This is a genomic window from Pseudanabaena cinerea FACHB-1277 (genome assembly GCF_014696345.1).
In the GTDB taxonomy this organism is placed as follows: domain Bacteria; phylum Cyanobacteriota; class Cyanobacteriia; order Pseudanabaenales; family Pseudanabaenaceae; genus Pseudanabaena; species Pseudanabaena cinerea.
Window position 1 is genome coordinate 1 of sequence record NZ_JACJPY010000008.1, and the last position, 57,671, is coordinate 57,671.

The window sequence follows — 57,671 nt, forward strand, 5'->3', positions numbered from 1 at the left end:
CTAGATAGGTCATACTTACTATGACTTGACCTATCTTTTTTATCTTAAATCCTCAAATCCCCATCTACTCATACTTCCCATATCTTTTGTCGCCCCGTCAGGTTAAACCTATAAAGTTAATAACGATTACAAAGGCTGCTGCGTAAATTATACGAGTAATTGTCAAACCTTTTTTTACAATCATCAAAAACATTAAAGGGAATAATATATAGTACCAAAATTCATAACTTAAGCTCCACAATGGAGTATTGCTGCCCAAAGGTGATACTTTAAAAGATTGTAAAAATCCTAGGTTTCCTAAAAAATGTACTAAATCTAAACGCTCAATCACAGGATGACTAACAACAGTCTGACTTAAAGTCACTCCATCATATACATTCGCTGTCCCCAATAGTTTTATCCCTAACCAATCCCATCCAAATCCTAAAATTAATGCTGGTACTAGAGCAATATATAACCTTGATAGTCTTGCAATCAGGTAATTTGCCCATGACCACTTACCTTCATCATTTTGTTTGATCACACTAGAAGAAATAAACAACCCACTCATCACAAAAAATATAACTACAGATTGATGTCCAAAGCGACTAAAATAGTAAATAGCTTGAACAAGTAAGTTCTTGGATTGAACTATTGGATAGTCGACGAAAAATAAATTTTTTAGATGATGTAGGCAAACTTGCCAAGCTGCTACAGTTCTCAATAGATCCAAATGTGCTGAGCCAACGGTATTTTTCATGGGATGCACCAGCTTTAATAAGCATTGATTTTAACAATACTGCGGACAAATTGGCTCTTCTAGGTTTAGAGAGTATTTTTGAAAAGTTTTGTCTTTCGCTAAAAACACTATCTGCTCCCCTCACCCCGCCCCTTACGAAAGGGGGGAAAGATTTAAGCTACTGTGTACACACAAATATCTCTGGCTACGTTTTAAGGTTTAGATCCCGCTAAATTCTCTGGTTTTCGGTTTTAATTAAGCTGAGCTACTTACTTAAAACATTAACTGCATAATCATGACGCAAAAAAAGAGAGTTGTATTTATTAGCAATGGTCATGGGGAAGACCTCAATGCTTGCGAAGTATTGAAGGCAATGCGGCAGAAATATCCGCACCTTGAGGCGATCGCTTTGCCATTGGTGGGGGAAGGGAATGCCTATCTTCGTGCAGGGGTAGAGATTGTTACGCCCACTAAAGCTTTGCCATCGGGGGGCTTTGCTTATTTGAGCTTATGGAAACAAATTCAAGATTTTCAATCGGGGCTAATCGCTCTCACTTGGCAACAAATTCAAGCTGCCCGTCAATGTGGAAAAACCTGTGATTTTGCCTTTGCCACAGGGGATGTTTTACCCGCAATTTTCGCCTATTTGACGGGACTACCCTATGCCATGTTTTTAGTATCTTCCTCGGCATTTTATGAAAATCGCTACATTCCCCGTTGGGAACAGGCATTAATGATGCGATCGCCCCGTTGCCAAAAAATCCTCACCCGTGATGCCTATAGCGCCGAATTAATCAAACAAAGGGGCTACCGCAATGTCAGTTTTGCAGGCTATCCGATTATGGATGTGCTGGAGCCAACGGGCAGAGATTTACATTTAATTGCTGATGTGCCAGCGATCGCCCTATTAACAGGTAGCCGTTTACCCGAAGCGGCAGCCAATTTATTATTGCAAATACGCCTCTGTGAACAGATCGCCCTAGTCATGCAACCTGTACAGTTTCGCGCCGCTCTTGTGCCAAGCATGATGCCCCTATTGCCAGAAATCGCCGCCCAAGCGGGTTGGCAATATGATACTGGCAAGCTCTATCAGCCCGAACTAGGTTTAAGCATTCTCTGTTTTAGTGATGCCTTTGCAGATATTCTGCACCAATGTAATTTGGCGATCGGCATGGCAGGCACAGCCGTCGAGCAAGCGGTGGGACTAGGCAAACCCGTAATTCAAATTATTGGCAATGGTCCCCAGTTTAACTATCGCTTTGCCAATGCTCAAGAACGGTTATTGGGCTTATCTGTTAGAACTATTGGTCAAGAACCTGCCAATTTAGAAACCTTACAAAATGCAGCAAAATGTATCAATCAAACCTTAGGCGATCGCGAATATTTAGAACAATGCAAAATTAACGGCTTAGAAAGGGTCGGCGCTAAGGGCGGCTCTGAAAGATTAGCCGATGCGATCGCTGAGATATTACTTCTGATCTAACTTGTCACCTACGGCAGGCTTCAGTTCAGTACAGCAGGGCAACCACGGGGGGATTGCCCCTACCTGAATAATTTAAATTTTTTGTAGGGGCTATGCCACCGTGCCAACCCTAATCTTCCACATATTACAGATTGAATAGTACCGAAGAATTTGTGATTTAAATTCTTTCAATACTGTAGAATGCAGTTTTTTGTCCGCTATCTCTTGCAGCGCTATCTATTCTAAAAGTGCCGAGAAACTGCAAAAACTAAGGATTGAGAATAGTTAAATACTGACATTTTGACTGATGCTTTGTAAGCTTAAGAGAATCTATAAATCTTGAGTAATATTTTCCTTTCTTGCATAATTGCTGTTGTGTTCCTTGATTAGCTCTAATGAGTACTCAGGTTTATTTTCTCCATAGCATTGTTCTAAATTCTGTAAAGAGAAGGATTCCAGATTATCTTCTTGTTGAGATAGATTGCTATCAATGTTGATGGAATTAATGATTTGTTGCCAAAGTTCAACGGGGACAATTACATCGATTGTTTTGCCTTCGATGTTGGTGACGTAGCGGATACGGTTATCTGTTAGTGCGTTTGGTGTTGCGTTTGGTGTTGCGATCGCCATGATGATCATCCTCTTATCGTAGTTATATTTTATATCGCCTCTCATCAAGCCCAAACAAAACCCCATGATCGCGTTGGCACTAAACAATCGGCGATCGCTCTTGCTTGAGGATGCTGATTATGATGGGCGATCGATGTCAATGTTACAGGAAAATGCGGTTGCTCTCAATCAGAAGGTTGAGATTAAGTTTTCAGCGATCGCGTATTAAGACGAGTTTGGTGTTCCTTCTTAATAGTTATTTTAAAATCAGATTCTGAAAATGTTGATACGAAATAATTTCTACACCTTGAAAAGGGTTTAATATCAACAAATCTACATCACCTGTGACTAGGTAATTTGCATGACCTGATACGGCTAAATCCAAGAGAAAATTATCTTTTGCGTCTCGACAATCTTCAAAATGGTGAGTAATTTCGATCAATTCAACTTTTTCATAGAGAAGTGTCACTAAATCTTCAATGGCGGTTTCTGAAAAGTATTTTTTAAATTTTGGACGTTTCAAAACTTTAATTAATTCGCCAAATAGGTCATTGCTAAATAGAACGATTACTTGATCGCTAATGATGGCTTGGCTAAGACCTGTAAGTGATTTGCCAATGAGAAAGCTAATCCAAATATTCGTGTCGATAACAAGGCGAAGTGGATTACCTTGCATGATAATTTGCTTGCCTTACGGCTTCAACTTCTTGAGTAATATCTTCTAAACTTAGCTCGTCAGTTTGTACTGAACTTAAAAATTTATTGAATCTCACTGAAAATGTGTCTTTTTCTAGCAACTGCAATAATTCCAGCTTTTCTTGTAGATTGCATTGCGAGATTACTGTTTTAAGTTGGGAAAAGTCTATGGAGATGGACACATTCATTTTTGCCGTCCTACAAAAAATCATTAGCATTTGAATACTGCTAACATTGTACAGCGATCGCTCTAGTACTAAACAATCGGCGATCGCTCTTGCTTGAGGATGCTGATTATGATGGGCATTCGCTGTCTATGTTACAGAAAAATGCGGTTGCTCTCAATCAGAAGGTTGAGATTAAGTTTAGCGCGATCGCGTCTTGAGACGAGTTTGGTGTCATCCTACCCCCCATATTTTTGCTTTATAATCTGTTCAATTTCTTGACAGATTTCTTCTAGCAATGGTGCATCTGACGCAACGATATTGTTCTCCTGTTGTTGATGTTTGTGATGTGGGAATGTTGATATATTTAGCTTTTGGTGATGGGGTGCGTTGTCATAACGAAAGATTAGCTGATCATCTTGATCCATGTATTGATAGGAATATTTACCTCTGTCGATTGATAACTCTACATCGACAAATTCTCGGATATGCAGGATAGTTCCATCTTGGAAATATGCGATACCTCTAATAAATCCAATGTAATCGGCTCTTGCTTCTGTTTCAAGCTCGAATTTCTGCACAATTTCTAAACTGTTCAGAAAATTTCTAATTCTGGCAAAATATTCTTCAATCAACAAATTCAATCTCCTTGACAATTGCAATTTTCTGTTGCAATTTCTCTAGCATCCATGCTTCGCCTAGCCATTCGTCAAAGTCAAAGCTATGCTGTAGCTGATCGCTGGTAAAGAGATTGATAAATGTTTCAGTTGACCATTGATATTTTGCTTCAAATTGTTCTAGTCGTGTTTGAGTTTTTTGTAGCCCTAATTCAAGAGTTTGCAACCTTTTCGCAAAGTCACTTTGAATCATCTCTCTGATCGATGCTGGATGATTTGATCGCAGTTTGATGATGTTTGTAATTTTGGCGTTTATAGACTGTGCTGTCATTCCCATTCCTCCTTTAATCAATAGAATTCACCTTTTTATCACTGCTATTATTATACAGCGATCGCCTAAATCATCAGTATCTAAGCGCGATCGCCTCTCATCAAACCCAAACAAACTCCAATGATCGCATTCTAAACAATCGGCGATCGCCCTTGTTTGAAGATGCTAGTAATAAACCTACATCTATTTCCAGAACTTAGGCGATCGCTTGCCAGTATTTAGCGTTAACAAATCTTTCCAAATGTCCCACGTTTGTTGTGGCGACTACGACAATGCGATCGCCCTGTGACTCGGCAATTAGTGATGCTTGTGCGGCAAGGATGACATCGCCATCTAGTGCCTCTGGACTGGCTGTTGGTTTACCTGTTTGTCTCGCTTCTGCCCAAAATTCAGCAGCTTTTTGCATCGTTGCTGTGGTCAGGGGTAAATACTCCAAGCGATTTTTTAGCTGATCTAAACGCCTGATACCCGCTAGTTTATTGGCTCTTAGTAATTCACGCCTAACTTCGTAGTCGGTAATTTCAGGAACAATTAATCTATAACCCTTGGCAACTAATCTCTCTGACCAATAGCGGCATTCTAGGGTAGCGGGAGTGGAGTTGGGGTTTGATAGGATGCCGAGTGGGGCTGAGTCAAGTAAAACAATCATGCGGTGAGTGAGAGTGGGCGCTCAGTTATCAATTCTTCGCCTAAAGCCTGTTGCAGATATTCCCATGTCTCTCTCTGTTCATCAGCATCATCTCGGAGATCCCATTCATCGAAAAGATCGCTCAATGCTTTTGCTCTTGCTGCAATTTCTTCGGGTGTCCTTGTTGGCAATATGTAAACGCCTTCAGCATTAACGTAGGGCTGATTAGTAGGGATGGTTGGCTCTGGTTTGACTGCGGTAACAGATGAGTTTGGTTTGCCAAACCACTGCTGTAGCTGCGTAACTACTACTTCAGTAATCACTGCCTTGAGATCTTCTATGGTTAGATCTGTAATTCGTTTTTGGTTCATTTTGCACCTCCATAGGGATCTCAAGCGTTTGCTAGCTATATATTACACCATATATGGTTTTCGGCAAATTAAGGGTGATCAAATATAACAATATTGTGATTTAATATAGTAAAATTATCGTAGTGATGGGTGTGCCGAAAGCGCAGGTTATTTTCTATCAAGATGAAGGTGGTGCTGCTCCTGTTTTAGAGTGGTTGAAAGTCCTACTCAAGCAAGACCGCAAAGGTTATGCAAATTGTGTAGCTAGGATTCAGCAGCTTGCGAGTACAGGTTATGAACTACGCCGCCCCGCAGCAGATTATCTGCGTGATGGAATCTATGAACTTCGCGCTAAGCACATTCATGTTCAGTATCGCATCTTGTACTTTTTTGATGGTCAAAATATCGCAATTCTTGCTCATGCCATTACTAAAGATACTGATCAAGTGCCGATCGCTGATATTGATAGGGCGATTAGGCGTAAGCGTCTATTTGAGAAGAATCCAAGTATCCATACTTATGAAGAGGATTTAGATAATGGCTAAGACTAGTGATGCACTTAAAATCATTGATAGTTTGACTAGTGATGATTCTGAAATGGAGAATCTGATTAGGGAGGCTTCGCTGAATGCGATTGTGGCTCAACTTATCTATGAGGCGAGGACTGCTAGGGGTTTAACACAGAAACAACTTGCCGATCGCGTTGGTACTAAACAATCGGCGATCGCTAGGCTTGAGGATGCTGATTATGATGGACATTCGCTGTCAATGTTACAGAAAATTGCTGGCGCTCTCAATCAAAAGGTTGAGATTAAGTTTTCTGCGATCGCGTCTTGAGACGAGTTTGGTGTAGTCCATGTTTTTCAGCAAAATAAGGGCGATCGCTAGAACTTTGCAAGCTAATCTTAAATTTTGTGATGCAAGGCTTATGAATGAGCTATATTAAGCTTATGGAATTTGGATTAGCAAAAATCCATTTGTAAAAATGTTCTAGATACGATAGTCCTAAAAGTATGTACAAGTCGATTAACTTAGATGCACAGAGAAAGTTGCTCGTGAATTCTCCATTAAAAACTCCATTTGCTCATCAAACTGAAGCGTTTGCTGCACTTAATAAAGTTTTTCAAATTGGCAAAAAGAAATCAGCTAGTGGAATACTAGTACTTCCTACGGGTGCGGGTAAGACGTTTACCGCAGTTCGATGGTTATGTAATCATGTACTTTCTAAAAATATTAAAGTTCTCTGGTTAGCTCCTTCATATTATCTATTAGATCAAGCGGCAGCTACTTTTGAAGACAACATTAGAGAAATTCCAGATCGGCAAACAATAAATATTCGCTGTGTCTCTAGCAGTAAGTCCCACGCAAAAGCATCATCAATACAGTTGTCAGATGATGTGATCTTGATGACAACCCAGACGGCTATCATTAACCTACACAGTACAGCTAAAGACAAATATAATCAGACCATTACAACAGCATTAAGAAAGTTTATTGATGACAATCAAAATTCTGAGTTTTTCGTAGTAGTTGATGAAGCTCATCACACTCCTGCCTATGGTTTACGAAATCTTTTGATCGGCGAACAAGAATCTGCTTTGGGCTTGCGTAGCCTATTACCTAATTTGTATTTATTAGGACTGACTGCAACGCCGACATACACGGATAAAGCCAAGAAAGGCTGGCTCTCGAAAATATTTACTGATGGAAAACAGGGGGTTATTTATCAAGCTGACAAAGAAAAATTAATGATGCAAGGTATTTTGGCTAGACCAAATTATACTGAAATTCCCACTGGTACAGAAGTTGAATTAGATGACGCTTTGTATGAAGAATTAACTAATAAGCATAAAGATTTACCAGAGAAAATTATAGAAACTCTTGCAGAGAATCAGGATAGAAACAATGCAATCGTCAACACTTACATAGCAGATAAGAATCGATATGGTAAGACAATCATTTTCGCAGATCGCTGGTTTCAATGTGTTTATTTAAAAGATAAATTGCGAGAAAAAGGTATTAGGGTAGATGCAATCTATTCACAAATCGATGCCGACAAAGGTTCGGCTGAAGCAAGAAATAAGGTTACTCAAAGCGATAATCAAAGTATTCTGAGACAATTTACGACTGGATTAGATGAAAACAAAAATCATGCTCCTCTTGATGTTTTGATCAATGTAAGGATGTTAACGGAAGGTGCAGATGTGCCATCAGTGCAAACGGTATTTATCACGCGACAAACTACAAGCCAGATTTTGATGACCCAGATGATCGGTCGTGCTTTACGGGGCGAAAAAGCAGGAGGCAGCAGTGAAGCGAATATTGTTTTATTCTTTGATGATTGGAAGCGTTTAATTGATTGGGCTGATCCAGCCCATGAAGATGGTGGCACAAAAGAAACTCAAGTTCCTAAGAGAGAAAGATATCCTCTTGAATATATTGCGATTCATCTAGTAGAAGAGCTTTCAAAATCCTTTGAAAATGGCGGTGATTATGTAATGCCACCGTTTTCAAGAATTTTCCCTATTGGTTGGTACAAGACTGAAATCACCTATGCAGAAGATGATGAAAGTCAAGACACAATGGAAACTGTTACGGAATTTGTAATGGTTTACGAGCATACGCAAAAGCGATTTGAAGATTTTATTAAGTTTATTGACAAAGCTTATTTAAAGGATGAATGGACTAAAGAGCGTCTTGAGTATGCATGGATCGAATCTGAGATCGAATCTTGGATCAAAATTTACTTTGATCCTGATTCAGACAATATTGGTGAAAAATTGAGTTCTAGCGTAGCTAAAATTGTTCGTCATATTGCTCAAAATGAGTCTGTACCTCACTATTATCCCTTTGAAGATAGAGCATTATATGATGTAGATAAAATTGCTCAAAAAGTTATTGATTTAAAACTCTTTCATCATGCTCGGAATAAGTTTTTACAAGAAGAATTCACTAAACCTAATTCTTTATGGCAAACTTTCTACAAATCCTTTAGGAATTTTGAAACCGCAGTTCATGCTAGTGAAATGAAGATTATTAGCGATGATTCTAATATACCTATTGTTGACATTCCTGCACCAAAGCCTCAGCCTGTAATCCAAGAGCTAACCGAAAAAGAGAAAAAACAAGTTAAAGAACGTGATGGTAATGCCTGTTTATGCTGCGGAAATCGTAAAAAATTACAGATTGACCATGTTTTTCCATTTAGCTTGGGCGGAGAAACATCTATAGATAACTCACAAACATTATGTATGAAATGCAACGGTTTTAAGGGTAAGAATGAGATTGACTTTCGGACTAAAAAAACTCCTTTGAAAAGCCCTAAAGCATTTGATACATCTAATCTGAATAAACTTGTTTCAGCCGATAAAAATATTACGGAAAGTCTAACTAGAGTTATCAACTTTTTCTATAACTGTAGTGCCGTTTATAGAATCGTTCATTACAAGGCTAACAATGATAAATATTTAACTGTCTGGGAAATTCATTTGTTTTCTGGTAATGATCCTAAATGGTTAAGACAACATGAACCGCAAATTTTTAATTTCATTCATCATGAATTAGGATGCCCTTTAGTTACAGGCATCAAAGTAGTTACGCATAATTCTTAAAAAAGAGAAAATCAAAATGAAAACTGCTACCGCCCAAATTAACATTCCCTTTGATCTACTAGCCGAAGCCGTTACCACCCTCAATATTGAACACAAAATCAAACTATGGAAATTACTAGGTCAAGAAATCACCGAAACCCAAAGAGTTACCCGAAATAACATTGATACTAGCGCCATAGATTCTCTCGATCGCGTAGTTGAGAAAGTTCTATTAGAAACTGGTATGACAGAAGATGAATTAGTAGAAGCTTTTGTCAATCAGGAATCATGATGATATTGATTATTGACGCAAACATCCTAATAGCCGAATTGCTTCGTCAGCGCGGACGAGAGCTATTGCGTAACCAACAACTGTTGATATACGCAGCCGACAAGGTTATAGAAGAGACTAATTACGAAATCCAGAAGCGTATACGCCACATGATAACTACAGGTAAATTGAGTAAAGAAGCAGGCGCAGATTTAACGCAAGCAGCTTCTGAACCACTAGAAACTCGTATTATCACTGTTCCTCAAATCGAATATGGTTATTTAGAAATAGAAGCTAAAGAACGGATACCTAGAGATCCTGATGATTGGCATACCGTAGCTCTAACAATACATCTAGATGCAGCGATCTGGACACAAGACAATGATTTTCTTGGTTGTGGTTGTCCATGCTGGACGACTGACACGCTAATTTCACACCTAAAGCGAATGAGCTAATATTCACAATCACCATTAAACTCAGCATCTCTAAAATCAGCTTCAGTCGATTGTTGAGAACCTGAAAACATCCCAAACGACATAAACTGACTAGCGCGACTAACTGACTCAGGCTTAAAGAAAGTCACAAAAACTTGGTTCTCCGTAATATCTTGAGGAATTTCCGCTAACTCGATCTTGCCGTTCCGATATATTCCTTGAATTGTCTGTAACATAATCGTTTACGCTTGTTTAATTTGAGCGATCGCCAATCAATTGTAGCACCACAACATTTTAGCTAATAATGGTAGCGATTTGTGACGTTGCGGGATTAGAGGCGATCGCGTAAATTTACACTTGCAAGCATCTTGCTATAATAGCCACATCACCTTAACTCACCAAAAACTTCTATGCTCTCTCAACAGCTTGAAGACAAATCTCAACATCTAGAAACTAGAGTTGCCGCATTAGAAACAGAACTCGCACAAATGCGACAGATGCTATCTGTATTTGTTCAGAAAAAAACACCTTGGTGGTTAAAAGTCGCAGGTAGCTTTGAAAACGATCATACCTTTGACGAAGCAAATCGCCTCGGTCAAGAATGGCGCAAATCTGCTGAATAGAGCGTCATGTATATTTTTGACACTGATCATCTCAGCCTCATTCAGCGCAATGGACAAGAAGGCAAGCGAATCTTAGCCAAACTTGCAGAGATAGAAGATCCTGAAGTTGCTGTTACCGTCATTACCTACGAAGAGCAGATTAGAGGAAGACTTGCTTTTTTAGCTAAAGCAAAAACATTAGATGAACAAATCTTTGCCTATCAAGGATTACAGCAACTAGCAATCAATTACCAAGCGATCGCCATTGTCCCTTTTAGCCGTGCATCTGCCCTAGAACATCAACGCTTACGCAAAGCCTATCCCCGTCTAGGAAACATGGATCTCAAAATTGCCGCGATCGCCTTGACAAACAATGCAACTTTACTCACCCGTAACAAATCAGATTTTGGACAAATTGTAGAGTTGGCTATAGATGACTGGTCATAAATTACAGGACAGACCCTTACCCTAGAATGCACATGGCGATCGCAACTTAATCACATCCTACTCAAACCGAAAAAAGTCGAGTAAAATCATCATCAATTGGTCTAAGGAAAACTTACCATTATGATTGCAGCTAGAGACAACCTTCCTCAACTCACTCCCCAAGAATACTTTGCTTGGGAAGAAAAGCAATTACATAAACATGAATATATCGAAGGACAAGTCTATGCCATGAGTGGCGGTAGTGTTAATCATGCGCGGATTGCCATTCGATTTATTGCCATATTTGATTCTCACTTAGGTACTGGCAATTGTATCATCGGGAACTCAGATCTGCGGGTTAAAAGCGCAATATCTCAAAACTACACTTACCCCGATGTCAGCGTCACCTGTGACGATCGCGACAAAATTACCACCCAATATATTACCTACCCATCTCTCATTGTTGAAGTTCTATCGCCTAGTACTGAATCCTACGATCGCGGTGGTAAGTTTCGGCTATATCGGAACAACCCCGTATTAATAGATTACTTACTAGTTAGTTCCACTAGCATCGAAATCGACCTCTATCACAAAAAAGACAATGGCGAATGGATAATTATAAATTACCAAGAAGGTGACATGATCGAACTAAAGAGCATCAATCTCACCTTTGCGATCGCCCAAATTTATCGAGGACTAGTATTGACAAATGATCCCGAAATTAGCCAAGAGGGTTGAACATTGGCGAATCAAGATTATGGTGGAGAGTTAAGAGATAGTCTCGTCAGATTTATCGGGATCGCGCAAATCACTGTAGGATAGCTATTATCGCATCTGCCAAAATTATGTCCGAAGCCAAACAATCCCTTGCGGAATATTATCATGAACGCACCAAATACGATCCTGAAACCCTTGCTAGCAAAAGTCAAGGGCTAGATTGGAGCAAACAGCCCTTTCCCTATAAAGATTATAAAATTGGTACTGTCTATGACCTCAAACCTTACTTAACAGAAGAGCCGCAGTCCGATCACGATGGACTATTGGCAAATCGCTGGCGGCGGCTATCACGGCTATTATTCTGTAGTTATGGATTGACCGCGAGAGTGCCGACCATCTCTGGCGAAACCTTTTATTTGCGCTCTGCACCATCGGCAGGGGGGCTATACCCTGCGGAAATATATATTATTTCGGCGGGAACGCCTTTATTGTCCGCAGGAATTTATAACTATCAGGTGCGTACCCATAGCTTGGTGCATTTTTGGCAGGATGGCAATGTGTGGCAGGGGTTGCAAAAGGCTTGTTTTGGGCATCCCGCTTTACAAAATTCACGAATGGCGATCGCCATTACGGCCGTATTTTATCGATCGCAGTGGCGCTATCAGGATCGGGCTTATCGGCGGATTTTTTTGGATACGGGGCATCTTTTGGGCAACATTGAACTGGCAAGTGCGATTGAGGATTATCAATGTTCCTTATTAGGTGGCTTTATGGATGAGTCCATTAATGAACTTCTATTTTTGGATAGTCAAACAGAAGGAGCGATCGCTGTGCTGCCCTTAGTCGACCTGCAAGATGAAGAGCGCACTGGGCGTGGTCAGGAATCGCGACAACCCATGATGCGATCGCAAGATTTGAGTAAGGGATTGCTGAACGCATTGCCATCGGTGATCGTCACCGATTATCCGAAATTAGCAGATGGAGACTTGTTGAGCTGTTTACATCAGGCAACCCAGATCAAAGAAAAGCCTGAACTCAAGCAATCAGTAACATCTTCACAAACGAGCCTACAGACTCTAGAACCAGAATCTCCATCCATTGATTTTGACAAATATAACTTTCCATTCTGCACTAAGGTAAATACAACCACCCAAAGCATAGATTGGGGTGCAGATTTAGAGATTCTAGAGCATACGATTTTGCAACGTCGTTCCACCCGTCAATATACGGGAGCTAACTTAGAAATTGCAGAACTAAAAGCAATTCTCGACTTTACCTATCAGCCTCAAAAATATACAGATCAAGGCATGGATGGCAATCCTGACTATTTCGATCTCAGCTTGATTGAAACCTTTGTGGCAGTAACGCGAGTATCAGGCTTAGAATCAGGCTGTTACTATTACGCCCCCAAAGCGCAGGAGTTGCGACAAATTCGTTTCAAAAACTTCCGTGAAGAACTGCATTATCTTTGCCTAGGTCAAGAACTCGGACGCGATGCGGGAGCCGTGATTTTCCATACAGCAGATTTACAAAAGGCTGTTGCTAAATATGGCGATCGCGTTTATCGCTATCTACATATGGATGCAGGGCATTTAGGACAAAAGTTAAATCTCGCCGCCATCAGTTTAGGTGTGGGCGTGAGTGGTATAGCAGGCTTTTTTGATAATTTAGTTAACGAAGTACTAGGCATTCCCCACAACGAAGCGGTGCTGTATATCACAACGTTAGGAAGACCCAGATAATCAGACAGGCGGCGCTACGCGCCGCCTATCTTCACCATACACAAGATAAATTATGGAACCATTGCTATCGCCACCCATTATTAATCCTTCTCAAAAAATTAGCGTGATTGCGCCTAGTGGTGCATTGCGTGAGTGGGAACGCTTTGACAATGGCATTAAAATCTGGCGCGATCGCGGTTATGAACTAAATATCCCCTCAGAATTAAGTCAACCTTGGGGTTATTTAGCAGGAACCGATCAACAACGCTGCCAACAATTTATTGATGCTTGGAACGATCCTGAGACGGGGGCGATCGCATTTGCTAGGGGCGGCTACGGCTCAATGCGGCTATTGGAAAAGCTGGACTGGTCAAAATTAAACGATCGCCCCAAATGGTTAATTGGGTTTTCTGATATTACGGCTTTGCTATGGGCGATCGCCAAATATAAAAATATCATGGGACTCCATGCCCCCGTAATTACCACCCTTGCCCATGAACCTATGCGATCGCAACAGCAATTATTTGATGTACTGGAGGGCAAGTTAAATCAAAGCGAACTTGTCGGCGATCGCCTAGTTGCTGGCACAGCCCAAGGGGTGTTAATGCCTGCAAACCTCACCCTTGCTACAAATATGCTCGGTACGCCTCTTTGCCCAGAACTTGACAACGTGATTCTGGCGATCGAAGATGTGGCAGAACCGCCTTACAAGGTTGATCGAATGCTCACCCATTGGCGCTGGTCAGGGCATTTACAAAAATTAAAAGGCATAGCGATCGGGCGCTTCAGCCAAGCGGAAATATCAACGCCCAGCCTCACAATGCAGGAAGTATGGCGCGATCGCCTCAGCGATTTGGGTATTCCCGTGACCATGAATTTACCCTTCGGGCATGACGGCGAAAACTTGCCTTTGCCATTGGGCTGCTTGGCAACAATTAATGGAGATCGCGGCACACTCACATGGCAGCGTCAAAATTCTTGAGCAAATCATCGTAAATTCGATATGTCGCTTGAGATAGGGGCGTGAACTAGGGTAAACTGCCTTATACCAAATAAAAAAGCGGCGTTGCCATGAGCTTATTTGGTACATGGATTACTCTGAGACTGCAAAAAAACTGTTTAAGAATAATATTTTTAGGAGTAACTACCTTGGAAGTCGCTCAGTTATTAGATTTATATGCACAGGGACAGCGCAATTTCTCGAATGTGGATCTTAGTGATGCTCAGTTAAAAAGTGCCAACTTAATTGGGATCGATCTTAGAGGTGCAACCCTCAACAAAGCTGATTTAAGTAGTGCTAACTTAATCGATGCAAATCTAACTGGTGCAAATCTGATTGAAACAAGCTTGAGAGGCGCATTGCTCAGAGGCGCAAATTTTTCTGATGCTGATTTAAGCTGGGCAAATTTAACATGGGCAAACTCCTCTAACACCAAATTTATTCGTGCGAACTTGAGTGTGACTAACTTCAGTGGAGCAAATTTAATTGAGGCGGATTTTACAGCCGCGATTATGAAAGGCTCAAATCTACGTGGCACAAATCTGCGCGGCGCAATTATCCAAAATTTGCGAATCTGTGCCGACACTGAATTTACAGGGGTGCGTAATCTGGACGAACGTACACGTCTATACCTATGCTCGATTGCCATTGGCACACACCCATTCACCAAAAATGATAGTCGTCAAACCCTTGGCTGCCCGATCTAGGGTTTAGTCGAGATTTGCAACAGGTAAGGAAAAGCTGCATTTTCTTCGTAGGAGCCGATCCACACTTCGTAGGTTCCCTCTAGCCAGTCGCCACTAATTTCAGGGTTGCGATCGCTGACATCATCACTGCACCAACTCCCACCAGGACCGCGCACTAGCAAAACTGTATCACCAGAGCTTTTGACCCGCATTTGCAAAAATCGCAAAGGTTTGGTCAGGGTAATTTTATGATCGGGTTCACTATCAATAAACCCGATACATTCACCCGTTTCCGTAACCTTGCGCCCCGATTTCTTTTGGGTCTCGACCGTGCCGCCGCTAATACCACGCAGTTCGATCGCCTGTGGCACAGCGCTAGGGGCGATCGTCATGTCCTCAAACATTTTGACAACGCTTGTTTTTTTGCTGCTTGAGTTTATAACTGGTTGATTAGTAGGACGCGAGATTTCAACCGTTGGTGAAGGTTGCGATCTCAATGGTATAGGCACAGCGAATATGGCTGTAGTCATTGCTGTTATGGTAAATAGCGATCGCGCTGCAAATTTTCTCATGACACAAATATATTGGCTCTAAGATGTAGATTTTAGCGTACTTCTAATGACTCACGTAGTTCCAACAATAGCTTTTTGGTGACTGCGATAATTTTGCGAGTGAATTTTGATAGCGATGATAATCCGAGAGATGTTGTTTGAATAGAAGCGATCGCATACTTTCCTCATCAATTTTAACAGGTTACTGTTGCTCAGTGTGCGATCGCCTATTTCCCACAACGCCCCATGCTAAGATTAATCCAGCATATCTCTAGGGAGTTACTATGCAAATCACCGAAGCACCAATTAAAATCACTGGTTCCCCATCAGTACCCCTCACCCTCCCCGATCATAAGCAATTACCAGACTCAGACGGGACCTTTGTGAAAAACTTTCAGGAACATCCGCAAAGTATTGTTTTAACCAGTTCGATCGCCCCAGTTCTCGACAAATTACATCCCGATGGACGCTATTGCATTGGTCAAGATAGCGGTATCTATTGGCGCATGATGGAACCACCTGAAAAAGGAGCCGAAGCCCCCGATTGGTTCTATGTGCCGAACGTACCGCCGCTTCTTGATGGCGAATATCGCCGTTCCTATGTGCTGTGGAAAGAGTATGTCGCACCATTAATTGCCATTGAATTTGTGTCTGGCAATGGGAACGAAGAAAGAGATGCAACGCCACCCAGTGAGACTGACAAAGCAGGAAAGTTCTGGGTTTATGAACAGGCGATTCGGATTCCCTTCTATGTGATTTTTGATGGATTTAGGGACAGTCTTGAAGCATATCAATTGATTAATGGTCGCTATGCCCAGATGCAAACAAATGGTCGTGGTCATTATGCCATTCCGCCGATGGGTGTGGAACTTGGGCTGCTCTTAGAGAATGGCGTATCTTGGTTGCGCTGGTGGGATGAGTCAGGAAATTTATTGTTGACGGGTGATGAAAGGGCTGTGCGTGCTGAGGCGATCGCTGATCAACAAAAGGCGATCGCCGATCAAGAACGTCAACAAAAGGAAAAGTTAGCCAATTACTTAAGGGCGATCGGCATTGATCCTGATGCAATTTGATTTGGCTAGAAAACTTTGCTTAGTTGGTTGCTAAATTTTCAGTATTTTCCAAATATCTCGCCAATAGTTTCTGTGCAGCATCCCTATGGACTTGAACCAACTTACTAGGAGCCATAATCTGAGCATGGTTCATATGCCGAAATACCCAAAGACTAAATTCTTTAAAAGATCTTTCTGGTAGTTTTATAACATAATCAACATAAGTTGGCTGGCCTGTTTCTTTATCCTTAGATCCTTTAATGATTTTATGTCTAGTATGGCGGCGCTCTCCTTCCATAATAAAATCTGTTACTGGCGGAAAAAATCTTACCTTCACGGTTTCAAATATAGAATTACCTGCTAATTCTTGTTTTTGTTCTTCAACCCCTCCTAGATATAATCCCCAACCATGTTCACGCAGTTTATGAGCGTCCTGAAGTCTCTTGTGTTGTTCACTTATACTGCGACTTTTGGCACTTAAAACTTTACAATAATCTGTAAATCGATTAACTCTTCTAATAGCTAAGTGATTGCTGTCGCAATATTCATAAATAATATACCAGGCAATATCGTAATAAATTAATTGCAATGGGAAAACCTGTAAGTAGCCAATTCGACCAGTGCCATAGGAATCTTTAGTGCGATGTATTTCAATGGCTTGCCCATTCATAATTGCGGATTCCACTGCTTCTATTTTGTGAAAAAGATTGTTCTGATTCTCACCCAGTCTAATCATCTCTTCTGGATCTGTATGACCAACGGCACGATTGAGTGTTTGCCTAATTGGATAAAGAAATTTACCTTTGTTGTCTAAGTCTATGCCCTTTAATCTCTTGGTTACAGTTTCATAAATACGTCTAGATTGAGCATCTCCTTGGTATTTGGCTTGCGAAGATAACGCATTGAGAGCTAATTGGAGTTCGTCTAAGCTCATAACGCCTGTGCCTAGATAATAGCCCCAACGATACATTCGCTTATCTAAAATACCGCGTTGCCTTAAATATTCTAGATCCTTACGGATAGTTGGCAAGGCTGGATACCCTTCAGGTAAAGAGATGTGGTGCGACTTTGCTGTTTCCCAAAGTTTTGTTTGCACCTCTTTAATCGCATTATGATGTTCATCTTCCTTAGATTCAGATGAATCTGGGGCAGAGTATCCCACGCCTGGATTGTGGATGAGCGTAGCGATCAGCAAGATTAATCGATCAAATGCTTGGCGATCGCTATAGGGAAAGTTAGTATCTTTTTTGATCATAATGTGATGTCAAGCAAAAGAAAATATTATGCTTAAAGCATTTTAAGGCTATAAAGCTTTTTCAAGTTAGTTATTTCACATTCGTTAATTTATGTATTATATTTTCTTTTCGTGGAATATTAAAGTATTTATTGTTAATATTTAGTGATGCAAGTTGTTGACACCACTACTAACATAGTCATTAAATAGGAAATAACCAGAATCCAAGAGAAGAATTTATGTATATATATATCAGCCAAGAAGTTCTCAATAATGCAGATGCACAACTCCAAACTGCCATTGAGCGCTTACAGCGCAAAATTGAACAAGATGCTTCCCTATTTCCAATGATATTTGATTGCCTGTTTCCCTATTGGCGCACAAAACTAAGGCGAACTTGGCGACTCATCGCAACAGTCCAAATCATATCAGGAGAAGAAATACTATGTTTAACCCATCTTCTTCAAAGAAGTAGCCATGAATATAGACAATTTTTAGATGACTGCAAAGCATGGGGAGCGCAGAAGGTTCAAATCAATCAACATCAGCTTACTGAATGGTTGAGAGAAAGACAGTTACAAGAAGAACTAGAAAATGCTCCACAACCACAACCAAATGTTCCTGAAAATCTGATGCCTTGGCTAAACACTCCTAGCCTTCAGCAAAATGGGCATAGAGGCTGTGACATCTTTGAAAGCCGCCTATGGGTAGATAAGTGGACACAAAGAGATGAAAGCCAAATAACATCGAACTGGTTATCATTCCACAGAATTATTCTTCAGATTTTGGAGCCACAGCAAAACAGTGATTTACAATCAAACGAAACTACATTTGCAAACGTAAATAGATGTATAGACTTATCCACCGAATGCACAGTTCTTTACAGCGTTGTCAGTTCCTCAGACTATCCTCACCGCAGAATTATAGTTCTCCTAGATCTATTCCCTTCAATTCCGAGCTTTAGCGATATTGCCCAAGTTGGGAAATCTCTTAGGGTATTTGGTCAAAGTGTTCCTTGCAATATATTTGAAAGCTCAATTACCACTGATAGGCTAACTCGGATTGCCCGTCGCGCTTATCCAGATTATATTCTATGCGATGAGCAGATCTGGCATAGCTTAGAGATAGATTCAGATGTGAATCTTGCCCTTTCTGGGGAAGAAGAGACTTTGTTGCGTAATGTTAGATTGCCGATATTTATTAATGGTCGTGCGGGTAGTGGTAAGTCCACAATGCTGCATTATATGTTTGCCTATTATTGCGATCTGTATTTAAGAGAAAATAGAGATAATATCGATCAACCTACACAGATTTTTCCACTATTTTTAACATACAATCAAAGACTTGTCGATCGCGCTAGAAAAGTTGTTAAAAGCATTTTGACGAGCCACGCTCATTATATTGAGCAAAGTTATAATACTGAAGATCTAGAACCTCTAGAAAATTGTTTCCAATCATTTCAAGATTTTCTGTTAAGCAAGCTTCCCTTTGAAAACAGTTTTTTGCGAAGTAATCATATATCTTTTAACGAGTTCAAAGAAAGATTTGATAGATCATTCCCTAACGAACGTTATAGTGCTGAAATTGTATGGCATACGATTCGCACTTACATTAAAGGCTTTGACTTTTCTGAGGATAATACTGAATTTTTAACCTTTGCAGACTATAGGGATGAGATCTCTAATAGACATAAAAGCGTTAGTGACCAAGATTTTCAACAAATTATTAGATTTTGGCGCTGGTATCAAGATCTTCAAAATGAAGAAAATCTATGGGACGATCAAGATCTAGTTAGATTTATCTTGCAAAGTATCATCAATGGTGAACTGCAAATTAGTTCCTATGCTGCGATTTTTTGTGATGAGGCTCAAGACTTTACCCGTATTGAATTACAGTTGATCTTACGTCTATCGGCATGGTCGCAATATCGCCTCCGCCCTCCCGTTCATAGCTTGCCATTCGCATTTGCAGGCGATCCTATGCAAACAGTTAATCCCACTGGATTTCGTTGGAATAACCTCAGAGCTAACTTTTATGAGCGGATTCTTTTGCCTTTAGATCCCGATGGCAGTAAGGGAATCTGTAACCCTGAAAACGTGATGTTAAGAGAGTTGCAGCAAAACTATCGCTCAACTAGAGAAATCGTCTATTTCAGTAATATTGTTCACCTATGGCGAAAGGTTCTATTGAATTTGACGGATATCAATCCCCAAAATTCTTGGTGGGATGATCAGCAATCTGCGAGAGTGGGCAAAGGAGTTATTAGTCAGAACTTCACGGTGCAAGAGTTAGCCAAGCTTGCTAATCAAGGCATCATTTTTGTGCTGCCCTGTGATGAAGGTGGTGAAATGGCTTTTATTCGGGATACCCCGCAATTACTACAAGCATTTCCCTCTATAAATGAGCAAATATTGCCCCCGAATGTGTATAGTGCTGTTGCGGTTAAAGGTAGTGAGTTTCCTGTTGTAATTGCCTTGTTTTTTGGGGAGTATTTTGCTGAAGCTTTTGGAGAGAGAGATTTGGAGATAACTCCCCAAAATATTGAGCTTGAGTATTTTCTAAATAAGCTCTATGTGGCTATTAGTCGGGGTCAAGAATATTTGGCTGTGATTGATACCCAGAGGGGCGATCAACGGCTTTGGCAATTTGCTAATCAACAACAGGTAAGTAATTGGATAGGAAGATTACCAAATCAGAATGAGCATGAGCATTGGCGATCGCAGACAAGCTTTCTTGATGATCATGTGACACCTAATATGTCTAGAGGTGCTAATTCATTGGATTTAGCGAAAATATTCTTACAGGATGGACTAAATTACAACAAGTCGCAGTTTTTTAATAGTGCTGCCAGCTATTTTCAAAGGGCTGATAGACCCCTTGATGAAGAGTATTGTCAGACTTGGTTGGTGCGACTGCAAGGTAATTTGCGTGAGGCTGGACAACGCTTTATGAAATTACAGGATCGGCTCGAAAACGCGGGTAGCAGATTAGTTGAGCGATCGCTTGATCCAGTTCAAGATGCTTGGGAATGTTTTTGGGGTGGACAGCATTGGCAAGAAATTCTCGCATGGTGCGATCGCTGTCCTGAGAGGTTAGAAAATCGATGGCGCTTTGTGGCAGCCTTTATGGTTCAGACAAGTGACCAAGCCGAGGTTAAAAATCTCGCAGATATTACTTACTCATTTACCGATGCTCTAGTAACAATTGTGGATCAATGGCAAGCTGATACTAGTGATTTGAGAGAAGTAAATTGGCGGTCAGTCTTAATCCGTTATCATCAGATCGTCAATCAACTGCTCGATAGTTCAGATAATCTAAATATTGAGTCAATCTATTTGCAAACTTGGTCACAAATCTCTTTGAAGTTAGTGACAATAGGCTTTGATGTACAAAGTAACTTATTCCTTGCGGCAAGATGTGCGTATCAGTCAGAAAACTATCAAGAGGCAGTCAGTCTATGGGAACGATGCCCAGATGATAGTATCTATCGCAACCGTCAAGATTATGCTCTTGCTAAGTCAGAAATTACACCAGTCCCTGAAAAGTTTGATTGGCTTAATAGAGCGGGTAAGTCAGAGCAGATCGTGAATTTGTGGAAAGGTCAAAAGGAGCAATTTGATCGTACTTGGCAACCCTACACCTCTATCATCAGGCAAGCACTGGAAAAGCATGGCGAAAGCAAGGAATTGCTAGATCTAGATATCAAGCTAGGTCGATGGGTTGCAGCTATCCTATACTTCAACAATCGTGTGAAGGATCAAGATCCTAGCTTTGATGACTCTGCACGTTTTGAAGTCCTCAAAAAAATGTCTGAAGATAGGCGATTAACGTCACAGTCAATCGAGGAGGAATCTAGTAAGATATTTGAACAGGGCATACGCATCACTGAAAATGTCCAAAATGAGAGGGACTCTGTTAGACAGGGTAGAAGATTGCTCACTCAATTTATTAATGAAACAACGAGAACAAAAACATGGACAAAAGATTTAGCAAGCATAGAAACCGTAACTCAAGCCTTTAGAAATGTTGGTGAGTTTGTGCCTGAATTGCAATTTCATGAACAATTCAAAGGCGATCTCGATATGGAGATTTGTGAGTATGCCAAACGAGAATGGATTGAGATTAAGCGTAAGCAAGCTAATTTTTCAAGACAGGATGGCAAGATTGCTGATGCTGAAAGATATGGGAGAGAAGCAGATAATGCTGAGAAAACTTGGCAATGTGAAGTGAATTCACCGCCAGAAGATCCTACCGAAGAAATACGCAAAAGCTTAGGGACTTTGACTCAATCTGAATTAGAGTCTGTTAAGCATTACATCCGATTTTTAAAGTTTGAAAAATCCTTATAGATTGCCACTATTCATGATGGTTAATCCCTAAGCAGATTAATAGAAAATCCATGCTAAGATTAATCCAGCATATCTCTAGGGAGTTACTATGCAAATCACCGAAGCACCAATTAAAATCACTGGTTCCCCATCAGTACCCCTCACCCTCCCCGATCATAAGCAATTACCAGACTCAGACGGAACCTTTGTGAAAAACTTTCAGGAACATCCGCAAAGTATTGTTTTAACCAGTTCGATCGCCCCAGTTCTCGACAAATTACATCCCGATGGACGCTATTGCATTGGTCAAGATAGCGGTATCTATTGGCGCATGATGGAACCACCTGAAAAGGGAGCCGAAGCCCCCGATTGGTTTTATGTGCCGAACGTACCGCCGCTTCTTGATGGCGAATATCGCCGTTCCTATGTGCTGTGGAAAGAATATGTCGCACCATTAATTGCCATTGAATTCGTGTCTGGGAATGGAGCCGAAGAAAGAGATGCAACGCCGCCTAGTGAGACGGACAAAGCAGGAAAGTTCTGGGTTTACGAACAGGCGATTCGGATTCCCTTTTATGTGATTTTTGATGGATTTAGGGACAGCCTTGAGGCTTATCAGTTGATTAATGGTCGCTATACCAAAATGCAACCAAATGATCGCGGTCATTACGCCATTCCGCCGATGGGTGTGGAACTTGGGCTGCTCTTAGAGAATGGCGTATCTTGGTTGCGCTGGTGGGATGAGTCAGGAAATTTATTGTTAACGGGTGATGAAAGGGCTGTGCGTGCTGAGGCGATCGCTGATCAACAAAAGGCGATCGCCGATCAAGAACGTCAACAAAAGGAAAAATTAGCCAATTACTTAAGGGCGATCGGCGTTGATCCTGATACCATTTGATCCAGTCCTTAATCGGCGGCAGGTGCGCTGATTATTGGCATGACAGTTATGAAGGAGCGCCAACAGATACACAGACTTGGACAAAAGATGTTCAGAAGAATTATGAAGCACCCGAAATAAGTAAATCTATACGTGGTGGCTCATGGAACAGCGGCACGTACTCTTGTCGTTCGGCGAGTCGCGTTAGGTACGATTCAGATGATCTCAGCAGTGACCTCGGTTTTCGTGTGGTTATTTGAGTTCTTTCTTGCGTGAGGACTGCTTCTTTACTCTTTAGCCCTTTTACCCTTTACACTTTCTTCTTTTCTCTTCTCCTTCGCCGTTAGGCGATCCAATTTTTTTTCACAATCCATTAATGATATTGGGGTACATTTACATGATGCGCGGTCATGAATTGTTGTGATATGCGATGCCATCTACACTAGATCGGCTTTCCTTCATTTATCCTAGCAGAGCATTAACTGTAGTACTAAAGCCCGTAAGCACTAATGAAGCCACAATTTCATCAGCTATATAAATCTTACGTGATTCTTGGGTTAAAACTACAAGCAACCGCTCCTCACCGAAAATCAACCAAACTTCTTGACAACCCGATCGCAAGTATTCATTTGCCTTAGCAAATACTTCATTGGCAATATCAGTCGGTGAAACGATTTCAGCAATTAAGGGGAAGCTCTGGGGCAAAGTGGACAAATTGCCATACTCAGCAAACAACTCAGGGGTGAGATAGGCAACATCAGGTCTACGTCCTCGATCTAAAGTGTGGCAAGGTACTTCTGTATATACTTCACCACCAATACCAGAATTTTCAACGTGATTGCCCCAAAGTCTTCCAACTCTGCTTTGCACCCGACTATGTTGTAATGTCATACCTGTTTTTTCAATTAAATTACCGTTTACCCATTCACTGCCATCAGATGGGGGATTTTTCACCCATTCATCTAGAGAAATTTCAAGAGAATTTTCAAGGGTGTTTTTGGGAATAGCTATTTCTTCGGGTTCAGTATTTTTTTCAGCGATCGCAGTACTAACCATAATTTTCACTGGGCTAATTTGTCCTAATTATACAAAACACCTTTACCTCTCTGCCCGTTGTCACAGTTGGAGATGCTAAGCGAATTTTAACTGATAGTAGTTGTCGAGATCTTTGTCTACATCGGCTTCTAGTTTTTCAAGCAGGAATCTAATCTTCCAAATCAAACAAAGCTTCACTCAACTCATCTAACTGCTCTAGCGTAAGCTGATTCAGCAAAGCCCTAATCTCATCGGGTAGAGTTCCTAACTTGCGAGCAAGTTGTTTGCATAAAAGCGATCGCATACCTTCCTCATCAATTTTAACAGGTTGATCGGTTTGAGATCGCCTATTTCCCACAACGCCCCATGCTAAAATTTTACTGGCATATCTCTAGGGAGTTACTATGCAAATCACCGAAGCACCGATTAAAGCCAATATTTCTTCACCAGTCCCCACTGCAACCCTTACCCTCCCCGATCATAAACAATTACCAGACTCAGACGGAACCTTTGTGAAAAACTTTCAGGAACACCCGCAAAGTATTGTTTTAACCAGTTCGATCGCCCCAGTTCTCGACAAATTACATCCCGATGGACGCTATTGCATTGGTCAAGATAGCGGTATCTATTGGCGCATGATGGAACCACCCGAAAAGGGAGCCGAAGCCCCCGATTGGTTCTATGTGCCGAACGTACCGCCGCTTCTTGATGGTGAATATCGCCGTTCCTATGTGCTGTGGAAAGAGTATGTCGCACCATTAATTGCCATTGAATTTGTGTCTGGCAATGGAGCCGAAGAAAGAGATGCAACGCCGCCTAGTGAGACGGACAAAGCAGGAAAGTTCTGGGTTTACGAGCAGGCGATTCGGATTCCCTTTTATGTGATTTTTGATGGATTTAGGGACAGTCTTGAGGCTTATCAATTGATTAATGGTCGCTATACCAAGATTCAGACCAACGATCGCGGTCATTATGCCATTCCGCCGATGGGTGTGGAACTTGGGCTGCTCTTAGAGAATGGCGTATCTTGGTTGCGCTGGTGGGATGAATCAGGAAATTTATTGTTAACGGGCGATGAAAGGGCGATCGCCGAGAAACAGGCAAGATTGAACGCTGAGGCGATCGCCGATCAACAAAAAGCGATCGCTGATCAACAAAAGGCGATCGCTGAGCAAGAACGTTTTGCCAAACAACAAGCCGAGCAGAAAGCGCAACGTCTAGCAGAAAGGCTAAGGGCGCTTGGATATGATCCAGAAGACATTTGAAAACCTCAAGTGACCGAGGCGATCGCAAAGATGCCGCACATTGTGCAGCATCTTTGCACTAAGCATTGGGAGGACACCAAAAGAGATTTTGACTGGATACACCCAAAGATTCTAGAATTTCCTTCATCTTTCTCGTGCATTCCCACCAATAGTCTTGGCTGTCATACATCCAGTCGGGGCTGAAGTGTAAGTCGTAATGGATCAATTGGGGAATATTCGCAAATTCGGCACTGGACTGTTGAGAAATCAATAGTAATCGAAATGGTTTGCCTTTACATTTGATTGTCAGCTTCTCCATGAGATCGAAGACGTAATCGCGATTAGTGACCCCTGTACGGACAAAGAGAATCTCGTCAGCATGATCAATCGTATAGAGAAAGCGCTTTGCCCTTGCCGAATAGCGCGATCGCATCCGTTCAAAAATTGGCTGCATATTATTAATTGGATCTTCATCATCTTCCACTTCATGCCCAAAGGATAAGCCCGACCATTTAGAATGATAAATGCGGCGTTCAGTGGAGTTGTAGTGGAGATAGGCTGGATTCCACATATCATGGAAATCATTGGCAACCATATCGGCAACATCACCTAAATTGGTAGAACGTGCCAGATCAAAGGGAAATGCAGGACCATCGTACTCCATTTTATAAAGGAGCATTCTCGCAGCACAGCGATCGCCTAGAGGTAAAATCGCAATGCGGCTAATTTCTGACAACTTGCATTTATATTGGAAAATTATCGTGGACTTGGCTGGGGCTTTGACGCGGCTCTCCAAACCGCGATCGCCGATCATCATTGTCCGAAAAGGCGCATCGGGGACAACAGGATCATGGTAAACACCCACAGGCATTGCCGCTAAAGCTGCCCGCATTTCCTTCCACATGGGATGTAGGTTATAGTCTTCATCGGATTCGTTAATAATCCTGATGGTGCGATCGCCCTCTTTGAGAACGCCGATATGTCCATCGTAATAGAGGATTTGGGCAAACTGCGGTGCAAAGAATTTAAGCGCAGAGCAGTATTGCAAGTCAGCACCAACGGGAATGGCAGCATGGTTACTAATTGCACCTGTGGAGGTAATGCTCAGTAATGGCAATAGCCCTAACTCATCATTTTTGGCAAGGTAGGTTCCTGATGCTAATTTGGATTTTAGTTGGAGAGCGACTTGCAGTTCTTGCCAAGTTGGAGTGATGTCATAGATATGGGGGGATTGATTGATAATTCTCAAGGTTTGGGCTTGATTATCCACCAAGATTTCAAAGCCATATTTATCTTTATATACAATCTGATAACTGCTTTGGTAAATGATCGGTTGACTTTGCTTGGATTCTAACTGCGCTGGCGCAAAAACATCTAGGTCGATCGCCTCAAACATCCGTTGATGTCCCAAACTATTGGGATGGGCAACGTCTAAAGTCAACTCAGGCTGCCAACGTCCAGAACCATTGTCCAATACATCCAACCAATCTAAGATTGGTACATTCCATTGCTGCATTCGAGCATGGGTATCACGCACCAGCCAGCTATGTTCGGGGCTGTAGTCACCGTGGGGATATAGTCCGCCAATAATGGGAACTGCGCCAAGATCGCGGGTCATTTGAATTAATTGCAGCAATCCACTTTCATAGCGGCGTTGCACAGCGCGGCGATCATGGGGACGACAATATGCTAAGCCTTCATTACCTAGAGATAGGGCGATGATCACCACATCGGGCTTCTCATGGACAACTACCGATGCAAAGCGCTCAATGGTGCTGCTTACATTTGCCCCCAATTGGGAACGATTGATTAGTTGACATCCATATTTTTGTTCTAGAGCTTGCGCCAGTTGATGCGCCCAACCCTTGAGTAACCAAGCACTACAACCCATCGCCACCGAACTGCCGATCACTAATACCTTCCGTCCTGTACTGACAGATTGCGGCTGATCTTGGGGGGACGATTGCTGATCAACATAGCCATAGGGATAGGCAGAAATTATGCCAAAACTACCATCATCCACAATTAGGGTGGGTTGATGACTATACAAATATTCCTGTTCTAGGGGAACCCAACGATTTTTGCCGTCTTTTGTTTCCCACTCCAACTGCTCATCGGCAGCAACTCTAACGTATTTATACTCAATCCTATGGTCTAGTTGTTGCTTTGATTGGGCAGACAACTCCAGTTCTAAATGCCACATAGGATAGCGATCGCCAGAGGTATGTAACGGCACATATTTCTGAGGGTTCCATGCCCCTAACTCTGGAGTAGAGCCGATTATGCCAATTGTTTCACCTTGGCGGGTGGGCGCTTTTACCTGAAATCGATACATGAAAATATCTACTCTAAATCGAGATTTGTAGATAAAGCTAACATTTTTTGGTTCATAAGTCTGTTTTAGAAACTACAGCTTTTATAGCTGTCACCTATCTTTTTAGGACATAGAGCGCAAAGCACTCTATGTCCTAACTTTTACCCAATAGACGATCGCGTAGAGATTTAATTTTGTCGCGAAAGGTGGCGGCGGCTTCAAATTCTTGTTTTTTGGCGGCATCCTTCATTTGCACTTCCAACTGTTCGATCAAGGTGGGAATATCATCTAGGGGAATTTCCTTAACATGATTCACTGCATATTCCAATTGACGCTCATTGAGGCGGCGCGATACCGATAGGAAGTCAAGAATGGCATTGCCTTCAATGGACTTCACAATCGAACGTGGGGTAATTTGATGCTCTTCATTATATTTGATTTGAATATTACGGCGGCGTTCTGTTTCTGAAATGGCTTTGTCCATACTCTTAGTCAGGCGATCGGCATACATAATCACCCTGCCTGCCACATTTCGCGCTGCCCTGCCAATAGTCTGAATCAGCGATCGCTCTGCCCTTAAAAAGCCTTCCTTATCGGCATCCAAAATTGCCACTAAGGATACCTCTGGCAAGTCTAGCCCTTCTCTTAGCAAGTTCACCCCGATCAGAATATCAAATACCCCCTTTCGCAAATCTTGCAGAATTTCAATACGTTCGATGGATTTGATATCGGAATGTAAATATCTGACCGCCAAATTGCGCTCTTGGAAATAGGTGGTCAAATCCTCAGCCATGCGCTTGGTTAGGGTGGTAATCAGGACTCGTTCTTTTTGTTTAATTACATTCTGAATCTCATGGTACAGATCATCCACCTGTCCATCCGTGGGGCGCACAGATATTTCAGGATCAATAATTCCTGTGGGGCGAATAATTTGTTCCACTACCTGTTCCGAAACCTCGATTTCCCAATCCCCAGGGGTGGCTGATACAAATACACATTGCTTCACCATTTCCCAAAATTCATCGGACTTGAGGGGGCGATTATCGGCGGCGCTGGGCAGACGGAATCCATGTTCGATGAGGGTCATTTTGCGGGCGCGATCGCCGTTGTACATCCCGCGAATCTGCGGCACGGACACATGGGATTCATCCACCACCAGCAACCAATCATCCTTGGGGAAATAATCCACTAAACAAGCGGGAGATTCACCTTCCTTGCGTCCTGCGAGATGTCGCGAATAGTTCTCCACTCCATTACAAAAACCCACCTCACTCAATAGCTCCAAATCGTACTTAGTGCGTTGTTCTAACCTTTGTGCTTCTAATAATTTGCCAGCATTAGTTAATTCCTCTAGTCTAGCCTCCATTTCTTCACGAATCTCTTTACAAGCAATTTCGAGGCGTTCCATTGGTGTGACAAAGTGACGGGCAGGATAGATATTCAGCGCATCCATACTTTGTAAGATCTCGCCCGTTACAGGGTCAACATAACGAATTGCCTCAATTTCATCCCCAAAAAATTCAATCCGAATAATCCGATCCTCATAGGCAGGACCAATCTCTAGAATATCGCCCTTTACCCGAAATTTGCCACGCCCTAGCTCAATATCATTACGTTCGTACTGTACATTCGTTAAAGCCTTGAGCAGTTCCCTTTGGTCATATTCAACGCCCACGCCTAGAGGAATAGAAGCCTTGAGATATTCTTCGGGAATGCCTAAGCCATAGATGCAGCTTACGGAAGCAACCACAATCACATCTTTACGTTCAAACAGCGATCGCGTGGCGGAATGGCGCAGCATATCGATTTCATCGTTGATCGAGGCGGTCTTCTCAATGTAAGTATCGGTAACGGGAATATAGGCTTCAGGCTGATAATAGTCGTAATAGCTAATGAAATATTCCACAGCATTGTTAGGAAAGAATTCGCGCAACTCATTGCATAACTGTGCTGCCAGCGTTTTGTTGTGGGCAAGGACAAGGGTGGGCTTTTGATATTGGGCGATCGCATTGGCGATCGTCATGGTTTTGCCAGTGCCTGTCGCCCCTAAAAGGGTCTGATAGCGTAAGCCTTTTTTTAAGCCATCAACTAATTGGGTGATCGCTTTGGGCTGATCGGCGGTGGGCTGCCAAGGGGTACGAATATCAAATAAGGGCATGGGGTTATGATCTAGTGAAAAGGTGATAAAAATTATCAATCCCGATCATACCAAACCTAACGATTCGGTCTTAGCGCGATCGCCTCATCGGTAAAGCGTAAACCTAGAAAATAAGATAATATTTTAGATAAAGTGAATTTAAAATGTAGGAAGCGATTATAACTGGCTCTGGCTTATGGCAATCTCTCATCAAGCCTCTCAAGCCTAAAAAACATGGGCGCTTACCTAAAAGTATTTTTCGTCTTGGCTTTGATTTCCTCCGTGATATCATTTTTGACCTTCATCTCAATTCTCACGCCTTTTTTGACTCCATTAAATTTTTGTCCTGTACTTAGAATTTAGGAAAAAAGTGGTGGCTATGGATAGAAAATTGAGGGCGGCGGCATAAATCGCGTTTATAACTTAGACAATTAAGATTTCATGTTACGCAGAATGCAGATGATGAACCTCTTGCTGCTAGCTAGGCAGGGCAACCACAGGGGGATTGCCCCTACCTGCATAATTCATGTTTTGTGTGCCATTCTGTAATTAGCGCATCCCACCACTAGCGCATCCCACCACTGCGGCGAGATTCACGCATAGACTGACGTTGTTCCCGATGAGCTTGCAACTGTGCCTTCTGCTCTGCTGTCAACACATTGTCCATTTGCCTTTTGGAATCTTCATGAATTGCTCGCATCTGTTGTTTCTGAGCTTCGGTCAAGTTAAGATTTTTTTTACTCCAGCCGTCCCGATTGCCCGATTGACGCATTTGCTCAACCTGAGCGCGTTGTTCGGCGGTCAAGACGTTTTGACGGCGAGCCATCGCACTTTCGCGAATTGCCTTCATCTGCGTTTTTTGGGCTTCGGTCAAGTTCAATTTTTTCCAAACACCATCGCGATGTTTCATCTTTTCAGTGCGGTTAGGAGTGGTTGACTGGGCAAGAGCCAAGCTGGGAAGAGTGGCAGCACCGACAGCAATGGTTACACAGGCGATCGCGACAACTTTCTTGATATTGCTAAGCATTGGTTTTCTCTTTAGTAATTATGTGTGAGGAATTGTGAGGTGAGTACTGAATTATCTGTACAGGGGTTTTGACCGTCAGTAAGTTGCAAAGGTTCAAAGTTTTCTAAACTGCAAGATTTTTCGTGTTTTCAGATCGCGCTTTGCGCTGTAGGTTATAAGTGTCAAGATAAATAAATACAATAAATACAAGAATATTAGTAATGTCGAAAATTTGGGAGCTAGATTTTTATTCGCGTCCGCTATTGGATGCCAATAACAAAAAAATTTGGGAATTGTTAATTTGTGATCGCGATCGCCAGTTTGAATGGGTACGGGAATGCCCGTCTAATCAGGTCAATGCGGAATGGCTGGCAAAGCAATTAGTTGAATGTGTCGAGTCCACAGGACAAACCCCGATCAAAATTCGCTTTTACCGTCCTAGTATGACCAATATCATTGTGCGGGGCTGCACCCTTGCAGGGATTACAGGGCAAGCATCGCGGCGCGTATTTACGATGTCAGCATGGTTAGCCGAACGCATGGCAGTAATTTATCCCAATCGCGAAGGATTTCAGGCGGTTGATCCCAACCCGCTCCCCCTCAAGGTTTTGGCGGCGCAAGATCCTAAGCCCCTGCCCGATGCACTGATGGGCGATCGCTGGATTTCCGTTTCCCTTCAGGCAAAGGATTTTGCCGAAGCGCAGGATTGGTCAATGGACTTTAGTGAGTTGCTAGATGTTAGCCATCTCGACCCAGAAACGCCCATAGCAGGCATTATTATCATTTCAGGCAGGGCAACGGCTCTAGCCGCTTGGATGTCGGGGGTCGATCCTGTATTTATGCGATTTGAACGGAGTTTGATGGGCGATCGCGTCACAATGCAACTAGAAGCCAGTGCCGATGCGCGTTGGGTACTAGCCAAACTGCAAGCCCCCAAAGATCAAGCGGCGATCGCCCAAGCCGATAGCTTTGAAAAAGCCAAACGAGATGCCCAAGGGTTTCATTTTCTGGCAGTCCAAACAAATCCTGAACTAGAGCATTTTGCAGGGTTTTGGATGCTCAAAGATGTTCTATAGTCTGGATTTAAGTGCGGCAGTGCAGAGTGTCGCTGCACTTGTTTTGGTTTGGCACTGTATATGCGATGATTTATAGCATTGTTGCACTTAACTCCATTGTCCTATGCCTAAAGCGATCGCCGAAGCAGATACTTTTCTTAAAAAAAGCCTTGTTGGTTCAAGTGACCTCGCCAATTCAGAGAAAATTTTCCTTAAAAAGGGGCATGAATTTTTCGTCACTGAATATAGCCCCGATCGCAATCAGCACTTATTGCTTACCCTTGCTTCACCAGTGACAACTATGGATGGCAAGACCAAGATCCAAAAGGTCTATGCCTATGATCCCCATATCAAAATTGAGGGTGAAGATGTCAATCGCTTGATCAAGTTACCCGTGAAGTATGCTTGCCAATTGGATAACGACGAAGCAATTTTTGGCCCTGGTTGGCGGCAGTGCAATACCACCAGTAACACGATGTTAGCTGACTACTTACTCAATGGTGAACTCAGCAGGATGGCACAGGCGCAAGGGTTTCCAGAGCCTGAGTCGGTCTATATGCGTTTAGTCGGCAAATACGGCGACACAACCGATCATGATGCTCAAACATGGGCTTTAAAAGAATTGGGAATTAATTCTTACTTTAGCTATTCCCTCTCCGCTAAAGATGTGTTGCTGTCACTAAAAGCGAATGTTCCTGTGGTTGTGGGATTTGCTTATAAGGGTAGCGGTCACATTTGTGTAATCGTGGGTCATGATCCTGATAAGAAGAATTGGCTAATCCATGATCCCTATGGCACTCGTCACGGCGCAAGCGATAGTTACGATGTCGGTGTCGGTGGTCAATATGATGCTTACACCTATGATGTGATGCAGCGCATATTCTGGGATGGTGGCGGTGAAGCTGGCTGGGGCAGAATTGTCACTAGCGTCAAGGGCAAACCCACAGGTTTACCCTCTGGTCTATAGTTTGCGCTTTGCGCTGTTTTTCTAGAGAGAGTAGCGGTGCTTCGCGCCGCCGCTCTTTTGGGGTTTGAAAAACAGCTACGCTGTTTGATTATTAACGATTACTCGTTTTAATCGCCAAAGCTTGCTCCAATAGCGACTCAGCAAAAGCGATCGCCTGCACTTCCGAGCTATTGATATTGTTAGCACTATCATTAAGACTTTTTCCTTTTTCCTTTTTCCCTTTTCCTTCTTTCTTTTCCTCCTCAAAAACCTGTCCCGAAACAATTTGCGCTAGTTCCTGTTTGCGCTCTGCCAATTCTAAAAGGCGGATCTGCACTTGGGTACGATCGCCTGTTATCTGCTTGCTGACGTGAAAATGTTGATCGGCGATCGCGGCGATTAGGGGTTGATGGGTTACACAGAGAACCTGAGAGCTGCGACTGATTTGCCATAGTTGGGTGGCGATCGCCTTGGCTACACGCCCCGACACGCCCGTATCAATTTCATCAAACACCATTGTATTTGCTCTGATTGGTTCCTCCTGCAAATCTTGAGTTTTACGCTCTTTATGCTCTTTTTGAATTTTCTGATTCTTTTGATCTAGGGGCTTGAGATTGATAAAACAGGTTTTTAATGCCAATAAAAAACGGCTCATTTCCCCACCCGAAGCAGTTTCGGCTAAGGGTTGCAAGGGTTCGCCCAAATTTGGACTAAACTCAAATACGATGCGATCGCTGCCCGTTGCCGTTGGCTCCATCGGATATAGTCCCACCTGAAAGCGTACCTTTTCCATCGCTAACATTTTTAGATTGGTAACTTGTGACTGCTCAAGGGCGATCGCAGTTTGGCGGCGCAGTTCCGTTAATTTTTGACTGGCTTTAACTAAAGCTTCGGCATCGGCGGCGGCTTGACGTTCTAAATCTTCGATGGAAGTACTTTGATCCGTTAGCTCTGCTAGTTCCATTTGCAATTTTTCAGTATAGGCGATCGCTTCGGGTAAAGTGCCATATTTGCGACAAATCTGCTTTAGTTGATTAATCCTCTGTTCGATTGATTCTAATTGCTCAGGGTCAGACTCAAGGCGATTGGTATAATTATTGATTTGCCGCCCCGCTTCTTCGACCTGGGCAAGGGCGCTAGACACTAGCTCCAGAATGCTTGCCACTTCTTGATCCCATGTCGTCATTTCCGTCAGCATGATTTCCGCTTTCCCCAATAAATCTGCACAGGCTAAACCACCTTCGTTTTGATAGAGGGCTTCATAGACTGCATAGCCCTGTTTCTGTAACTCCACCCCATGGACAAGGCGCTGGCGATCGCTCTGGAGTTGCTCTAGTTCATCAGGCTCACCGAGATTTGCCGCTTCTAATTCCTTCAATTGATATTGCAACATATCTAGATGCTGAAGGCGATTGCGTTCATTTTGCTGACGCTCAAACAGCGCTTTGCGCGATCGTTCTTTAGCTTCAAATAGTTTAGCCACCTTTTGACGCTGTGCTGAGATGGCATTTTTTAATAATTGATCGCCAAAATTATCCAACCATTCCCTCTGTTGCTGGGACTGGCTCAGCAAAATTGTCTGTCCCTGCGCCGTAATTTCCACAAGGCGATCGCGCAAATCTTGAATCTGTTGCTTATTTACCACCACGCCGTTAACACGGGTACGATTACTTTTAGCAGTAATCTCACGGCTGCAAATGAGCGTATCCGCATCTAGAGCCTCAATTTCCTGCGCGGTCAGCCATTGGGCGATCGCTGTATTTGTCGAAAAGGTAGCTTCAATATTTGCCCTTGTTTCTCCTGTCCGCACCATTCTCACTGAAACCTTACCCCCTAAAGCCACATCTAGGGCATCAAGAATAATCGATTTCCCTGCTCCCGTTTCACCTGTAAGAATATTCAGACCTGCATAGAGGTCAAGTTCGAGGCGATCGATTAGGGCAAAGTTCTCAATTTTTAAATTCAGAAGCATATTATTTTCTAACTGATGACCGCCCTTTGCACGGCCATCAATTTATTTAGATTGGTAAAGTTTCGCCATTCAACAAGCGTTTAGAAGCACTCAATAGTTCTTCTTCCAAATAGGGCTTGGTGAAATAGCCCTTAGCTCCATGTTGAATTGCCGATTGGCGGTGGCGATCGGCTCCACGAGAGGTGAGCATCGCCACAGGGATTTGCTTGAGACGCTCATCCTTTTGTAATCTAGATAGTAAGTCCAAACCATCCATGCGCGGCATTTCGATATCACAGAAAATCATGTCGCAGGGTAAGCCCGCTCGCAGTTTTTCCCATGCGTCCTGCCCATCCTTTGCCTGCTCAACGCGATAACCCACCTTGGCAAAGGTCAATGACAATAGTTCGCGCACCGTAATCGAGTCGTCTACAATCAATACGGTCGGATCTGCTGCCACATCTTCTTCCACCATAGGTTGAATCGGTGCGCTGCTGGTGGAAGGTCGCAGTCTACCACTAGCAATGTCAAATAGTTCTAGAACGTTGGCGATCGCCATTACGCGCCCATCACCTAATACCGTTGCCCCTGCAATACCCGCAGGCTGAGGAATTGGACCCTCCAATTGTTTAATTACAATTTCGTATTCACCAAGGAATTGATCCACCTGTAAGGCAAGATAATTCGTATCATTGCGAAGAATGATGATGCAAAGTTCGTCATTATCCTGCTTACCATAAATATTACTGCGACTAAGGTGGCGGCTATAGCTCAATAGATTAGACAAGTGTTGGAATGGCAAGAGGGTATCCCGCCAAGGCAAGCAGGGCTGTCCCTTCTGGTTGAGTACGATCTGACTTTGAGGGACTTCCACCATGTCTTCAAAACCATCAACGGGGAAGGCAATTCGGGCGCGATCGCTGATACAGAACATCGCCTTAGAAATACTCAAGGTCAGGGGTAAGCGAATGGTAAAGGTTGTACCCTTACCGATCGCTGACTCGACAATAATCACGCCACGAATTTCATCTAGACAGGTTTTGACAACATCTAGACCCACACCGCGCCCCTTAAACTCATCTGCCTGCGCTGCCGTACTAAATCCAGCCTCAAACAGTAGTCCATAGACTTCCGTTTCATTTAGCTGATTCACCTCACTCTGGGTACGCACACCCTTAGCAACAGCGCTTTTCTTGACTTTTTCAGGATCAATCCCTGCACCATCATCACTGATGGAAATAACAGTTTGGTTGCCTTGGTGATAGGCTCGCACAGTGAGCCGACCTGTGCCAGATTTGCCCGTTCTTTGGCGGGTTATGGGATCTTCCAAACCATGATCGATCGCATTATTGACCAAGTGGGTAAGCGGATCGGTGAGGGATTCCAAAATCGCTTTGTCAATTAAAGTTTCCCTGCCAAAAACTTCGAGTTCGGCCTGTTTACCAGTCTTGAGAGAGCGATCACGTACCCCTCTAGGCAAGCGATCGGCAAGCTGAGCAAAGGGAACCATGCGCGACTGCTTAAGATCATCCTGCACCTGTGTAGTAATCGTGCCTAGCTGACGGGTTACTTGATCTGTCCCACCCACCACAAACTCAATGTCTGAAGCCGATTCCCTGACCCTGACAATTAGCTCAATAATTTCCTGTGATAAAACATGGAACGTATTGTAACGGTCAAATTCGATTCCTTCAAAGTCGCGACTCACCGAAGTATTGCCCCCAAGGTCGCTAGAAAAGGAGGAATCTAAACTATAGGATGAGCGTCCTCGCCCTGCACTCAGCGATGCTTCTAAAAGTGAGCGATCGTATTGATCCCGCATTCTTTGTGACACATCACTCAGCAATTGCACCTGATGCAATAGATTGGTGATGAACACTTGCAGCCGTTCCTGTTCCTGCTCCAATAGATTACGATTAACGACCAGTTCCCCCACCAAGTTATTTAAACTATCGAGATACTTAACATCCACCCGCATCGTTGAATCTGCCAATTTCTGCTTGCGGTTCATCGCCATGGGCTTAGCAGGAGCCTTGGTTTTGATTGGTCCCACATCCTTTGAAAATGCCGACTGAAGCATACTCTCCAAATCATCAAAGTCATCGGCGGGCTTGGGGGGCGCACTATTGACCGCACTATTGACCGAGGTTTGAGCCAAGGACAGATTGGCTTTTGGAGATCCCAACTGCTCCGTAACTGCACTATCGTCACCCAACAATGCTTCCAAATCATCAAAATCCATTGCGCCGATACTGCTATCATCCTGATTTAGAGCAGATTCTGCATCAGACACACCATGATCTATTTCGACAGAATGACCAATCATTGCTTCCAAATCATCAAAATCGAAACCGTCATCAATGCCATTTAATTCCAATGGCGTATTGAGAGAATGCAAGTCCCCGTAGTTGGGTTGAGAATCATTAACATATTCACTATCCGTAACGGTGGCTGTTGAGATTGGGCGATCGCTGACATTCAGATCAGGTACATCATTATCATAGTCACCTTCAAGTTCTGAAATGAAGTTCTGCATATTTTCATAATCAGAAAGTGCCACATCTCCTTGCTCCATTGCCTCCATTGCCATGCCTTGATCGACAGTGATTTCAACAGCATCGGCATCATCAAAGTCTTGCACTATACTAACTTCCGAATCATCATCCCCTTGAAAAAAGTCCACTAAGCTGTCAATAGTGCTACTGGCGCTAGCATCTGTAAAGTCCACATCATCCATGGTCAATTCATCGATTGTCAGACCATCAATTAAATTTTCTCCTATTTCATTAGTTCCTGTTTCGCTATAGTCATATCCATCAGTACCAAATTCAGCAAGAAAGCTATCATCATTAGTCTCATCATTGGATTCGTCAGCGATCGCCCCTACTTCGGAGGAGTCACCGTCAAAATTGCTAGCAAAATCATCAAACGAATCGCCAATTGAGCTGTCTATCCCATTATCAGCAAATAAATCATCGGGGCGATCAACATTGTCATCATTAATATTGATATCTGTGATATCCGCATTAACATCTGTAATGTTATTCTCAAGATCATGCACTAGTATCAGATCATTTTGCTCGCTTGCCCCAAACTCATCAAAACCATCCCCAAAGGGAGCAAAGCTGTTAATTGTCACAACTTCCAAATCTGTGGAGTCGTTCTCATCAGCACCAGCAAACATATCGGCTAGATCGCGGATATCATGGATTTCTGCACCATCTAAATCATCGATTTGCATCTCCAGATCGTCGGATTGGTCAGGGGGGATAGCGATCGCCATTTCCTCAACAATTTCATCGTCTAAAGCCGCAGGAGTATCTGCTACAAATTCAAATTCATCCGCAGAAATTGCGCTCGATGCAAACTCAGGTAATTCATTAGTGGCGATCGTTGCCCTAGAATTGATAAATTCCAGTTCGTTCTCCTCAAATTGACTCTCCTCAAATTGAGACATTCCAAAACTATCAACTGGCGCAGCAGACATATCCGCATAATCAATGGTTGAAGATTCTTGCTCAGATGCTGCAAAGAAGTCGCCTAGATCATCGCTACTAAGGATGCTTTGTGGATCATGAGCATCAGTGGCTGAGTCTGGCTGCATCGCTGCATCTAGATCAAAATTCATATCACTATCCATATCCGCAGCATCGCCAAAAATCTCCAAGTTATTCTCAACTGTGTCATCACTTAAATCATCACTTAAATCATCACTTAAATCATCACTTAGGCGAGAATCCTGCTCGGCGCTGTCTGCATAAAATTCAATATTATCTCCAGCAAGGCTATCAAAAGCACTATCAGTATCAAAACCAAGCTCATCAAAAATGTTCGTTTCGATCGCCATTTCTTGCTGCGACTCAGCTTTCTGGTTGTCTAAGCTATTGGCATGATTGAGGGCATCATCTGCAAATGGCTCCATCAAGGCTTGATCCAAATTACCATCGATCGCAAAGGGATCATCCAGAAAGTCCATGCCAGCATCTGTCATGCCAAAAGGCTCATCAACAACTTCCATTACATCCGTTTCATTTGCTGCATTGGATAGGTCATGAATTGACGTTTCTGCAAACTGCACCTCGATCTCAGATGTGTTCAGGTTCTCTAAGAAATCAGTTTCCCCAGGCTCAATAATTGCATCTGTAATTTCTGTAGTTAATGGATGTAGTGTCTCCTCAGGCTCACTAGTTTCTTCTATATTGTCAGCTATATTATCAGCGTCCTCTGCAAATAGGTCGTTTAAGGAAGCTGGCACAGAGACATTTGCATCTGTATCACTAACCCCAAAATCTAGATCATGCTCTAGATCTGAAGACTCTATCCAACCTTGATCCATCTCACTATCAAAAGCCAGATCCTCATTAGGCTTAATATCAGAGAAATCAGAGGAGTTTTGTACGGCGATCGCTCCTAGATCTCTAGTCTCACTAGGCTCTAGATAATCAATGTCATCGGGAAACAGTGCATCATCTCCATCGCGATCATCGCTGATTGCATCTGCACTCAAGTTGTCATCCTCATCTTCAAGCCCGCCAAACAACTGATTGATTTCACTTCCCCTTCCATTCCCATCACCTCTGGGTTCTACCTCAGGCGCAGAAGCCCCAATCAATAGATCGGCAAACTCATCATGGGCGGGAAATTGTGAGTCCATACCCTGGTTACTCATATTTGTTTCATTGGACTCGATATCTTCCCATGCCGCCTCAAAGTCGATATCATCATTTTCAAATAGAACTGCCAAAGACTTTAATTCCGAAGCACCAACCTTAGGACCATCAATATTTTGATGATCGGTAGATTCAAAATCACCATCGATCCAATCTAATTGATCAATTGAGTCAGAGGTGATTTCAGATAAATCAAAAGACTCCTCTCCCATTTGGGCATCTGCGGACATTGGCTTGGTCAGATCATCAGGGTTAGCAAATAGATCAATCTCTTCCGTAGAATTGGTTGCCAATATTGACAGATCAAATTGGTCATCAATTTGATCTAACGCTCCAATTTGGGATGGCTGAGCGCTATGGACATTTGTATTTGCTGTCAATTCTTGAGCGTTAAAATAATCTGGCGCAGTCGTGAAAATAGTGCTGACCTCATCATCTTCGTCACTGGAGGAGGTATAAGGCAATAAATCCTGTAGTTTTACAGAAATCTTGATCTCGTGGTCACGGTTTGCCAAGACTAAATCCTGTGCTTCCTTTAACTCTCTAATTAGGATCGGCGCTAACTCACGATAGGAGTTGCTAGGCTGGGCGATCGCATTTTTGGATTGAGTCGCCAAATTAGTCCAACTACGCAGATCAAATTTTTCACCAATATCACGGAAATAATTACAAATCTCATGTAACTGCGCTCTTGTTTCCGCATTATCCTCGCCACGAAATAGCTGGAGCATATCGCGCATTTTTGTGGTCACTTCTTTCTGAAATACCACTTCCTTGGAGATCTCAGGAGGTGCTATTTGTTTTTGGGGCAGCACGATCTGTAATGTGGTGAGAGCATGATCGCTATCCGTTAACTGGTTCAGATAGGATTCTAATTCGGCAAAGACAGGCTTTACCCTTGTACTGGTTTCAAGGGTTAGTTCATCGGAAATCTTATAGGCAACTTGCAGCTCATCTAACAGCTCAGATAGCGGATCAAACCCCGCTAGCAATAGGCTCTTAAGGCGTTCGTCCACAGAGATATTGGGACTTTCCTTGATGATTTTAAAAAAGTCCTCCAAACGGTGGGCAACGTGCTGAATACTGCTAACCCCCAACATTGCCGCCCCCCCCTTAATCGAATGCGCGGCTCTAAATAATTCATTGATTGACTCGGCATCGCCCAAAATATCCTGAAGATTCAGGACACCCTGCTCAATGGTATGCAGATGTTCACGGGCTTCCTCAATAAAGTAGCCCATAATACGTTGTTGTTGTTGCTGATCCGAGTTCATGACAGAATCCTCTCAAAGATTTGGGTATGATTAGCTAAACTTAGAAGAAAAGGGGGAATTAGCGCCCTCCCGTTGTTTTATCACTTGCATCAACGCGGAACCTTTCCACAGATTCTTGGAGACTTCGGGCAACACCCACAAGATTTTGCAGTGAGGCTGATACCCGTTGAGACTCTTGAGATGTTTCTTGGGCTGTTAATTCAACGGACTGCATAACTTGAGATACTGTTCTTGAAGTTTCCGTCTGTTTGACTGTATCTTCAGTAATCGACAATACCAAAGTCTCAATGCGGTGCGAAACTTGGATAATGTCAGCCAGGGATTGGCGAGCCTGCTCAGCTCGTTTTGTACCATCGATAACCTGCTGTGTCCCGACTTCCATCGCCTGTTGTACGTTACTAGTCTCACTTTGAATCTGTAACACAATTTGTTCGATTTCCTTCGATGCTTTAGCAGCCCGATCCGCCAACTGACGTACTTCGTCAGCAACGATCGCAAATCCTCGCCCTGCATCCCCTGCCCTTGCCGCTTCAATACTAGCATTGAGTGCTAATAAGTTAGTACGCGAGGCGATCGAAGAAATTAAACCAACAATTTTAGAGATTTCCTGCGAAGACTCACCCAATCGCTTAACCTTGCGAGTAGTCTCAGCAACAGTTTCACGAATGTCGAGAATACCAGACACCGTCCGTTCTACCGCATCACCGCCCTTGATCGCCGTTTCTGATGCCAGTTTTGCCACTTGTTCCGCTTCGCGGGCGCTTTCAGCTACACGCTGAATTGATTCGGTCATCATCTGCACTGAGTTGAGGGTGACACTCAATTCTTCAGCTTGGCGCAACGCATCCGACGATAGGCTTCGCGCAAAAGCTTCATTTTCACGAGAGCCATCGTTTACCTGACGTGCCGCAATTTTTACTTGGTTAACAATTTCGCGCAGGTTTTGAATGGTGAGGTTAAAGGAGTCAGCAACCGCACCCAATACGTCAGCCGTTACCTCTGCTTGCACGGTCAAGTCACCTCTTGCTGCGCCTTCTACGTCATCCAGCAAGCGAATTACCTGCCGTTGCAAGTCTTCCTTAGCTTGCTCCTGTTCCGCCGCCTTACGTTGGGCTTCGTTAGTATTGGCAACAATCGTTTGGATCATTTGATTAAAGCTAGTGGACAATCTGCCAAACTCATCCTCGCTGTAAATGCTGGCGCGAGATGACATATCGCCACGAATGACAGCCTCAAACTGCGCTTGAAGATTCTGGGTCGACTGCTCAATTAGCTTTGCCGATCGCTTGCTCAGACCCCAAGCCACCGCCCCACCAGCGATCGCCCCAGCCAATCCCATCATCCAGCCTGTATTGCGGACTTGCTCCCGTTCCCCCTTATTGGCGATCGCGCCTATGGTGTAGTTAGTCACAAATCCCGCCGCAATTAATGCAACTATGCCTGTTAAGACTGCTGTGACTACACTTTTAGTCTTAAGAGGCATATTGTCAAAGGGGGCAAAAATACTTCCCTGCTCTCCTGCCTCAACAGCCATTTCTGCACCCGCCCGACCGCTACTCACAGGCGCATTAATCCCCCCCAGACCAAACAACTCCGCCTCATTATCAGGCTGACCAAATCGGCTACTAGTAACATCCCGCGCTACTGCCGTATTGTTATTATTCGACCTAGCCGCCGAAGTCATAAAGTCTTGATTACTAAAATCAGCCATCGACGATTCAGAAGCCATTTGCGTCGCGTCAGCATCGCCAAATGAGTCTGAGTAAGACGTATAAGCAGAATTGCCAATATCGTCAAAATCATCAAAGTCATCCATAGAAATAACATCATTGCCCATGCTGACATTGCCAACAGAACTATTAGTATATCCAGAGCTAAAGTTGGTCTTAGGCTCAGCTTGGGTTTCACCACCATAGCTATAACCACTGCCGTTCATTGAGCCATCGCCACTAAAGTCTTCAAAGTCAAAGTCATTACTAATTCCTGTAGTAGCTTCGGGGCTTTCCCAATTGCCCTGCATATAGGTTGAGGTTGCTTGATTGTAGCTACTGTTGTTGACCTCATAAGCATATTGATTATCTGTAGTGCCATCAATACTGTAGCCATTGTCATCCGTGTCTAGCCTTTCCTTGGCAGCCGCTATGCCACTATGGGCATATTCAAGGATTGAGTTGTCATCGGTAAGTTGCAGGACAATCTCGTACTCCCCAATACAATCTTGATAGCGTTCTAGAGCCAGATTGATATGAGCATGGAGTAATCGATACATAGGATCGCTAGGACAGGCTTTAACCAGATGCTGCGTAACTTGTGCTGCTTGGCTATAATCTCCCTGCATATATGCTAGAGAAGCCTTTTCATATTCTTTTTGATATTGCGTACTTGATGCCATGTGCTTTCTCCTAAATACCCTAAAATCGCCGCCATTATCTCGAATTCATCGCCAAAATCTTATTGTAAAATTTGATCGAATTAGCTGTTTCTGTGATTGATTTTAATTAGTCCTTGCTATCCGGTTTTTTGTAACTCAGTGACCTCTCATTTTTAGCAACGCATTCGCTTAGCAATGCTTTTTTGCTTGTATGCTAGGTGTCGTTTAGGTCGGTTTCTCAATTTGCGCTCCCATAGATTTACATAAGTTTTGCATATAGTATAGTTATTAGGCGTTGTTGCTAATCATGATTAATGTATGAATTCGAGCTAGCAAAAGCAAGGACAAGGTTAGTTAGTCAAATTACAGGCTGTGTCTGATTGAGTATGGATGCGGTTAGGATGCCCATCGAGCAGAGCGTAAAATATTCACCTGATCCAATAGCTTTAACGGTTCACCTTCATCCATTATCCACTCGCCTTTAATAAATGGAGCCATGCTGTCCACGCTATTTCTAGAGATAGTTAGTTTACTAGGATCAAGCCAAGCCATAACGCCTATTTGCTCAACCGCCAACCCCAGCATCATGCCTTGGTCTTCAATGGCAATAATGGAGACTTCCGAGCGATCAGTATTTACAGGCGGTATTTCTCCCAAAAACTGACCAAGATCGCCTACCCAAACTACTCTACCCCGAATATTCACTGTACCGAGCAGTAAGGGCGAGACATTAGGCATGGGATTAATTCGATCTGGAGAATATTCTATAACTTGGCTAACGCCGATCGCTGGTAGGGCAAACTCAATTCCTGATGCCACAAAAAAGCGCAGGTGTAGCTCACCTTCGGGAGCTTCGATCCCTTGCTCAAAATCAGTGGTTTGATCTTGCCCAATTCCAGGGAAAAAGTCTTGATTTCCTACCATATTTTCAGAATCCCTGTCTTGCAAATTGTAATTGTTTAAGAGGCATTTTTTAACTTCGGAGAATTTTAGAGCAGATAGTAACGGACAGAGCTTAAATAATCAAGAATTGTCCATACTTTTGGCAACTCCACAAAAATTCTTAAGCTTTTCTAAGTAACTGCCGAATCGTACCAACTAACTCTTGGGGCTGAAATGGCTTGGCAATGTAAGCATCTGCCCCCTGTTTCATCCCCCAATAACGATCAAATTCTTCACCCTTAGAAGAACACATCACCACGGGGATACGCTCGGTTTTGGGATCGGTCTTGATGCGCCGACATAGCTCATAGCCGTTCATTCGAGGCATAACGATATCCATAACAACTATATCTGGATAGTTGCTTTCCATTTTCTCAAGGGCTTCTACGCCGTCATTTGCGGTGTCGACTTTTAAGCCACTGCCTTTGAGTAAGTCCTCAATCATTTCTCTTTGTGTGACACTATCTTCTACCACTAGAACTGTACTCATACTTAAATGCCCTGATATGCTCCTCTCACTAGCAAACCACGTCAAGACACAAAATAACCACGCTCTACTTTGTGTCATCAAATCCCCAACGAAGAAATGGCATAGCCATTGTTTAGTTGGCAAACCCTTACTGGATTTAGTTTCTAACCCACAAAGATGTTGTCACACTTTTGCGAATTGCGGCGAATTGCGCTGAATGAAATCCCAGAAAGATTTTTGCAAGATGCGCGGCGCGATACGTTCAAAAATCTTTCTGTAATATTGAAAGCCTTAATAGACTGTAATATTACTAAACAATATAGTCTTGCAGAGGAAAGTACTGCAAGATATAAAGCAAAGATATATTAATCTTGATTGTTATAATTTGATCAAGATTGCTCAATTTCTCTCAGATTGCTCACGGTTAGTCAATATTTAGGTAACGCGATCTAGGGTGCGATATTGTACTGCTTCGGCAATATGCACTACCTCGATTTGCGATGAATTGGCGAGATCGGCGATGGTGCGAGATACTTTGAGGATGCGATCGGTCGCACGGGCAGATAAACCTAAGCGCTTGATGGCGGCTTCTAGTAAATTGCGCGAAGGCTCATCAAGTTGGCACCACTGACGGATATGTCTTGATTGCATCTGAGCGTTGCAATTGACTCTAGATTCCCCTTGAAAGCGTTGTTGTTGCAAGTCCCTGGCGGCTTGGACACGCTGTTTGACTTCGCTGGAGTTTTCGCCTTCGGGCGATCGCGTCATTTCATCAGCTTTTAAACGCGCCACCGTCACCTGTAGATCGATGCGATCCATTAATGGTCCTGATAGCTTTGCCCAATATTGTTCACGCTGGCGGGGTGTGCAGGTGCATGGCTGCACCGAGTCGCCATAATATCCACATTGGCAAGGATTGGTACTGGCTACTAATGTAAACTGCGCGGGGAAGGTAACGGACTGGCGGGTGCGGGATATGCTGACGAAGCCATCTTCGAGGGGCTGGCGCAAAAATTCGAGGACATCCCGCTTAAATTCTGTAAGTTCATCCATGAACAATACGCCATTGGTGGCGAGGGTAATCTCTCCAGGTCTGGGGAAACTGCCGCCACCGACTAGGGCGGGACCAGAGGCGGAGTGGTGGGGGCTACGAAAGGGGCGATCGCTGACTAAACCCTTACCCTTGAGCAACCCTGCGACAGAGTGAATGCGGGTAACTTCTAAGGCTTCGTCAAAGGTCATATCGGGCAGAATGCTGGGCAATCTTCTGGCTAATAGGGTTTTGCCTGAGCCGGGAGGTCCTACAAAAATTAGGTTATGCCCACCTGCGGCGGCGATCTCTAGGGCGCGGCGGGCGTGTTGCTGCCCTTTTACATCTTTGAGATCGAGCTTAAAATTGCTATCATGCCATTTAACTTGGGGATCGGCTGTGACGGGTTGATATTTTTGGGGGTTGGCTAAAAAGTCGCCCACTTCAGTAATGCTTTGTAAGCCATATACCTTAATCTCTTTAACCAGTGCAGCTTCTTGGGCATTTTCCTTGGGGACGATGATCCCTGCTACTCCTAGACGCTGGGCGGCGGCAGCGATCGGCAATACTCCTGAAACTGGCCGTAGGGAACCATCAAGGGAAACCTCACCCAAAAACAAATGATCGCCTAGTAACTGGGGATCAACCTGCTCAGATGCGGCAAGAATACCAATACTAATGGGTAAGTCAAAGATTGGCCCCTCCTTGCGAAGATCGGCGGGGGTAAGATTAATTACAATTTTACGCATCGGGAAGGCGTAGCCCGCATTTTTGATCGCTGCCTTGACCCGTTCACGGCTTTCCTGTACTGCGGTATCGGGCAGACCCACGAGGGTGATTCCGGGCAACCCCCCTGACACGTCAACCTCCACTCCGACTTGAATAGCATCAATGCCAAGTATAGTGGCGCTCCAAACCCTTGCTAACACTCTTTTGCCAAAAAATTAAAGCTTACAGAATGATTATCTATCATTTAAAGCTATGTGATTAGTGCGTGATTAAGTTTTAGCGAATTCTTCTTCACTCTTAATCAATGATTCCTGTAAAGATTCCTTTAAAAACGAATTTATATTGTTGACGGACGACCAAGATAGCTCAAAGGGGTGTGAGGCCAAGCTACAGGCTTCCCATGTTGCGGCAACAGGTACATCCAACTTTCCACAGATACCGCCGCGTCTGCCTTCAGGTCGATAATGTTGACAAAGGCGACAAACAACAACGGAACTACTTAAAGAGTTCATATAAGTTAATTTGGCTGAACCAAATTTGTAAAAAAGTTTTTTTAATTACTTTAATTATCTGGGGTCGGTTTGAGGCAGGGATTAGCCTCTATGCTTTGTCTGGAGAGCGTTTCATTGATCCCGAATAAAAGATTAACTTAATGATCTCTTAAGTGATAGCTGTAATGCTTTCATGACAATCTTTTTGAGCTTTTTGTCGGTCTTATTTATGGGGGTACGGATGACTGAATAGTTAAGAAAATATAAAGATTGCAAACACCAAATAACTTCGGTTAAATTTAACAGGCAAATCGGTAAGTATATCTACTGATAGATTCTGCTATTAAGCTAATTTGAGAGTAAAGCGGATCGCTGCTTTTAGTCATCTTTCTGGTTTTTCAATCAGCGCTGTATGAGCTAAGGCTTGAGGAGACTTGTCAACCAACTAGATGAAAATTTCGCTGACATGAACTGCTATAGGCAAATTGGGGGCTACCAAAAAAGAATGGCTATGCTTTGCATAGCCATTCTTTTTTATTTAGGATCACGAATTAATTACAGCGCATGGCGCTGAAACCCTAAACCCATGAAAACCTTGAAAGCGGCTGCAAAACAGTAATTTCAAGGCTTTTCTTATGGTTTATGAGGAGATAGGGAAGAGTTTAGCCTCGGCGCACGATTTTGTCTTTTTGGCTGACGATGAACAAAGCGACAAAAATCAGCCCAAGAACTACGCCGCCTGCAACAAGGCTTAAAAAGAAGTTAGTTAGTGATGGAGTCATATCGGGGTGTGGTTAAATTTTTTATATGGTCTAAATATTTAACATAAGTTTAGCATTTACCTAGGTCAATCCCCACAAGGATCATTCTGAGTCATGAGGACGCTTATTTTGGCTGCGGACGATCCAGTAGCTTGCGGATAGAGATAAAACGGCGATCGCTAAGCCTGTAATGTCGCCTTCTGCTTTGCTGTCAAAAATGACGATCTTACGCGCAACCGCAGTTAGTGCGGTCACAATTACTAGCTCTAGTTGGATGGCGTGTTGGCGAAGATAGGCAGTGACGTTTTCCATTAGCTCAAGGGCGATCAAAACATTGAGAAATAGCCCAAATATTTTAAGGAGGGGCGCACTAAAAGTCCATTTTGGCTCTGTGAAAAATAGGTCAAAGGTGAGTAAGCGCAATAGGTCGAATAGGGCAATAAAAATTACGATGACTAGGGCGATCGCCAATATTTTAGAGGCAATATTTTCTACCCGCCTAATCAATTTCAGAAAAGCTTCGTCTCGGATATTATGTAAAATGCATCTTTTGAAAACTGCTAACTTTCTCTTCAAATTCATTGTGCTTATTAATTTTTGCTGATTAATTTTCGCTCAGATCTACCTTTAGCCAAGTTTACAACTTGTTGACATCTCAATGCAGCGCTTTGCGCCGTAATGTTAGTCATTTGGTTTTGATGTCTATTTTTAGGCGGGAAAATAGGTAACGATGCGAAAATCACTATATATAGAAAAATAGCATAAACAAGTGATAGAATCATAGAACAAAGTCTATGATTCTATCATTCCTATGGGTTATCACTTATCTGATTCGCGGTTGGCTAGTCATGTCACGCTCCACCAGTTGCAGGTTTTTGAAGTGGCGGCTAGACATGGGAGCTATACTCGTGCGGCTGAGGAGTTGTTTCTCACCCAGCCAACAGTTTCGATGCAAATTAAGCACTTGACTAAGGCGGTGGGGATGCCTCTGTTTGAGCAGGTGGGAAAGCGGTTGTTTCTTACCCAAGCGGGTCAGGAATTATTTAAAACTTGCCAAGAAATTTTTGGTCGCATCTCTCAGTTTGAGATGAGTGTAGCCAATATGAAGGGTTTGAAGCAGGGATGTTTAAAAATTTCGGTGGTGACAACGGCAAAATATGTGGTTCCTAGATTGTTGGGACCTTTTTGTCAGCGTTATCCGGGGGTGGAGATTTCGCTAAAGGTGACCAATCATAGTGGCATTTTGGAAAGGCTATCTGAAAATAAGGATGATCTATATATACTCAGTCAAGTGCCTGATGAGCCTGATGTGAAGGCCCATCAGTTTTTGTCTAATCCCCTAGTGGTATTGGCCAACCATGATCATCCTTTGGTTAGTGAAAAAAATATTCCAATTCAAAAATTAGCTGAGCAGCCTTTTATTACAAGGGAATCGGGTTCTGGAACTAGAAGCTATGTGCAGAAATTGTTCGACCAACACAATATCAAGCCGATGGTGAAGATTGAGTTGTCAAGTAATGAGGCGATTAAACAGGCGATCGCTGGCGGTTTAGGGATTTCGGTTTTGTCTAGACATACGATCGCTTTGGAGGGCGCTTCGGGACAGATCGCGGTTTTAGATGTGGAGCATTTTCCGATTCCTTGTCACTGGTATGTGATCCATCTTGCGGGTAAGCAGTTGTCAGTAGTTGCTCAAGCCTTTTTAGACTATCTCAAAACTGAAGGTAAACAAATCGCTGAGGATACATCTTGGTAACAGCTTATTGATACTTTGATTAGTACATAAATATTTTTGAAAACATAACTTTGGGCACTGGTTCCGCCCAATGAGGAGCAGAAAGTCTTATTCAGCAAGGAGTGTAGGAATCTGTTGTCAAAGCTGGTTAACGTGGTTTTTGAGCAAAAAGTGCCTGTACACCCTGTTTTTGTGTTAGGTTACTGCCATACAAGATTCTTTTAATTAAAACCATAACCCTTGCTATGCTTGGCTTTTACTTCCTCACTGGGCGGAACCAGTGCCTAACTTTGCGCTGCCTTCAAAAATATTTATGGGTTTTCAGTGAGCGTAAAGCGCTGAGTTATACCGTCAAGGTGTTTGTGAAATCCGAGCAACTGTCACTTAGTATTCATATATTAGCAAGCCGCAATCGATTTTGTCGCGCACCATTTGCCTCAATAAAGTAACTTCCTCAATCAAAACCTTACCGTTGCTATAAATGGCACAGTTGATCATCTCTATATCGTTTTTGGAGACTTTGCCATCGGCGATGACATTATCAATCAGAGCCTTTAGTTTGCTTAAGCTCTCTAAATCTTCATTGGTTAGTGCTTTTTGGTTAGGACGGTCTATCAACATTTACTAAGTCCAAACTCGTCTAATCCCATGATAACGCGATCGCCGAGGTTGCTATGACGGTAATATCTTTTTAGGATTGGTTTCAGGATTTGCGCCGCGCCTCTTTGAGTTGATCGTCAATGCGGCGCAAAACCCCATTGATAAAGCGATAGCCGTCTTCACTGCTGTAGCGTTTTGCCAATTCTACTGCCTCATCGATCGCCACCTTACTTGCCACATTCATAAACATTATTTCTGCCGTGGCAATTCTTAAAATGTCTTTGTCTAATTGGGCAAGGCGATCGATTTGCCAATTGACAAGGGCGCTGCTAATGGTTTCATCAATTTGCGATCGCTTGTTATTGACTGTTTTGAGAATATCGATCGCATAGTTACGGACTTCATCGCGCTGTGAAAGCACCAAAGTCACAGGAAAATCGAGCGCTGCCCCAATATTGTTAATGGCATTTTTGGTTAATTCGATCGCCTCACGCACCATCCCCTCAACAGCCTGAATATCTTGACGCAGGTCACTGGTACGATTTTCGCTGGAGGTGAGCCGATCCTGACTACGTTGTAATTCTGCACTGGCGGTTTGCAATAGCTCCTTAGTTTCATCATGCAGCGATCGAACTACAGCCGTCACAATGTCATCTAGAGTCTTGGATTCTAGCTTTTGAGGTTGGCTAGGTAGCTGGTTAATACTAAATAGAGCGAGTTCGCGGGCAGTGTGGCGGGGTTGCATAGTAAGAGATAAAATTAAGCCAATTGCATATCATATCATTTGTAGCTGTCGCCAAAACCAAGAATAAGTAGCGGCGCGAAGCGACCCCACACTTATCTCTATGCAATGCCAGTAGCTACAGCTATACTTTTACAAAAACTTTACAAAAATAAATCTGATAAAAAATGACTCAAACATTTACTGCCACCCTACACCACCAAGGACAAACTTTTACTGTGGCTGTACCTGAAGATCAGCCAATTTTGGACGCGGCGATCGCGCAGGGACTAGATTTACCATGCTCCTGCTATGCGGGGGTTTGTACAACCTGCGCCGCGCAAATTGTCAAGGGTGAAGTTGACCAGAGCCAAGGCATGGGGATCGGCGGCATGGGTGAAGAATTAGATGCAAAGGGATACATCCTCCTTTGTGTTTCTTACCCTAAGTCCGATGTGGAAATTTACACCGACAAAGAACAGGATGTCTATGCCATCCGTTTTGGCTCTAGCACTTAGTTAAAAAGTTTTGATCCCCCTAAATTCCCCTTAAAAAGGGGACTTTTTTAATCTTTCCCCTCCTTTCGTAAGGGGGGGGCTAGGGGGTATCAATCAGTATTTTTAGTGAATGTCTAGACTTTTTAAACAATCTCTTAGTGCAAAGTACTGTAACTAAGAGCGCGATCGCACTCTTAAAAGTTAGAGGCAGCTAAGTCACAACGGGTTTGATCGCATAATCATCATCTTTGGAACTGCCGATCGCAAATTTGAGAGAATTAGTAACAGTTTTATTGGACTGGGTAGCAAATATCCATAAACCTACCAGACACAGCCCTGTGGTAATTGCAAAAATATTATTTACCCCCACTAGCCCCGTCAGCTTGCCCATAATTGGCCCCGCCATCGCAATACCCACATCAAACCCAATCCAAGTCAACCCAAACACATAACCGCGCTCAAGGGGAACAGTGCGATCGGCAAGTAGGGCAACTACAGTGGGGATCACGATCCCCGCACCGATCCCCTCCATAATGCCAGAGATCACAAAATGATAATCCTGACTGGCTAAATAAATAATTAGCAAAGATGAACCGTAGCACATGATGCCCACAGAGATAAATATTCCCCTGCCCCAACTATCACTAAGCCTTGCTAAGGGCAAGCGAATCATAAAGCCCGACAATGCTGCCGACATATAAAATACACCTGCATTCATCGTTATTTGCTTTTGCTGCATCAAGATTGGCATGAAGGCAGAAATAGTACCGAAGGCTATGCCCACGATCAATAGAACAGTGCAAATCACTCTAATTCTGGGATTGAGAAAAGTTTGCCAAAACTTAGCTGGTGCTTGATTGACCAATTCCCCTGTTTTGGTCACTACTTCAACGATCTTGATCTGACTGGTCAGCAACAGTCCCGACAGGGCAAACAAAGAGGCAACTACAAAAAGAGCCTGATATCCCCAAAACTGGTACATTGCCCCACCAAGGGCAGGACCTATTGCCAGCCCCAAGGGATTGACTAAGCTCATGTAGCCAATGATTTTACCGCGATTGGCAATTGGGGCAAGGTCAGCAATCAGGGCGCTATAACTAGAGGCAAAGGCGGCGATACTAATGCCGTGAATGGCGCGAAAGAAAATCAGTAAGGGGATCGATGGGAATAAGGCATAGCATAGAGGCACGATCATAGCCACAGCTAAGCCAATCCGCATAGTATAGGTTCTACCCCTGCGATCGGTCAGTTTCCCCAAATAGGAACGGCAGGCTAATAGACCGATCGCAAAGGAACCCATGATTAAACCCACCTCATCTAAGGATTGGGTAAGAGTATTGAGGTAAAGCGGCAAGGTTGGCAATTGCGAAGCCATGCTCGACCAAAAAAATAAACCAGTCAAAAAGATGGCAGTTAGGTTTTTACGAAGGGGGGGATCAAGTTTAGAACTCGCCAAAGCAGACTGCATCATTTCATTGCAACAAAATAGGACATTCACAAACACCAGTTGAACTAGGGCAGTCCCAAACTAGAGCAGGCATCGGCGGCGATCGCGAAGATCTATTGCGGCTAATGCTGTCTATTGATATGCCCTAAACCCAATTGGCAATTTACGAATGCCCTAGTATGATCTGGCTAATTAAATCAGGATATTTTTAGTACTTGACGGGTGCGGAGGAGCGATCGCCACGATAAGAAGATCGGCGCGAATCATAGCCACCACCATCACGACTGCCGCCATCACGACTATCGCGACCACCACCATCACGACTATCGCGACCGCCACCGCCATCACTGCGCCCACGATAACCGCTTTGACCACGTTTGATGGGCTTACCACTGTTGTAAGAACCACCATCACCACCCCGACCAGAATCAGGACGATGGGGTTGCTTCGCTAACACCTGCAACGCCGCCTGTTCCGCCTTATCTGATTGCAATTGGGTATAGGCAAGTTGTAACGCCGCCGCCGCGATCGCTTGGGGATCATATTCCTCCACCAACTGCGAAACCAAAGGCAAGAAAGATGCTAAACGCTCACCCGTCAATGCTTGAAGCATTTGATCAGTAAAGCGTCCGATGCGGCGCTCTTGGATCTGAGCCACATTGGGCAGAGGCTGAGGTGGCAAAGGCATGCCCACCTGCTGCTCTAATTGACGTAACTTGTAACGCTCCTTACCAGAAATCAGCGTAATGGCTACACCCTTCTTACCAGCGCGACCAGTTCGCCCAATACGGTGAACATAGCGTTCGGGATCATCAGGAATATCCAAATTGAACACATGGGTCAAGCCATCAATATCTAAACCTCGCGCCGCAATATCAGTGGCAACCACCCAGCGCACCTGCTGATTCCGAAAACGGCGTAACAATGCTTCGCGCTGCGATTGGGACAAATTTCCATGATATTCATCCACACTGTGACCAGAAGCCTGCAATATCTCGGTCAGACGGCTTGCAGAATCCTTGGTGCGGACAAAAATAATTGCCGAAGTTGGCGCTTCATATTCGAGGACAGGCAGTAGCGCCTCCTCCTTAGTCAAATGATAGGGAACTAAATAGATCTGCTGATCGATGCGGGTGGGGGTTGAGTCTTGGGTTTCCACCTTAACAGTCACAGGAGATTTCAGGAAATTCTTGACAAGGCGCTTGACCGCAGGGGGCATCGTCGCCGAAAAGAAGGTACTTTGTTTGGAAGCAGGGGTAGTCACCAAGATCTTTTCTACGTCTTGGATAAATCCCATATTTAGCATTTCATCAGCTTCGTCAAGCACAAACCAAGATAGTTTGTCTAGCTTGAGCTTGCCCCGATCCATAAGATCCATAACGCGACCAGGTGTACCCACAACAACATGAACACCGCGATCGAGTTGAATCATTTGGCGATCAATCGCTGATCCACCATATACAGTTAAAATTTTTGCTCCAGGCTTGAGGTTAAAGCTGCGTAGAGCCTGCCCGACCTGAATCGCCAGCTCGCGGGTTGGGGTCAAAATCAATGCTTGTAAAGAGTCATTAGTGAGATCGAGTCGCTCTAAAATTGGTAAGGCAAAGGCGGCAGTCTTGCCAGTACCAGTTTGGGCTTGCCCAAGCACATCTGCACCAGCAAGTAACTGGGGAATCGCTTGCTCTTGAATGGCTGTGGGTTCTGTAAAACCGATAGACTCAAGCTTGGCAACTCGTGCTTCTGAAATACCGAGAGAAATAAAAGATGAGGGCATGGATGATCCTAAGATTTGCAGCAAATTTGTTCTAAGAACAGTTTGCCTATTCTGCCAATCGCACGGGATAAACAATCAATAACAAAGCCGAAGGACATCTCTGCCCTAGATTTTGAATAATTTAAACAGAGATTCCCGCTAGAAACCTCAGCTTCCAAAGATTAAGATTGCTTTGGATAGTCATGCAATGGAAGAAGTCAGCAAAATGAAATTAATTACCCCTAGTATAAACCTATGTTAAAGATTGTAAACAATCTTTTAGAGAGATTTGCCAAGGGAGATATGAGTGAGAACCTGTCAAAAAGTCTCAAATTAGAGCTTTTTTGTTGAGCTAGTGGCTCAACCTAGATATCGAGAACCAAAGCTTGACTACTATTTGTCATCGCCTAAGAGATTTTTCTTGGAACTGGCCAACTGTTCCCATAAGTCTCGGATCTTTTGATAAGCTTCGTTTGGTGATATTTTACCGCCTGTTTCCAAGGCGCAGATCAAGGATACCCGATTGGCAAATTCTTGCAAGTTGGCATCAAAAGCTAGATTTTCTGGAGAAAAGTCTCCCCTAAAGTTAGAGATGGGGTTTAGAAACTTGTCTTTGTCGGTTTTAGACATTAAGTTCGGCTCTAGCTTAGTTTTTAGTTGGGACAGGTTGGGAAATAGACAAAAGATCGCATGATTCAGGAAACTGTAGGGATAGGCGATCGTTCTGCAACCTGCCCAAATAATTGATCTATTACCAAAATGTAGTTGTTTTGTGAAGAGCTAACGGTTTGAGCCTAGCTTGAGGGAGTAGCATTTTTGAGTGCTTGGGCAAGTCTAGATTTGCGACGAGCGCCTGTGTTGCCATGTAATACACCCCGTTTGACAGCGCGATCAATCTTGCTGTAAGCGAGGGATTGCTTGGTGTTGACGGTTTCTAGGGCTTCGGGGGTGGGGTTAGCTTTGTAGGCATCAACTGCCTCAAAGTAGCTCTTCATTAGAGTCTTGACAGCCGATTTGTATGACTTGTTGTGTAGGCGATTGCGCTCAGCGATTTGGATACGCTTTTTGGCGGACTTGATGTTTGCCACAGTTGATTCCTTTAACGAAATGACATAGTTTAGAGCATTTATTACAATAGCACCCTTACTAAGTTTTGCAAACACCTATTTGCGTAAGTCCTATTCATGATGATTTCCAGTTATGGTCTAGCTATGGTCAAGCGCTGCACTGCCAATTCGATGTTGGGTTGCTTAATCAAAGATTCGCCTACTAGGACTGCGCTTGCGCCGCATTGTTGGACAAAATCTAAATCTTGGCGATTGTAAATACCTGATTCGCTTACCCATAGATATTGTTGGTGAATGTCAGGAGATAGCGACATCATTAGGTTTTGGGTCTGTGCTAAGTCCACGCCAAAATTTTCGAGATTGCGGTTATTAATGCCAATTAGCCGAACATCAGCAATTTGCAAAACCCGACTTAGTTCCTGTTGGGTATGCACTTCGATGAGGGCGGTCATGTTGAGTTGGTGAATTAAAGCCTGAAATTCTGATAGGTCGGTGTCGGTAAGAATGGCGGCAATTAGTAATACGGCATCGGCTCCATGCGATCGCCCCCAATAGATTTGGTAAGGATCGATGATAAATTCTTTGCAAAGTAAGGGCAGATCAACGGCTTGGCGCACTAGTTGCAGGTTTGCAAAACTGCCTTGAAAAAATTGAGCATCGGTGAGGATGGAGAGGCAGTTCGCGCCGCCTCTGGCATATGCTTGGGCGATCGCTACGGGATCGAATTCTTCGCGCAAGATGCCTTTACTGGGGGAGGCTTTTTTGACTTCGGCGATGAGGGCGGGGGGATTTGGCGCATTTTGCAAGCTGCCGTAAAAATCACGGGTCGCTGGGGCGGCGATCGCCATTGCCTGTACTGTCGCTAATGGCAGATTGGCGTACATCTGTGCCACTTCCCGTTGTTTGTGCCAGATGATTTTTTCGAGGATATTTTGTGGAGGCTCATTGGGGTTGGCGATCGCATAGCCCTTAGTGCTATTAGCAAACTCAGCAAATTCAGATTGGCGGCGTACTTGCATTGACAAAATATCTCTCAAAAATTCTAAGAGGCAGGTAGGCTGCCTACGTTACCAGAATTTTAAATCAGCTTTGCCTCATTTGCTGCAAATATTGGCTGGTTCCCAACTCCTCCAGTTTAATTTGTTTATCGTTTACCATATCGGACAGCGATCGCCGATAGTCAATTACTGCATCCATCAATTCGGGGTTAGTGATTGCCAAAATTTGTACCGCTAATAGCCCTGCATTATCAGCATTACCGATCGCCACCGTTGCCACAGGAATTCCCTTGGGCATCTGCACAATCGAATAGAGCGAATCAACACCATGAAGTTGGCGGGTAGATACAGGCACACCGATCACAGGTAATGGCGATAGCGCCGCCACCATGCCTGGCAGATGGGCTGCGCCCCCCGCCCCCGCAATGATCACGCGGATTCCTCTTGTGTGAGCGGTTTTAGCAAATTCCACCATGCGCTCTGGCGTGCGGTGAGCCGAAATTATCGCCACCTCATGGGGGATCTTGAATTGCTGACAGATGGCGATCGCGCCCTGCATAGTGGGCAGATCAGAATCGCTTCCCATAATGATGCTGACTTGTGGCTGTTCCATATTGATTACCGTGAGTATTGACATTTTGCTACAAAGCAGTTTAATCAATGCTTGCCTAAACTGGTCGCACAAACCACAAACTCCGTTTGCCGTCATGGGAAATGCAGTCGATGATTAGATCCTTGAACTTCACAGGCAATCGCCCTAAACGCCGCGCCCGTCGCAAAGTACTCGGCGAACATTCTAAAATCTTAGCAATCTCGATGGTTGTCCAAAGGCGCGTAAAAATGTCATCAGGATAGTTGGAAATCCTCTGGGCTAACTCCTTCCAAGAATTGACATAGGCTTCAGAAGCTTCAGTATGTTGAATAATTGTTTCATGATCGCCGCCATGATCAGGCTCAGTCAATGCTGGTGGTCTAGGATCTAGCTCACCGTAAATGTCTGTATCAATATAAACCTGAACATTTAAGATGTCATCCCAGCTTCTTAAGAAATCTGTCTCAGAATCTTCATCGTGGTTTTGCTTGGCATATTGATTAGTATAGTTAGCGATCGCCTGCTTCGATATTTGCGGCTCGAGAATATATGGGGGAATGAGACTATCTCTAGTATTGGCAACCAATCTTTTCAATACCTCAACCACTTGGGCTTGGTATTGGGGTTGTTGATAAGCCTTAACAATTTCTTGAATTAATATTTCAAGATCCTTGGGTATGGCTAAGGTTGCCATATCTGACTGCGGCGCTAGGGGCAAAGGATCGATCACAGGAAAAACCCTAGAATAACTTAGGAGCGTGATGTCAAAAAA

The 57,671-nt window shown here is 43.5% G+C and carries 56 protein-coding genes and 2 pseudogenes; 24 read left to right on the plus strand and 34 right to left on the minus strand.

The genetic code is table 11. The features are described 5' to 3' along the window. Positions 1-97: 97 nt before the first annotated feature. Complete coding sequence (locus H6F44_RS04215) at positions 98-739, minus strand: acyltransferase family protein (protein ID WP_190349707.1); 642 nt, start codon at positions 737-739, stop codon at positions 98-100. A gap of 274 nt (positions 740-1,013) precedes the next feature. Here H6F44_RS04215 and H6F44_RS04220 point away from each other — a divergent pair, with 274 nt between their 5' ends. Further along, a complete protein-coding gene (locus tag H6F44_RS04220; protein WP_190349708.1) occupies positions 1,014-2,201 on the plus strand; it encodes a lipid-A-disaccharide synthase-related protein in 1,188 nt (395 codons plus the stop codon). 309 nt (positions 2,202-2,510) lie between these two features. On the opposite strand, the gene H6F44_RS04225 is transcribed toward H6F44_RS04220, so the two are convergent. Then, positions 2,511-2,810 (minus strand): hypothetical protein, encoded by a 300-nt coding sequence (locus tag H6F44_RS04225; RefSeq protein ID WP_190349709.1) that lies wholly within the window; start codon positions 2,808-2,810, stop codon positions 2,511-2,513. A 64-nt stretch (positions 2,811-2,874) separates the two neighbouring features. On the opposite strand from H6F44_RS04225, the gene H6F44_RS04230 reads away from it, so the two are divergent. Then, a complete protein-coding gene (locus H6F44_RS04230; RefSeq protein ID WP_190349710.1) occupies positions 2,875-3,018 on the plus strand; it encodes a hypothetical protein in 144 nt (47 codons plus the stop codon). 27 nt (positions 3,019-3,045) lie between these two features. Here H6F44_RS04230 and H6F44_RS04235 read toward each other — a convergent pair whose 3' ends face one another. After that, positions 3,046-3,465 carry a putative toxin-antitoxin system toxin component, PIN family gene (locus H6F44_RS04235; protein WP_190349711.1) on the minus strand — a complete coding sequence of 140 codons (420 nt, stop codon included), beginning with the start codon at positions 3,463-3,465 and terminating at the stop codon, positions 3,046-3,048. Next, positions 3,455-3,673 (minus strand): type II toxin-antitoxin system VapB15 family antitoxin, encoded by a 219-nt coding sequence (vap15, locus tag H6F44_RS04240; protein WP_190349712.1) that lies wholly within the window; start codon positions 3,671-3,673, stop codon positions 3,455-3,457. The genes H6F44_RS04235 and vap15 overlap by 11 nt, the downstream gene beginning before the upstream one ends. 92 nt (positions 3,674-3,765) lie before the next feature. On the opposite strand from vap15, the pseudogene H6F44_RS23910 reads away from it, so the two are divergent. Beyond that, positions 3,766-3,870, plus strand: a pseudogene (locus H6F44_RS23910) (helix-turn-helix domain-containing protein); the annotation flags it as partial. 18 nt (positions 3,871-3,888) lie between these two features. Here H6F44_RS23910 and H6F44_RS04245 read toward each other — a convergent pair. From H6F44_RS04245 to H6F44_RS04260, 4 genes are all read right to left on the minus strand, one after another. Beyond that, entirely contained in the window at positions 3,889-4,287 is a 399-nt protein-coding gene (locus H6F44_RS04245; protein WP_190349713.1) for a toxin-antitoxin system TumE family protein, read from the minus strand. Then, positions 4,277-4,597 (minus strand): hypothetical protein, encoded by a 321-nt coding sequence (locus H6F44_RS04250; RefSeq protein ID WP_190349714.1) that lies wholly within the window; start codon positions 4,595-4,597, stop codon positions 4,277-4,279. Before H6F44_RS04250 ends, H6F44_RS04245 begins: the two co-directional genes overlap by 11 nt. Positions 4,598-4,793: 196 nt before the next feature. Beyond that, complete coding sequence (locus tag H6F44_RS04255) at positions 4,794-5,246, minus strand: PIN domain-containing protein (protein WP_190349715.1); 453 nt, start codon at positions 5,244-5,246, stop codon at positions 4,794-4,796. Further along, on the minus strand, positions 5,243-5,596 hold the full coding sequence (locus H6F44_RS04260; RefSeq protein WP_190349716.1) for a hypothetical protein: 354 nt from the start codon (positions 5,594-5,596) through the stop codon (positions 5,243-5,245). The genes H6F44_RS04255 and H6F44_RS04260 overlap by 4 nt, the downstream gene beginning before the upstream one ends. A gap of 131 nt (positions 5,597-5,727) precedes the next feature. Here H6F44_RS04260 and H6F44_RS04265 point away from each other — a divergent pair, with 131 nt between their 5' ends. The 5 genes from H6F44_RS04265 to H6F44_RS04285 all read left to right on the plus strand — a co-directional run bounded on the left by H6F44_RS04265 (position 5,728) and on the right by H6F44_RS04285 (position 9,891). Further along, a complete protein-coding gene (locus H6F44_RS04265) occupies positions 5,728-6,120 on the plus strand; it encodes a type II toxin-antitoxin system RelE/ParE family toxin (protein ID WP_190349807.1) in 393 nt (130 codons plus the stop codon). Next, a complete protein-coding gene (locus H6F44_RS04270; protein ID WP_190349717.1) occupies positions 6,113-6,412 on the plus strand; it encodes a helix-turn-helix domain-containing protein in 300 nt (99 codons plus the stop codon). The genes H6F44_RS04265 and H6F44_RS04270 overlap by 8 nt, the downstream gene beginning before the upstream one ends. 176 nt (positions 6,413-6,588) lie before the next feature. Then, entirely contained in the window at positions 6,589-9,186 is a 2,598-nt protein-coding gene (locus tag H6F44_RS04275) for a DEAD/DEAH box helicase family protein (RefSeq protein ID WP_190349718.1), read from the plus strand. A gap of 16 nt (positions 9,187-9,202) precedes the next feature. Next, positions 9,203-9,457, plus strand: a complete 255-nt coding sequence (locus tag H6F44_RS04280) for a hypothetical protein (RefSeq protein ID WP_190349719.1) — start codon at positions 9,203-9,205, stop codon at positions 9,455-9,457. Further along, positions 9,454-9,891, plus strand: a complete 438-nt coding sequence (locus tag H6F44_RS04285; protein ID WP_190349720.1) for a PIN domain-containing protein — start codon at positions 9,454-9,456, stop codon at positions 9,889-9,891. The genes H6F44_RS04280 and H6F44_RS04285 overlap by 4 nt, the downstream gene beginning before the upstream one ends. Here H6F44_RS04285 and H6F44_RS04290 read toward each other — a convergent pair. Next, the gene (locus H6F44_RS04290) at positions 9,888-10,106 is read right to left on the minus strand and encodes a hypothetical protein (protein WP_190349721.1); all 219 of its coding nucleotides are present in this window, start codon (positions 10,104-10,106) and stop codon (positions 9,888-9,890) included. The two genes, H6F44_RS04285 and H6F44_RS04290, sit on opposite strands and share 4 nt — an antisense overlap. A 174-nt stretch (positions 10,107-10,280) precedes the next feature. Between H6F44_RS04290 and H6F44_RS04295 the strand changes: the two genes are divergently transcribed. The 6 genes from H6F44_RS04295 (at position 10,281) to H6F44_RS04320 (ending at position 15,043) form a co-directional block, all read left to right on the plus strand. Further along, positions 10,281-10,493 (plus strand): hypothetical protein, encoded by a 213-nt coding sequence (locus H6F44_RS04295; protein ID WP_190349722.1) that lies wholly within the window; start codon positions 10,281-10,283, stop codon positions 10,491-10,493. A gap of 6 nt (positions 10,494-10,499) precedes the next feature. Beyond that, positions 10,500-10,919: a type II toxin-antitoxin system VapC family toxin gene (locus H6F44_RS04300; protein WP_190349723.1), complete on the plus strand. Its 420-nt coding sequence runs from the start codon at positions 10,500-10,502 to the stop codon at positions 10,917-10,919. 120 nt (positions 10,920-11,039) lie between these two features. After that, complete coding sequence (locus H6F44_RS04305) at positions 11,040-11,636, plus strand: Uma2 family endonuclease (protein WP_190349724.1); 597 nt, start codon at positions 11,040-11,042, stop codon at positions 11,634-11,636. 107 nt (positions 11,637-11,743) lie between these two features. Beyond that, entirely contained in the window at positions 11,744-13,357 is a 1,614-nt protein-coding gene (locus tag H6F44_RS04310; protein WP_190349725.1) for a SagB/ThcOx family dehydrogenase, read from the plus strand. Between the two features lie 52 nt (positions 13,358-13,409). Next, a complete protein-coding gene (locus tag H6F44_RS04315) occupies positions 13,410-14,318 on the plus strand; it encodes a S66 peptidase family protein (protein WP_190349726.1) in 909 nt (302 codons plus the stop codon). Positions 14,319-14,485: 167 nt separating this feature from the next. Further along, positions 14,486-15,043, plus strand: coding sequence for a pentapeptide repeat-containing protein (locus H6F44_RS04320; protein ID WP_242016436.1), 558 nt, complete (start codon positions 14,486-14,488; stop codon positions 15,041-15,043). On the opposite strand, the gene H6F44_RS04325 is transcribed toward H6F44_RS04320, so the two are convergent. After that, positions 15,040-15,594 carry a hypothetical protein gene (locus H6F44_RS04325; RefSeq protein ID WP_190349728.1) on the minus strand — a complete coding sequence of 185 codons (555 nt, stop codon included), beginning with the start codon at positions 15,592-15,594 and terminating at the stop codon, positions 15,040-15,042. The genes H6F44_RS04320 and H6F44_RS04325 overlap by 4 nt on opposite strands. Before the next feature lie 263 nt (positions 15,595-15,857). Here H6F44_RS04325 and H6F44_RS04330 point away from each other — a divergent pair, with 263 nt between their 5' ends. Further along, the gene (locus H6F44_RS04330) at positions 15,858-16,646 is read left to right on the plus strand and encodes a Uma2 family endonuclease (protein WP_190349729.1); all 789 of its coding nucleotides are present in this window, start codon (positions 15,858-15,860) and stop codon (positions 16,644-16,646) included. A gap of 19 nt (positions 16,647-16,665) precedes the next feature. On the opposite strand, the gene H6F44_RS04335 is transcribed toward H6F44_RS04330, so the two are convergent. After that, positions 16,666-17,880, minus strand: a complete 1,215-nt coding sequence (locus H6F44_RS04335; protein WP_190349730.1) for a helix-turn-helix transcriptional regulator — start codon at positions 17,878-17,880, stop codon at positions 16,666-16,668. Positions 17,881-18,098: 218 nt separating this feature from the next. Here H6F44_RS04335 and H6F44_RS04340 point away from each other — a divergent pair, with 218 nt between their 5' ends. The 3 genes from H6F44_RS04340 (at position 18,099) to H6F44_RS23915 (ending at position 23,324) form a co-directional block, all read left to right on the plus strand. Next, the gene (locus H6F44_RS04340) at positions 18,099-22,208 is read left to right on the plus strand and encodes a UvrD-helicase domain-containing protein (RefSeq protein ID WP_190349731.1); all 4,110 of its coding nucleotides are present in this window, start codon (positions 18,099-18,101) and stop codon (positions 22,206-22,208) included. An 88-nt stretch (positions 22,209-22,296) separates the two neighbouring features. Beyond that, the gene (locus H6F44_RS04345) at positions 22,297-23,085 is read left to right on the plus strand and encodes a Uma2 family endonuclease (RefSeq protein ID WP_190349732.1); all 789 of its coding nucleotides are present in this window, start codon (positions 22,297-22,299) and stop codon (positions 23,083-23,085) included. Next, positions 23,082-23,324, plus strand: a complete 243-nt coding sequence (locus H6F44_RS23915; protein WP_190349733.1) for a formylglycine-generating enzyme family protein — start codon at positions 23,082-23,084, stop codon at positions 23,322-23,324. The genes H6F44_RS04345 and H6F44_RS23915 overlap by 4 nt, the downstream gene beginning before the upstream one ends. Positions 23,325-23,526: 202 nt before the next feature. On the opposite strand, the gene H6F44_RS04355 is transcribed toward H6F44_RS23915, so the two are convergent. Both H6F44_RS04355 and H6F44_RS04360 read right to left on the minus strand, forming a co-directional pair. After that, positions 23,527-24,120: a Uma2 family endonuclease gene (locus H6F44_RS04355; protein ID WP_190349808.1), complete on the minus strand. Its 594-nt coding sequence runs from the start codon at positions 24,118-24,120 to the stop codon at positions 23,527-23,529. Between the two features lie 148 nt (positions 24,121-24,268). Continuing rightward, positions 24,269-24,457 carry a DUF4351 domain-containing protein gene (locus H6F44_RS04360; protein WP_322096164.1) on the minus strand — a complete coding sequence of 63 codons (189 nt, stop codon included), beginning with the start codon at positions 24,455-24,457 and terminating at the stop codon, positions 24,269-24,271. A gap of 46 nt (positions 24,458-24,503) precedes the next feature. On the opposite strand from H6F44_RS04360, the gene H6F44_RS04365 reads away from it, so the two are divergent. After that, the gene (locus H6F44_RS04365) at positions 24,504-25,364 is read left to right on the plus strand and encodes a Uma2 family endonuclease (protein WP_190349734.1); all 861 of its coding nucleotides are present in this window, start codon (positions 24,504-24,506) and stop codon (positions 25,362-25,364) included. A gap of 58 nt (positions 25,365-25,422) precedes the next feature. On the opposite strand, the gene H6F44_RS04370 is transcribed toward H6F44_RS04365, so the two are convergent. Continuing rightward, positions 25,423-27,678 (minus strand): DUF1796 family putative cysteine peptidase, encoded by a 2,256-nt coding sequence (locus tag H6F44_RS04370; protein WP_190349735.1) that lies wholly within the window; start codon positions 27,676-27,678, stop codon positions 25,423-25,425. 133 nt (positions 27,679-27,811) lie between these two features. After that, positions 27,812-29,815, minus strand: a complete 2,004-nt coding sequence (gene uvrB, locus H6F44_RS04375; protein WP_190349736.1) for an excinuclease ABC subunit UvrB — start codon at positions 29,813-29,815, stop codon at positions 27,812-27,814. Between the two features lie 167 nt (positions 29,816-29,982). Between uvrB and H6F44_RS24235 the strand changes: the two are divergent. Continuing rightward, positions 29,983-30,150: pseudogene (locus H6F44_RS24235) on the plus strand (IS4 family transposase); the annotation flags it as partial. 209 nt (positions 30,151-30,359) lie between these two features. On the opposite strand, the gene H6F44_RS04380 reads toward H6F44_RS24235, so the two are convergent. Next, positions 30,360-30,821 carry a Spy/CpxP family protein refolding chaperone gene (locus tag H6F44_RS04380; protein ID WP_190349737.1) on the minus strand — a complete coding sequence of 154 codons (462 nt, stop codon included), beginning with the start codon at positions 30,819-30,821 and terminating at the stop codon, positions 30,360-30,362. Between the two features lie 200 nt (positions 30,822-31,021). Between H6F44_RS04380 and H6F44_RS04385 the strand changes: the two genes are divergently transcribed. Together H6F44_RS04385 and H6F44_RS04390 are read left to right on the plus strand one after the other, a co-directional pair. After that, entirely contained in the window at positions 31,022-31,876 is an 855-nt protein-coding gene (locus H6F44_RS04385) for a Tab2/Atab2 family RNA-binding protein (RefSeq protein ID WP_190349738.1), read from the plus strand. A 103-nt stretch (positions 31,877-31,979) separates the two neighbouring features. Continuing rightward, a complete protein-coding gene (locus H6F44_RS04390) occupies positions 31,980-32,822 on the plus strand; it encodes a C39 family peptidase (RefSeq protein WP_190349739.1) in 843 nt (280 codons plus the stop codon). Positions 32,823-32,913: 91 nt separating this feature from the next. Here the strand turns inward: H6F44_RS04390 and H6F44_RS04395 are convergent, their stop codons facing one another. The 9 genes from H6F44_RS04395 to H6F44_RS04435 form a co-directional block, all read right to left on the minus strand. Beyond that, entirely contained in the window at positions 32,914-34,773 is a 1,860-nt protein-coding gene (locus H6F44_RS04395) for a DNA repair protein RecN (RefSeq protein ID WP_190349740.1), read from the minus strand. 46 nt (positions 34,774-34,819) lie between these two features. Then, a complete protein-coding gene (locus tag H6F44_RS04400; protein WP_190349741.1) occupies positions 34,820-40,696 on the minus strand; it encodes a hybrid sensor histidine kinase/response regulator in 5,877 nt (1,958 codons plus the stop codon). A 58-nt stretch (positions 40,697-40,754) separates the two neighbouring features. After that, positions 40,755-43,088, minus strand: a complete 2,334-nt coding sequence (locus H6F44_RS04405) for a methyl-accepting chemotaxis protein (RefSeq protein ID WP_190349742.1) — start codon at positions 43,086-43,088, stop codon at positions 40,755-40,757. Positions 43,089-43,463: 375 nt separating this feature from the next. Then, positions 43,464-43,991, minus strand: coding sequence for a chemotaxis protein CheW (locus H6F44_RS04410; protein WP_190349743.1), 528 nt, complete (start codon positions 43,989-43,991; stop codon positions 43,464-43,466). Between the two features lie 139 nt (positions 43,992-44,130). Further along, positions 44,131-44,499 (minus strand): response regulator transcription factor, encoded by a 369-nt coding sequence (locus H6F44_RS04415; protein ID WP_190349744.1) that lies wholly within the window; start codon positions 44,497-44,499, stop codon positions 44,131-44,133. A 414-nt stretch (positions 44,500-44,913) separates the two neighbouring features. Continuing rightward, entirely contained in the window at positions 44,914-46,437 is a 1,524-nt protein-coding gene (locus H6F44_RS04420; RefSeq protein ID WP_190349745.1) for a YifB family Mg chelatase-like AAA ATPase, read from the minus strand. A gap of 69 nt (positions 46,438-46,506) precedes the next feature. After that, a complete protein-coding gene (locus H6F44_RS04425) occupies positions 46,507-46,749 on the minus strand; it encodes a hypothetical protein (RefSeq protein ID WP_190349746.1) in 243 nt (80 codons plus the stop codon). 641 nt (positions 46,750-47,390) lie between these two features. After that, entirely contained in the window at positions 47,391-47,510 is a 120-nt protein-coding gene (locus H6F44_RS04430) for a photosystem II reaction center X protein (RefSeq protein ID WP_190349747.1), read from the minus strand. A gap of 81 nt (positions 47,511-47,591) precedes the next feature. Beyond that, positions 47,592-48,071, minus strand: coding sequence for a phosphate-starvation-inducible PsiE family protein (locus H6F44_RS04435; RefSeq protein WP_190349748.1), 480 nt, complete (start codon positions 48,069-48,071; stop codon positions 47,592-47,594). Positions 48,072-48,300: 229 nt separating this feature from the next. On the opposite strand from H6F44_RS04435, the gene H6F44_RS04440 reads away from it, so the two are divergent. Beyond that, positions 48,301-49,245, plus strand: a complete 945-nt coding sequence (locus H6F44_RS04440) for a LysR family transcriptional regulator (protein WP_190349749.1) — start codon at positions 48,301-48,303, stop codon at positions 49,243-49,245. A gap of 363 nt (positions 49,246-49,608) precedes the next feature. On the opposite strand, the gene H6F44_RS04445 is transcribed toward H6F44_RS04440, so the two are convergent. Further along, positions 49,609-49,845, minus strand: a complete 237-nt coding sequence (locus tag H6F44_RS04445; RefSeq protein ID WP_190349750.1) for a hypothetical protein — start codon at positions 49,843-49,845, stop codon at positions 49,609-49,611. 82 nt (positions 49,846-49,927) lie between these two features. Further along, positions 49,928-50,569 carry a transcription antitermination factor NusB gene (gene nusB / locus H6F44_RS04450; RefSeq protein WP_190349751.1) on the minus strand — a complete coding sequence of 214 codons (642 nt, stop codon included), beginning with the start codon at positions 50,567-50,569 and terminating at the stop codon, positions 49,928-49,930. A 164-nt stretch (positions 50,570-50,733) separates the two neighbouring features. Here nusB and H6F44_RS04455 point away from each other — a divergent pair, with 164 nt between their 5' ends. Next, entirely contained in the window at positions 50,734-51,063 is a 330-nt protein-coding gene (locus H6F44_RS04455) for a 2Fe-2S iron-sulfur cluster-binding protein (protein ID WP_190349752.1), read from the plus strand. A 190-nt stretch (positions 51,064-51,253) separates the two neighbouring features. Here the strand turns inward: H6F44_RS04455 and H6F44_RS04460 are convergent, their stop codons facing one another. The 7 genes from H6F44_RS04460 to H6F44_RS04490 form a co-directional block, all read right to left on the minus strand. Continuing rightward, complete coding sequence (locus H6F44_RS04460; protein ID WP_190349810.1) at positions 51,254-52,510, minus strand: MFS transporter; 1,257 nt, start codon at positions 52,508-52,510, stop codon at positions 51,254-51,256. A gap of 187 nt (positions 52,511-52,697) precedes the next feature. Next, positions 52,698-54,263 (minus strand): DEAD/DEAH box helicase, encoded by a 1,566-nt coding sequence (locus tag H6F44_RS04465; protein ID WP_190349753.1) that lies wholly within the window; start codon positions 54,261-54,263, stop codon positions 52,698-52,700. A gap of 372 nt (positions 54,264-54,635) precedes the next feature. Beyond that, positions 54,636-54,872: a DUF7219 family protein gene (locus H6F44_RS04470; protein WP_190349754.1), complete on the minus strand. Its 237-nt coding sequence runs from the start codon at positions 54,870-54,872 to the stop codon at positions 54,636-54,638. Between the two features lie 164 nt (positions 54,873-55,036). Then, a complete protein-coding gene (gene rpsT, locus H6F44_RS04475) occupies positions 55,037-55,330 on the minus strand; it encodes a 30S ribosomal protein S20 (protein WP_190349755.1) in 294 nt (97 codons plus the stop codon). A 110-nt stretch (positions 55,331-55,440) separates the two neighbouring features. Next, positions 55,441-56,328: an indole-3-glycerol phosphate synthase TrpC gene (gene trpC / locus H6F44_RS04480; RefSeq protein WP_190349811.1), complete on the minus strand. Its 888-nt coding sequence runs from the start codon at positions 56,326-56,328 to the stop codon at positions 55,441-55,443. 64 nt (positions 56,329-56,392) lie between these two features. Continuing rightward, positions 56,393-56,920 (minus strand): 5-(carboxyamino)imidazole ribonucleotide mutase, encoded by a 528-nt coding sequence (purE, locus tag H6F44_RS04485; RefSeq protein ID WP_190349756.1) that lies wholly within the window; start codon positions 56,918-56,920, stop codon positions 56,393-56,395. A gap of 55 nt (positions 56,921-56,975) precedes the next feature. Further along, positions 56,976-57,629 carry a hypothetical protein gene (locus tag H6F44_RS04490; protein WP_206754440.1) on the minus strand — a complete coding sequence of 218 codons (654 nt, stop codon included), beginning with the start codon at positions 57,627-57,629 and terminating at the stop codon, positions 56,976-56,978. Between the last annotated feature and the right edge of the window lie 42 nt (positions 57,630-57,671).

Excerpts from the sequence above, each read along its gene's own strand:
- H6F44_RS04390 (WP_190349739.1), top strand. The coding sequence starts at position 31,980 with ATGCCTAAAGCGATCGCCGAAGCAGATACTTTTCTTAAAAAAAGCCTT.
- H6F44_RS04325 (WP_190349728.1), bottom strand. The coding sequence starts at position 15,594 with ATGAGAAAATTTGCAGCGCGATCGCTATTTACCATAACAGCAATGACT.
- H6F44_RS04220 (WP_190349708.1), top strand. The coding sequence starts at position 1,014 with ATGACGCAAAAAAAGAGAGTTGTATTTATTAGCAATGGTCATGGGGAA.
- H6F44_RS04275 (WP_190349718.1), top strand. The coding sequence starts at position 6,589 with ATGTACAAGTCGATTAACTTAGATGCACAGAGAAAGTTGCTCGTGAAT.
- H6F44_RS04400 (WP_190349741.1), bottom strand. The coding sequence starts at position 40,696 with ATGAACTCGGATCAGCAACAACAACAACGTATTATGGGCTACTTTATT.
- H6F44_RS04315 (WP_190349726.1), top strand. The coding sequence starts at position 13,410 with ATGGAACCATTGCTATCGCCACCCATTATTAATCCTTCTCAAAAAATT.
- H6F44_RS04470 (WP_190349754.1), bottom strand. The coding sequence starts at position 54,872 with ATGTCTAAAACCGACAAAGACAAGTTTCTAAACCCCATCTCTAACTTT.
- H6F44_RS04345 (WP_190349732.1), top strand. The coding sequence starts at position 22,297 with ATGCAAATCACCGAAGCACCAATTAAAATCACTGGTTCCCCATCAGTA.
- H6F44_RS04445 (WP_190349750.1), bottom strand. The coding sequence starts at position 49,845 with ATGTTGATAGACCGTCCTAACCAAAAAGCACTAACCAATGAAGATTTA.
- H6F44_RS04410 (WP_190349743.1), bottom strand. The coding sequence starts at position 43,991 with ATGGTAGGAAATCAAGACTTTTTCCCTGGAATTGGGCAAGATCAAACC.
- H6F44_RS04460 (WP_190349810.1), bottom strand. The coding sequence starts at position 52,510 with ATGCAGTCTGCTTTGGCGAGTTCTAAACTTGATCCCCCCCTTCGTAAA.
- H6F44_RS04215 (WP_190349707.1), bottom strand. The coding sequence starts at position 739 with ATGAAAAATACCGTTGGCTCAGCACATTTGGATCTATTGAGAACTGTA.
- H6F44_RS04395 (WP_190349740.1), bottom strand. The coding sequence starts at position 34,773 with ATGCTTCTGAATTTAAAAATTGAGAACTTTGCCCTAATCGATCGCCTC.
- H6F44_RS04465 (WP_190349753.1), bottom strand. The coding sequence starts at position 54,263 with ATGCCCTCATCTTTTATTTCTCTCGGTATTTCAGAAGCACGAGTTGCC.
- H6F44_RS04310 (WP_190349725.1), top strand. The coding sequence starts at position 11,744 with ATGTCCGAAGCCAAACAATCCCTTGCGGAATATTATCATGAACGCACC.
- H6F44_RS04430 (WP_190349747.1), bottom strand. The coding sequence starts at position 47,510 with ATGACTCCATCACTAACTAACTTCTTTTTAAGCCTTGTTGCAGGCGGC.
- H6F44_RS04280 (WP_190349719.1), top strand. The coding sequence starts at position 9,203 with ATGAAAACTGCTACCGCCCAAATTAACATTCCCTTTGATCTACTAGCC.
- H6F44_RS04270 (WP_190349717.1), top strand. The coding sequence starts at position 6,113 with ATGGCTAAGACTAGTGATGCACTTAAAATCATTGATAGTTTGACTAGT.
- H6F44_RS04405 (WP_190349742.1), bottom strand. The coding sequence starts at position 43,088 with ATGGCATCAAGTACGCAATATCAAAAAGAATATGAAAAGGCTTCTCTA.
- nusB (WP_190349751.1), bottom strand. The coding sequence starts at position 50,569 with ATGCAACCCCGCCACACTGCCCGCGAACTCGCTCTATTTAGTATTAAC.
- H6F44_RS04365 (WP_190349734.1), top strand. The coding sequence starts at position 24,504 with ATGCAAATCACCGAAGCACCGATTAAAGCCAATATTTCTTCACCAGTC.
- H6F44_RS04330 (WP_190349729.1), top strand. The coding sequence starts at position 15,858 with ATGCAAATCACCGAAGCACCAATTAAAATCACTGGTTCCCCATCAGTA.
- H6F44_RS04385 (WP_190349738.1), top strand. The coding sequence starts at position 31,022 with ATGTCGAAAATTTGGGAGCTAGATTTTTATTCGCGTCCGCTATTGGAT.
- H6F44_RS04305 (WP_190349724.1), top strand. The coding sequence starts at position 11,040 with ATGATTGCAGCTAGAGACAACCTTCCTCAACTCACTCCCCAAGAATAC.
- H6F44_RS04415 (WP_190349744.1), bottom strand. The coding sequence starts at position 44,499 with ATGAGTACAGTTCTAGTGGTAGAAGATAGTGTCACACAAAGAGAAATG.
- H6F44_RS04255 (WP_190349715.1), bottom strand. The coding sequence starts at position 5,246 with ATGATTGTTTTACTTGACTCAGCCCCACTCGGCATCCTATCAAACCCC.
- H6F44_RS04260 (WP_190349716.1), bottom strand. The coding sequence starts at position 5,596 with ATGAACCAAAAACGAATTACAGATCTAACCATAGAAGATCTCAAGGCA.
- H6F44_RS04230 (WP_190349710.1), top strand. The coding sequence starts at position 2,875 with ATGATCGCGTTGGCACTAAACAATCGGCGATCGCTCTTGCTTGAGGAT.
- H6F44_RS04340 (WP_190349731.1), top strand. The coding sequence starts at position 18,099 with ATGTATATATATATCAGCCAAGAAGTTCTCAATAATGCAGATGCACAA.
- H6F44_RS04250 (WP_190349714.1), bottom strand. The coding sequence starts at position 4,597 with ATGACAGCACAGTCTATAAACGCCAAAATTACAAACATCATCAAACTG.
- trpC (WP_190349811.1), bottom strand. The coding sequence starts at position 56,328 with ATGCAAGTACGCCGCCAATCTGAATTTGCTGAGTTTGCTAATAGCACT.
- vap15 (WP_190349712.1), bottom strand. The coding sequence starts at position 3,673 with ATGAATGTGTCCATCTCCATAGACTTTTCCCAACTTAAAACAGTAATC.
- H6F44_RS04235 (WP_190349711.1), bottom strand. The coding sequence starts at position 3,465 with ATGCAAGGTAATCCACTTCGCCTTGTTATCGACACGAATATTTGGATT.
- H6F44_RS04285 (WP_190349720.1), top strand. The coding sequence starts at position 9,454 with ATGATGATATTGATTATTGACGCAAACATCCTAATAGCCGAATTGCTT.
- H6F44_RS04290 (WP_190349721.1), bottom strand. The coding sequence starts at position 10,106 with ATGTTACAGACAATTCAAGGAATATATCGGAACGGCAAGATCGAGTTA.
- H6F44_RS04300 (WP_190349723.1), top strand. The coding sequence starts at position 10,500 with ATGTATATTTTTGACACTGATCATCTCAGCCTCATTCAGCGCAATGGA.
- uvrB (WP_190349736.1), bottom strand. The coding sequence starts at position 29,815 with ATGCCCTTATTTGATATTCGTACCCCTTGGCAGCCCACCGCCGATCAG.
- H6F44_RS04295 (WP_190349722.1), top strand. The coding sequence starts at position 10,281 with ATGCTCTCTCAACAGCTTGAAGACAAATCTCAACATCTAGAAACTAGA.
- H6F44_RS04440 (WP_190349749.1), top strand. The coding sequence starts at position 48,301 with ATGGGTTATCACTTATCTGATTCGCGGTTGGCTAGTCATGTCACGCTC.
- H6F44_RS04425 (WP_190349746.1), bottom strand. The coding sequence starts at position 46,749 with ATGAACTCTTTAAGTAGTTCCGTTGTTGTTTGTCGCCTTTGTCAACAT.
- H6F44_RS04435 (WP_190349748.1), bottom strand. The coding sequence starts at position 48,071 with ATGAATTTGAAGAGAAAGTTAGCAGTTTTCAAAAGATGCATTTTACAT.
- H6F44_RS04335 (WP_190349730.1), bottom strand. The coding sequence starts at position 17,880 with ATGATCAAAAAAGATACTAACTTTCCCTATAGCGATCGCCAAGCATTT.
- purE (WP_190349756.1), bottom strand. The coding sequence starts at position 56,920 with ATGGAACAGCCACAAGTCAGCATCATTATGGGAAGCGATTCTGATCTG.
- H6F44_RS04225 (WP_190349709.1), bottom strand. The coding sequence starts at position 2,810 with ATGGCGATCGCAACACCAAACGCAACACCAAACGCACTAACAGATAAC.
- H6F44_RS04455 (WP_190349752.1), top strand. The coding sequence starts at position 50,734 with ATGACTCAAACATTTACTGCCACCCTACACCACCAAGGACAAACTTTT.
- H6F44_RS04370 (WP_190349735.1), bottom strand. The coding sequence starts at position 27,678 with ATGTATCGATTTCAGGTAAAAGCGCCCACCCGCCAAGGTGAAACAATT.
- H6F44_RS04355 (WP_190349808.1), bottom strand. The coding sequence starts at position 24,120 with ATGGTTAGTACTGCGATCGCTGAAAAAAATACTGAACCCGAAGAAATA.
- H6F44_RS04380 (WP_190349737.1), bottom strand. The coding sequence starts at position 30,821 with ATGCTTAGCAATATCAAGAAAGTTGTCGCGATCGCCTGTGTAACCATT.